Annotated in this window: 52 protein-coding genes, 5 pseudogenes and 1 riboswitch (1 of these 58 cut by a window edge); of the genes and pseudogenes, 41 read left to right on the forward strand and 16 right to left on the reverse strand. The window is 38.0% G+C overall.

Features of this window, described 5'->3' with window-relative positions:
- Nucleotides 1-237 precede the first annotated feature (237 nt).
- Complete coding sequence (locus BR30_RS35495) at nt 238-1,119, forward strand: hypothetical protein (protein ID WP_051633825.1); 882 nt, start codon at nt 238-240, stop codon at nt 1,117-1,119.
- A gap of 418 nt (nt 1,120-1,537) precedes the next feature.
- Here BR30_RS35495 and BR30_RS37050 read toward each other — a convergent pair whose 3' ends face one another.
- Nucleotides 1,538-1,801: a hypothetical protein gene (locus tag BR30_RS37050; RefSeq protein WP_026567979.1), complete on the reverse strand. Its 264-nt coding sequence runs from the start codon at nt 1,799-1,801 to the stop codon at nt 1,538-1,540.
- Nucleotides 1,802-1,828: 27 nt separating this feature from the next.
- Nucleotides 1,829-1,981 carry a pectate lyase family protein gene (locus BR30_RS38955; RefSeq protein WP_155928922.1) on the reverse strand — a complete coding sequence of 51 codons (153 nt, stop codon included), beginning with the start codon at nt 1,979-1,981 and terminating at the stop codon, nt 1,829-1,831.
- A 241-nt stretch (nt 1,982-2,222) separates the two neighbouring features.
- Between BR30_RS38955 and BR30_RS38755 the strand changes: the two are divergent.
- Nucleotides 2,223-2,644 (forward strand): annotated as a pseudogene (locus BR30_RS38755) (IS481 family transposase); the annotation flags it as partial.
- On the opposite strand, the pseudogene BR30_RS34805 reads toward BR30_RS38755, so the two are convergent.
- Nucleotides 2,630-3,094: pseudogene (locus BR30_RS34805) on the reverse strand (DUF421 domain-containing protein); the annotation flags it as partial. The pseudogenes BR30_RS38755 and BR30_RS34805 overlap by 15 nt on opposite strands.
- A gap of 154 nt (nt 3,095-3,248) precedes the next feature.
- On the reverse strand, nt 3,249-3,563 hold the full coding sequence (locus BR30_RS38760; RefSeq protein ID WP_442853009.1) for a VanZ family protein: 315 nt from the start codon (nt 3,561-3,563) through the stop codon (nt 3,249-3,251).
- A 723-nt stretch (nt 3,564-4,286) separates the two neighbouring features.
- Nucleotides 4,287-4,370, forward strand: a riboswitch (cyclic di-GMP riboswitch).
- A 31-nt stretch (nt 4,371-4,401) separates the two neighbouring features.
- Here BR30_RS38760 and BR30_RS36295 point away from each other — a divergent pair.
- Entirely contained in the window at nt 4,402-4,551 is a 150-nt protein-coding gene (locus BR30_RS36295; RefSeq protein ID WP_081825609.1) for an anti-repressor SinI family protein, read from the forward strand.
- A gap of 168 nt (nt 4,552-4,719) precedes the next feature.
- On the opposite strand, the pseudogene BR30_RS36300 reads toward BR30_RS36295, so the two are convergent.
- The 3 genes and pseudogenes from BR30_RS36300 to BR30_RS0128375 form a co-directional block, all read right to left on the reverse strand.
- A pseudogene (locus tag BR30_RS36300) lies at nt 4,720-5,081 on the reverse strand (beta-propeller fold lactonase family protein); the annotation flags it as partial.
- Nucleotides 5,082-5,110: 29 nt separating this feature from the next.
- Nucleotides 5,111-5,815 carry a DUF421 domain-containing protein gene (locus BR30_RS0128370; RefSeq protein WP_026567982.1) on the reverse strand — a complete coding sequence of 235 codons (705 nt, stop codon included), beginning with the start codon at nt 5,813-5,815 and terminating at the stop codon, nt 5,111-5,113.
- 104 nt (nt 5,816-5,919) lie between these two features.
- Nucleotides 5,920-6,978, reverse strand: a complete 1,059-nt coding sequence (locus tag BR30_RS0128375; RefSeq protein ID WP_026567983.1) for a lactonase family protein — start codon at nt 6,976-6,978, stop codon at nt 5,920-5,922.
- A 154-nt stretch (nt 6,979-7,132) separates the two neighbouring features.
- Between BR30_RS0128375 and mgrA the strand changes: the two genes are divergently transcribed.
- Entirely contained in the window at nt 7,133-8,125 is a 993-nt protein-coding gene (gene mgrA, locus BR30_RS0128380) for an L-glyceraldehyde 3-phosphate reductase (RefSeq protein ID WP_026567984.1), read from the forward strand.
- A 42-nt stretch (nt 8,126-8,167) separates the two neighbouring features.
- Here mgrA and BR30_RS38590 read toward each other — a convergent pair whose 3' ends face one another.
- Nucleotides 8,168-8,299 carry a hypothetical protein gene (locus BR30_RS38590; RefSeq protein ID WP_269320658.1) on the reverse strand — a complete coding sequence of 44 codons (132 nt, stop codon included), beginning with the start codon at nt 8,297-8,299 and terminating at the stop codon, nt 8,168-8,170.
- 465 nt (nt 8,300-8,764) lie between these two features.
- Between BR30_RS38590 and BR30_RS0128390 the strand changes: the two genes are divergently transcribed.
- The 5 genes from BR30_RS0128390 (at nt 8,765) to BR30_RS38965 (ending at nt 13,313) form a co-directional block, all read left to right on the forward strand.
- Entirely contained in the window at nt 8,765-9,721 is a 957-nt protein-coding gene (locus tag BR30_RS0128390; RefSeq protein ID WP_026567985.1) for an NAD-dependent epimerase/dehydratase family protein, read from the forward strand.
- Between the two features lie 53 nt (nt 9,722-9,774).
- Nucleotides 9,775-10,746: an aldo/keto reductase gene (locus tag BR30_RS0128395; RefSeq protein ID WP_026567986.1), complete on the forward strand. Its 972-nt coding sequence runs from the start codon at nt 9,775-9,777 to the stop codon at nt 10,744-10,746.
- Nucleotides 10,747-10,824: 78 nt separating this feature from the next.
- The gene (locus BR30_RS38960; protein WP_197032427.1) at nt 10,825-10,932 is read left to right on the forward strand and encodes a helix-turn-helix transcriptional regulator; all 108 of its coding nucleotides are present in this window, start codon (nt 10,825-10,827) and stop codon (nt 10,930-10,932) included.
- A gap of 84 nt (nt 10,933-11,016) precedes the next feature.
- Nucleotides 11,017-12,987, forward strand: a complete 1,971-nt coding sequence (locus BR30_RS0128400; protein WP_026567987.1) for a glycoside hydrolase family 127 protein — start codon at nt 11,017-11,019, stop codon at nt 12,985-12,987.
- Between the two features lie 161 nt (nt 12,988-13,148).
- Complete coding sequence (locus tag BR30_RS38965; RefSeq protein WP_197032431.1) at nt 13,149-13,313, forward strand: hypothetical protein; 165 nt, start codon at nt 13,149-13,151, stop codon at nt 13,311-13,313.
- Nucleotides 13,314-13,421: 108 nt separating this feature from the next.
- On the opposite strand, the gene BR30_RS0128405 is transcribed toward BR30_RS38965, so the two are convergent.
- A complete protein-coding gene (locus tag BR30_RS0128405; protein WP_026567988.1) occupies nt 13,422-14,549 on the reverse strand; it encodes a GntR family transcriptional regulator in 1,128 nt (375 codons plus the stop codon).
- A gap of 473 nt (nt 14,550-15,022) precedes the next feature.
- Here BR30_RS0128405 and BR30_RS38245 point away from each other — a divergent pair, with 473 nt between their 5' ends.
- Complete coding sequence (locus BR30_RS38245) at nt 15,023-15,205, forward strand: hypothetical protein (protein WP_231507850.1); 183 nt, start codon at nt 15,023-15,025, stop codon at nt 15,203-15,205.
- A 58-nt stretch (nt 15,206-15,263) separates the two neighbouring features.
- On the opposite strand, the gene BR30_RS0128415 is transcribed toward BR30_RS38245, so the two are convergent.
- The gene (locus BR30_RS0128415; protein ID WP_026567990.1) at nt 15,264-16,394 is read right to left on the reverse strand and encodes a GntR family transcriptional regulator; all 1,131 of its coding nucleotides are present in this window, start codon (nt 16,392-16,394) and stop codon (nt 15,264-15,266) included.
- A gap of 442 nt (nt 16,395-16,836) precedes the next feature.
- Here BR30_RS0128415 and BR30_RS0128420 point away from each other — a divergent pair, with 442 nt between their 5' ends.
- The 18 genes from BR30_RS0128420 (at nt 16,837) to BR30_RS0128505 (ending at nt 37,328) form a co-directional block, all read left to right on the forward strand.
- Nucleotides 16,837-18,177 (forward strand): ABC transporter substrate-binding protein, encoded by a 1,341-nt coding sequence (locus BR30_RS0128420; RefSeq protein WP_026567991.1) that lies wholly within the window; start codon nt 16,837-16,839, stop codon nt 18,175-18,177.
- Nucleotides 18,178-18,286: 109 nt separating this feature from the next.
- Nucleotides 18,287-19,222: a carbohydrate ABC transporter permease gene (locus tag BR30_RS0128425; protein WP_231507839.1), complete on the forward strand. Its 936-nt coding sequence runs from the start codon at nt 18,287-18,289 to the stop codon at nt 19,220-19,222.
- Nucleotide 19,223: 1 nt separating this feature from the next.
- A complete protein-coding gene (locus tag BR30_RS0128430) occupies nt 19,224-20,063 on the forward strand; it encodes a carbohydrate ABC transporter permease (RefSeq protein ID WP_026567993.1) in 840 nt (279 codons plus the stop codon).
- 27 nt (nt 20,064-20,090) lie between these two features.
- Nucleotides 20,091-20,750, forward strand: a complete 660-nt coding sequence (locus BR30_RS0128435; RefSeq protein ID WP_026567994.1) for a DUF624 domain-containing protein — start codon at nt 20,091-20,093, stop codon at nt 20,748-20,750.
- 178 nt (nt 20,751-20,928) lie between these two features.
- Nucleotides 20,929-22,626 (forward strand): ribulokinase, encoded by a 1,698-nt coding sequence (araB, locus tag BR30_RS0128440; protein WP_026567995.1) that lies wholly within the window; start codon nt 20,929-20,931, stop codon nt 22,624-22,626.
- Entirely contained in the window at nt 22,620-23,315 is a 696-nt protein-coding gene (araD, locus tag BR30_RS0128445) for an L-ribulose-5-phosphate 4-epimerase (protein WP_026567996.1), read from the forward strand. Before araB ends, araD begins: the two co-directional genes overlap by 7 nt.
- Before the next feature lie 111 nt (nt 23,316-23,426).
- Nucleotides 23,427-24,908 (forward strand): L-arabinose isomerase, encoded by a 1,482-nt coding sequence (gene araA / locus BR30_RS0128450; protein ID WP_026567997.1) that lies wholly within the window; start codon nt 23,427-23,429, stop codon nt 24,906-24,908.
- 146 nt (nt 24,909-25,054) lie between these two features.
- Nucleotides 25,055-26,542, forward strand: a complete 1,488-nt coding sequence (locus tag BR30_RS0128455; protein ID WP_026567998.1) for an alpha-N-arabinofuranosidase — start codon at nt 25,055-25,057, stop codon at nt 26,540-26,542.
- Nucleotides 26,543-26,558: 16 nt separating this feature from the next.
- On the forward strand, nt 26,559-26,837 hold the full coding sequence (locus BR30_RS0128460; RefSeq protein WP_026567999.1) for a DUF6171 family protein: 279 nt from the start codon (nt 26,559-26,561) through the stop codon (nt 26,835-26,837).
- Nucleotides 26,838-26,891: 54 nt separating this feature from the next.
- Nucleotides 26,892-28,403 carry an arabinosylfuranosidase ArfA gene (gene arfA / locus BR30_RS0128465; protein ID WP_026568000.1) on the forward strand — a complete coding sequence of 504 codons (1,512 nt, stop codon included), beginning with the start codon at nt 26,892-26,894 and terminating at the stop codon, nt 28,401-28,403.
- 111 nt (nt 28,404-28,514) lie between these two features.
- Nucleotides 28,515-29,567: an aldose epimerase family protein gene (locus tag BR30_RS0128470; RefSeq protein WP_026568001.1), complete on the forward strand. Its 1,053-nt coding sequence runs from the start codon at nt 28,515-28,517 to the stop codon at nt 29,565-29,567.
- A 37-nt stretch (nt 29,568-29,604) separates the two neighbouring features.
- Complete coding sequence (locus tag BR30_RS0128475) at nt 29,605-30,846, forward strand: sn-glycerol-1-phosphate dehydrogenase (RefSeq protein ID WP_026568002.1); 1,242 nt, start codon at nt 29,605-29,607, stop codon at nt 30,844-30,846.
- 23 nt (nt 30,847-30,869) lie between these two features.
- Nucleotides 30,870-31,820 carry a glycoside hydrolase family 43 protein gene (locus tag BR30_RS0128480; RefSeq protein ID WP_026568003.1) on the forward strand — a complete coding sequence of 317 codons (951 nt, stop codon included), beginning with the start codon at nt 30,870-30,872 and terminating at the stop codon, nt 31,818-31,820.
- A 36-nt stretch (nt 31,821-31,856) separates the two neighbouring features.
- Nucleotides 31,857-32,822: a glycoside hydrolase family 43 protein gene (locus tag BR30_RS0128485; protein ID WP_155928910.1), complete on the forward strand. Its 966-nt coding sequence runs from the start codon at nt 31,857-31,859 to the stop codon at nt 32,820-32,822.
- Nucleotides 32,823-32,964: 142 nt separating this feature from the next.
- Complete coding sequence (locus BR30_RS0128490) at nt 32,965-34,332, forward strand: MATE family efflux transporter (protein ID WP_026568005.1); 1,368 nt, start codon at nt 32,965-32,967, stop codon at nt 34,330-34,332.
- Nucleotides 34,333-34,361: 29 nt separating this feature from the next.
- On the forward strand, nt 34,362-35,336 hold the full coding sequence (locus tag BR30_RS0128495; RefSeq protein WP_026568006.1) for an aldo/keto reductase family protein: 975 nt from the start codon (nt 34,362-34,364) through the stop codon (nt 35,334-35,336).
- Nucleotides 35,337-35,380: 44 nt separating this feature from the next.
- The gene (locus tag BR30_RS0128500; RefSeq protein ID WP_026568007.1) at nt 35,381-36,229 is read left to right on the forward strand and encodes an MBL fold metallo-hydrolase; all 849 of its coding nucleotides are present in this window, start codon (nt 35,381-35,383) and stop codon (nt 36,227-36,229) included.
- 151 nt (nt 36,230-36,380) lie between these two features.
- Nucleotides 36,381-37,328, forward strand: a complete 948-nt coding sequence (locus BR30_RS0128505) for an ArsR/SmtB family transcription factor (protein WP_026568008.1) — start codon at nt 36,381-36,383, stop codon at nt 37,326-37,328.
- 46 nt (nt 37,329-37,374) lie between these two features.
- Here BR30_RS0128505 and BR30_RS0128510 read toward each other — a convergent pair whose 3' ends face one another.
- A complete protein-coding gene (locus BR30_RS0128510; RefSeq protein ID WP_026568009.1) occupies nt 37,375-39,930 on the reverse strand; it encodes a LamG-like jellyroll fold domain-containing protein in 2,556 nt (851 codons plus the stop codon).
- A 476-nt stretch (nt 39,931-40,406) separates the two neighbouring features.
- On the opposite strand from BR30_RS0128510, the pseudogene BR30_RS0128515 reads away from it, so the two are divergent.
- A pseudogene (locus BR30_RS0128515) lies at nt 40,407-40,652 on the forward strand (hypothetical protein); the annotation flags it as partial.
- Nucleotides 40,653-40,671: 19 nt separating this feature from the next.
- Here the strand turns inward: BR30_RS0128515 and BR30_RS37060 are convergent.
- Nucleotides 40,672-40,957 (reverse strand): annotated as a pseudogene (locus tag BR30_RS37060) (lipocalin-like domain-containing protein).
- A gap of 352 nt (nt 40,958-41,309) precedes the next feature.
- Between BR30_RS37060 and BR30_RS0128520 the strand changes: the two are divergent.
- Nucleotides 41,310-42,014, forward strand: coding sequence for a DsbA family protein (locus BR30_RS0128520; RefSeq protein ID WP_026568011.1), 705 nt, complete (start codon nt 41,310-41,312; stop codon nt 42,012-42,014).
- 2 nt (nt 42,015-42,016) lie between these two features.
- Nucleotides 42,017-42,421 carry a disulfide oxidoreductase gene (locus BR30_RS0128525; RefSeq protein ID WP_026568012.1) on the forward strand — a complete coding sequence of 135 codons (405 nt, stop codon included), beginning with the start codon at nt 42,017-42,019 and terminating at the stop codon, nt 42,419-42,421.
- 74 nt (nt 42,422-42,495) lie between these two features.
- Here the strand turns inward: BR30_RS0128525 and BR30_RS36320 are convergent, their stop codons facing one another.
- Complete coding sequence (locus BR30_RS36320; RefSeq protein ID WP_081825613.1) at nt 42,496-42,588, reverse strand: YjcZ family sporulation protein; 93 nt, start codon at nt 42,586-42,588, stop codon at nt 42,496-42,498.
- A gap of 231 nt (nt 42,589-42,819) precedes the next feature.
- On the opposite strand from BR30_RS36320, the gene BR30_RS0128530 reads away from it, so the two are divergent.
- Nucleotides 42,820-43,800, forward strand: a complete 981-nt coding sequence (locus BR30_RS0128530) for a 2-hydroxyacid dehydrogenase family protein (protein ID WP_026568013.1) — start codon at nt 42,820-42,822, stop codon at nt 43,798-43,800.
- A 48-nt stretch (nt 43,801-43,848) separates the two neighbouring features.
- Here BR30_RS0128530 and BR30_RS0128535 read toward each other — a convergent pair whose 3' ends face one another.
- Entirely contained in the window at nt 43,849-45,114 is a 1,266-nt protein-coding gene (locus BR30_RS0128535) for an FAD-dependent oxidoreductase (RefSeq protein WP_081825614.1), read from the reverse strand.
- A gap of 135 nt (nt 45,115-45,249) precedes the next feature.
- Nucleotides 45,250-45,696, reverse strand: coding sequence for a Dps family protein (locus BR30_RS0128540; protein ID WP_026568015.1), 447 nt, complete (start codon nt 45,694-45,696; stop codon nt 45,250-45,252).
- A gap of 367 nt (nt 45,697-46,063) precedes the next feature.
- Between BR30_RS0128540 and BR30_RS0128550 the strand changes: the two genes are divergently transcribed.
- Nucleotides 46,064-46,666: a cell wall hydrolase gene (locus BR30_RS0128550; RefSeq protein ID WP_026568016.1), complete on the forward strand. Its 603-nt coding sequence runs from the start codon at nt 46,064-46,066 to the stop codon at nt 46,664-46,666.
- 96 nt (nt 46,667-46,762) lie between these two features.
- Here BR30_RS0128550 and speB read toward each other — a convergent pair whose 3' ends face one another.
- The gene (gene speB, locus BR30_RS0128555) at nt 46,763-47,698 is read right to left on the reverse strand and encodes an agmatinase (protein ID WP_026568017.1); all 936 of its coding nucleotides are present in this window, start codon (nt 47,696-47,698) and stop codon (nt 46,763-46,765) included.
- Between the two features lie 319 nt (nt 47,699-48,017).
- Here speB and BR30_RS0128560 point away from each other — a divergent pair, with 319 nt between their 5' ends.
- From BR30_RS0128560 to BR30_RS0128595, 8 genes are all read left to right on the forward strand, one after another.
- The gene (locus tag BR30_RS0128560; RefSeq protein WP_026568018.1) at nt 48,018-49,358 is read left to right on the forward strand and encodes an APC family permease; all 1,341 of its coding nucleotides are present in this window, start codon (nt 48,018-48,020) and stop codon (nt 49,356-49,358) included.
- 326 nt (nt 49,359-49,684) lie between these two features.
- Nucleotides 49,685-51,046 (forward strand): APC family permease, encoded by a 1,362-nt coding sequence (locus BR30_RS0128565; RefSeq protein ID WP_197032428.1) that lies wholly within the window; start codon nt 49,685-49,687, stop codon nt 51,044-51,046.
- Between the two features lie 192 nt (nt 51,047-51,238).
- On the forward strand, nt 51,239-52,525 hold the full coding sequence (locus BR30_RS0128570) for a Glu/Leu/Phe/Val family dehydrogenase (RefSeq protein ID WP_026568020.1): 1,287 nt from the start codon (nt 51,239-51,241) through the stop codon (nt 52,523-52,525).
- Nucleotides 52,526-52,556: 31 nt separating this feature from the next.
- Nucleotides 52,557-52,847: an SAV0927 family protein gene (locus BR30_RS0128575; protein WP_026568021.1), complete on the forward strand. Its 291-nt coding sequence runs from the start codon at nt 52,557-52,559 to the stop codon at nt 52,845-52,847.
- A gap of 21 nt (nt 52,848-52,868) precedes the next feature.
- On the forward strand, nt 52,869-53,117 hold the full coding sequence (locus BR30_RS0128580; RefSeq protein WP_026568022.1) for a biotin/lipoyl attachment domain-containing protein: 249 nt from the start codon (nt 52,869-52,871) through the stop codon (nt 53,115-53,117).
- 115 nt (nt 53,118-53,232) lie between these two features.
- Entirely contained in the window at nt 53,233-55,356 is a 2,124-nt protein-coding gene (locus BR30_RS0128585; protein WP_026568023.1) for a sigma 54-interacting transcriptional regulator, read from the forward strand.
- A gap of 237 nt (nt 55,357-55,593) precedes the next feature.
- Nucleotides 55,594-57,066 (forward strand): aldehyde dehydrogenase family protein, encoded by a 1,473-nt coding sequence (locus BR30_RS0128590; protein ID WP_026568024.1) that lies wholly within the window; start codon nt 55,594-55,596, stop codon nt 57,064-57,066.
- 24 nt (nt 57,067-57,090) lie between these two features.
- Nucleotides 57,091-57,671, forward strand: the 5' portion of a protein-coding gene (locus BR30_RS0128595; RefSeq protein WP_026568025.1) for a putrescine aminotransferase. It continues 793 nt past the right edge of the window; the window shows 581 of its 1,374 coding nt (coding positions 1-581); its start codon is at nt 57,091-57,093; its stop codon lies off the right edge, out of view.

Consider the following 57,671-nt stretch of genomic DNA (forward strand, 5'->3'; position numbering starts at 1 on the left):
AAAGACATTAATTTTAATCCATATGTAAATGGAATTTTTAAAAAATTTTTATATATAAAAAAGAAGGTAAAAAAGAACTTTATATAGAAATATTTATATGCATTCGTTCTTTATCGAGAACTATTTATAAACTTAACTCTTTAAAAGGTGGTGTTTCTTAAAGAATTGATAAATATGAATTTTAATCAACTTGTTTGGCTCATGAAAATTTACTAAAGAGAAGAGGGGTAGTAAAGTATGTTAAAAAAATTAACCACAATAGCAACTCTAGCAACATCCTTATTTCTTGTAGTACCTACAACAATTGGTTATGCAGAAGAATCGTCTAATATTTGTTCTTGTTCAAGTACTGTAGGAGACGATGATAATTTTGGTATTGTATGTGGGTGTGGAGTAATAACACATGAAGCTGATGATGGTGATTTTGATTTATTGAATAAAAATGATAAGTCATGGACACACACGTTTACTTCAGTACCGAAAGAAAGAATTGTAAATGCTAGTTTAACTATTAAGGCTTACTATGTTAAGGATGGTAATAATGAAGGTAATGATTTAAAACTTTTTGTTGATGGTGTTGAAGTTCCGAATGCCTTTGATAATATTAATACTTCTACTTCGCTTACATCTACAACTGTTTTTAATTTGGATCCAGCTCTATTTGAAAAATTATCTGACGGATCTGCAAAATTAGAGGTTAAAAATGCTGGTATCAAAAAAAATAGTTTTGCAATTGACTATGCTAAATTAGATCTTCAATACATTTGTAGGGTTGATGTGAAAATTGACATCAAACCTGGAAGTGATCCAAGTAGTTTTGGTATTAACTCCAATGGGAAAATTCCCGTTGCTTTATTTGGTTCGTCATCGGTTGATGTAACAAAGGTTAATGATGATACTGTTCGCTTTGGAAACACAGAAGAAGGAGGTGCTGCACCAACTCACTATAGTGTATCGGATGTAAACGGTGATGGATACCTAGACAAGGTTTATCATTTTCCTTTCCAGGAAACAAAATTTGATAAATCTGATACAGTTGGATATCTTAGTGGGCAATTTTTTGATGGTCTAAAGTTTTTAGGCTCAAGTGATATTAAAATTGCTGGAAAGAAAAAGTAAAATAAAAAAGAATTTTTAACAAAAAAATTGTGATTAGGAAGCTGTAATAAACTCCTCCTTTTATTTATAAACTTTTAACTATAACTTTTAATAACTTAAATAAACTAAAGTATAAATTTAATAATATTGTTACTGATACCTTTTAATGGAAAGAAATCGACGGTATTAATTGTCCCTAATCTGCTGGAAATAGAGACCGAAGAAAAAGGGGGAAGCCTGTAACCTGTTCCCGCTTCCCCCTATGAGCTAAATTTTAATTCGCATCAGTAGCGAAATCACTTTTTTTACTCTGAAGTTGTACTTGATGATGGAACGCTAACCAACTCTTTTTTAAATTAGGTATTTTTCTTAGCACTTCATTCTGATCCGTAATAAAAAATTCACTTCCAATGATAAACGGATTGGATGGTGGTATCTCTTATATGATTCCCACTCCATTCATAACAACGGTCTTTACATTAACCGCATCATTTAGCGAATAAGCATAAGAACTACACGGATTCCATGTCATTCCGTTAGATCGCCAAGCTGTAGAACTTCTCGTACCTACATAATAACTTCCTGTATCTTTTGCGAAGCCTACCGCAGAAGTATTGTCTAAATAATAGGTAGCAGGAATATTTTCGAAGTAGTTGCGTTCGGAGTAGATTTTCGCTTCCACACCTACACCAATGGAATACAACCTATCCGCACCCCTATGGTAGTTGTTTTAGGTATGCACTTGACCGAACCGTACTCTTAGCTGACGTTCTTCTACACCATCAAAATAGTTATGGTGTAAAGTTACCCTTAATTTTCTAAATAGTAACCTGTTTACCCCTCCACTAATTAAATCCTCTGATATTTCTTTTATTTGCCCTATACGATGACATGCAAATTAACTTCCTAACCTTTCTTTTCTTCCCTGTACGGCAATCGAATATATTACAAAGTTACCTAATGGAAATAAACGAAATGTGAGTGCGTTCCTAAAAACCATAATTGAACGTGAGTACCAAAAAAGGAAAACAGAATATTTAATATTGTTTAGTACTGTCATCACTTGAGAAAGATCTACAACTCTGTTAAATCTTTCAACCTTTCCCTTTATATGCAACGCTTTTCAGAAGAAGGATAAAATAGAAAGGCGGATCAAAACCATTCAGACAAGGTTTTATCCATTTTTACTAGCCAACCCTGTCCATTCTTGGAGGAGTAAAATGAAAGATTTTGGCGTTGGTTAGAGGAAGATTATCATAGAAGAATCCATGCATCCTTTGAGGGGAAAACACCTCACGAGTCTTTCACTCTCAAATAGATGATGTGAGGTTTTTGGAGGAACCATCGATTCTGGAAACAATCTTTTTAAAACGTGAACAAGGAAAGTGAATCCAGATGGAACTATATTATTGAATAAGCAGCTCTACGAAGTATCGCCAAGTTTTATAGGGACCTAAGTGGATGTTATGTTTATCTATGTTTTGGAAAAAATGAAAAGAAGGTAGCAAAAGCAAAAACAGTATCCATGGAAGTAAATGCCCATTAAACCGTCGGACTCCCACAACGCTAGAGCTACTTTTTTGACATCCTCTATCTTTTCTTTCCTTAACTCCGTCAATAAATGATCAATAGATATTCTGGCTTTTTTTAAGCCCTTATAAATGATTTCACCCTCTTTAATAAGAGGGAATGGTGAGGGATCAAGGAATTTTTCGATACGGGTCGATTTTAAGCTGACTAGTAACCCTCCAGTATACAAAACCACCAAAACTACTGTTGTAATCATCGATCCTTTCATCCCAAGGTGTTCATCTGATAATGGATGGGCAATGATATTTCCTAAGACCAAAGCGATAACGAAATCCAGCAATCTTAATTGGGCTATGGCACGTTGGCCCATAACTTTTGCAACAATTAGTATAAAGAAAAAAGCAATAATTGCTCTAAGAATCCACTCCATTGAATTAAGCGTTTCCTGGCTATGAAAGAAATTCAAGAAAGACACATCCTTTGCCTATATACGTCCTCCTTAGATTGTCACGGATTTTCTATTTTACGCACTTAATTATTAAAAACATCAAAGCAACAGGATGAACAAAAATCGGTTTTCTGTTTCTTTGTAATGTGTAATTAGAACTCCTTGCCTTGGTTTATAAGCCTTTGATATGCCCCTTCCTAAAATTTATGCACTTTAATAGGAAATATACTGATACAACGCCAAATGAATCAATAGCAAGGTCATAAAACCGTCCATCTCTACCGAAAAATAGTTGTAGGAATTCTGTTAGAAATGCAAAAATAATGGATATCCCCATAGAGTATTTATGACTTCTTAATAGATTGAAGAGAAGAAAATCCATGATCGCAAAACCAACAAAATGTCCTAATTTAATTTTAATAAATTCAGGATGAATCAACGTTAAATCATTAAAATAAAAAAAAGACACAAAATCCGGATTTGACACCCACTTTAAACTAAAAGAATGTAAATATATTAGTCGCTCTATACTCTCAGTCCAGGTATTTACCAACAAAAATAGGCCCCATAAAATTATCAGTAGGACTTTTATAAAAAGAAATCGTTTCTGTGTCTTACGTATTTCACTACCATGTATCGGTTGAGAATCCAAAATCCTTGCCCCTAACTTTCTAGTATTTCTTAATTAAATTATATTATTAATTTTATCATTGTTCCCTTTAAAGAACAATGGCGGGATATTCACACTAAAATAATCCAATAAGGTACAACTTTCGTATTAAAAGGTGATGATATTTCTATGGGGAAAATTAACTAAAATTCATTTACAAAATTTCACATCTTTCTTATAATGAACTTAAATGTTCTTTTTTAAGAACTATTCATTAGAAAAGAAGGAAAATTATGATATATCCACTAATAAAAGAAAGAAACAAGATTTACATTGTGAAAGATTCCTATCATTGTGCATGCGGTATAGCCTTTAATAAGGATAGAATTATAAAAAGGAAAACCCTTAGAAAAATTAGATTTATTGAATTGGGTAAAGTAACTTGTGAAAAATGTGTTCTAAAATTTCTTAAGTAAGAATAAGTAGTTTACATATATTGGTTTTTGTCGAAAACATGTCGATATTTTTGGAAATATTTACATTTAGGTACCATGCAAACTATAGTACTATTAGATTAGTTCTTCCATACTTTAATACTATAAAAGACAAGGGCAAACCTTTCGAAAGATAGGGACGCAAAGCTACAGGTCTAAAGTTTTTAACTACGATAGCTGAGTTACCTAAAATAGTAATACAATTTTAGGAGGGTAAGAGTGTGGCTGTATTAACTGCTGAAGAAACTGATAAAGATTGGTTAGATCTGATAATTGAAGCCAAAGAATTAGGACTTTCTCTTGAAGAAATAAAATATTTCCTAGAGAAGCCTTTTATTTCTCGTGAAACCACACCCTTAGAGTATAAATAGTAGAGGACGAAGCTAAATCAATTAGTTCGCCATAACGACTATTATGTATCTAATTTTCGGAATATTCTATTTTGAGAGAACTGCATATGATTATAAAACAATTAAACTAAAAATAACAGCTTACCAAATTGTTAACCCAATTCGATAAGCTGTTATTTTTAGTTTAAATTAATAATTTAAAAACTTCACACAAACCCCATAAGGCACCGTAATATCAGATGTAATCAACGTCAATCTCCCCGAAAACTCATCCCTTGAATACAAAACGGCATTGCCTGACTCCTGATTCGCAGCAACCACAAACTTCCTACTATGCTCAATCTCAAAATCCATTGGCCAATCTCCCTCGGTAGAAGTATGCTCCCCAAAAGCTAGCTCCCCAGAACCTGAATCTAAACTGAAAACCACGATACTGTTATGCCTTCGATACCTGTATAAACATAACGTCCATCCGAAGAAATATGGATCGTACTGCCTTGATTATTTTCTTTAAATTCATCTGTCAGCGTAGAAATATATTGTACCTCGCTTAAAATTCAGCTCTTTGTTAATACAATTCTCATTTAAATAAAAAAAGCTGGATTTTATTTTGGCTATTGATTGTTCCCAGTAATACATTACTTAACTCTACCTGATGAAGGCTCTTAAGAGTGTTTAAAAGCCAGTCTTCCGTTATGTTTAAATCTTCCAGTACAGAATAATCTATTTTGCCCTCCTTAATAATCGTTTGCGGGGGGTCAAAGGGCTCTAATGTCATTTGGTAATTTGCCGGTGTCAGTGCTGCATATTTTGGGTCCAAAAAAATCGAGATTCTCCCATCAGATTCCCACAATGCCAAAGCTACTTTTTTTACATCCTCTACTTTTTCTTTTCGTAACTCCGCTAATAAATGATCAATAGAAATTCTCGCTTTCTTTAAGCCCTTATAATTGATTTCCCCATTCTTAATAAGTGTGAAAGGGGCCGGGTCTAGAAACTTTTCAATGCGGTTTGATTTTAGGGTAAGTATTAATCCTCCGGTGTACAAAACCACCAAGACAACGGTTGTAATCATGGAACCTTTCATACCAAGGTGTTCATCTGATAAGGGATGCGCAATAATATTTCCTAAGACTAAAGCGATAACAAAATCTAATAACCGTAACTGTGAAATGGCGCGTTGACCCATGATTTTTGCAACAATCAGCAAAAAGAAAAAGGCCATAACAGCCCTGACAATCCATTCGAAGGCACTAAGTGTTTCTTGGCTATGAAAAAAATCCAAAGGGACACATCCTTTACAAAAAAAGCATCCCACTTAGTATTGACTGACATTCCCTTGATTTATTAAAAAAACAGGATAAGTTCGTCACTTATCCTGTCTTGATATTATACATGTAAGAATTTGATACAAACGGGATACGGAACTTCGATATCAGCCTTAATTAATGTAAGTTTTCCTGTGTTTTCATCTCGTGAATATAGCACCAGGTTACTGGACTCTTGATTGGAAGCAACAACGAATTTCTCCGTTGGGTCTAACATAAAATCTCTCGGCCAATCACCTTCAGTGGAGGTACGATCAACAAAGCTAAGCTCTCCCGTTTCTTGGTCTACACGGAAAACAGCAATACTGTTATGGCCACGATTACCCGCGTAAACAAACTGTCCATCAGATGAAATATGAATGGCGCTGCCTTGATTATTCTCGTTGAAATCTTCAGGAAGCGTAGAAATATATTGTTTTTCTGTAAAATGACCATTTTCCGGGTGATAGGATAAAACAATCACTTCCGAACTAAACTCTGTCATGATATAAGCAAATTTTTGATTTGGATGGAAAACTAAATGTCTTGGTCCGCTTCCAGCTTTTAATGGAAGAACATGTGCTTTTGAAAGTGTGCCATCACTGTTAACTGCATATGTGATTAATGCATCAATACCCAATTCAACAACCGCTAGATATTTCTCATCAGGGGTGATGCCAGCATAATGGGTATGTGGTTTCTCTTGTCTTGGATCTGGTCCAGAACCTTCATGTTTTATAACTGATGCAGCTGGTTGAACCGTTCCATCTTCCTGGTTAATTAGATATGATTCTACGGATCCTTTATGGTAATTGGCACTGAATGCATAACGACTTTTACTATCAACACTCACATGACATGGTGATGAGCCCGGAAGCAACTGACGATTCAGTTCGGTTAAACTGCCTTCCCTGTTTATGGAAAATGCAACAACGCCTCCATTGTCCCCTTCTTTAGCCACAGAGTAGAGGAATCGGTTGTCCTTGCTTGTAGTCACGTATGTAGGATTTTCTATCTGTGCAGCAACGTTAATATCTTCGATTCTTTTCTCCTCCGTATTTAGTTTAAAGGAGTAGATTCCTTTACTGCCACCCTTGGTGTATGTTCCAATATAACCGATAAATGTTTGGTTGTTTGTCATTTTTTTGGCTCCTCGTAAAATGTAGTCTGTTTATTTTATCAGAATTTTAATTAATTACTCAAATATAGCATCTGAGGTGACTGAAAATTTATAACATATGGTATAGTTTGGATGTTAACGTATTTATAAATTTATAGAAATGAGGGAAACCAACATGGTCTACCAAGCGGCAGAAAATCGTTATGAATCCATGAAATTTAATCGAAGCGGACGTTCAGGCTTAATGCTACCGGCCGTTTCGCTCGGACTTTGGCATAACTTTGGCGGTGTCGATACATATGAAAATGGGAGGGCAATGCTGAGAAGAGCGTTTGATTTAGGGATTACCCATTTTGATTTGGCCAACAATTATGGTCCGCCACCGGGATCTGCTGAAGAAATGTTCGGTAGAATCTTAAAAACTGATTTTGCTCCATACCGTGATGAAATGATTATATCTTCAAAAGCGGGCTATACGATGTGGCCGGGTCCATATGGGGATTGGGGTTCAAGAAAATACTTGATATCTAGTCTAGATCAAAGTCTAAAACGAATGGGCCTTGATTATGTGGATATTTTTTATTCGCACCGGCCAGATCCAAATACACCACTTGAGGAAACCATGGGAGCATTAGATTCTATTGTTCGTCAGGGTAAAGCCTTATATGTTGGAATTTCTAACTACAGTGCCGAACAAACGGCAGAAGCAATCAAAATCTTAAACCAGTTGGGAACACCTTTGTTAATCCATCAACCAAAGTATTCGATGTTTAACCGCTGGATAGAGGAAGGCTTACAGGATGTGCTTCAGGAAAACGGGGTAGGTTCAATTGCCTTTAGTCCCTTAGCACAAGGTTTACTGACCAATAAATACCTAACAGGGATTCCAGCCGATTCACGTGCGGCAAGCTCCACAGGGTTCTTACATGAGGAGCACGTAACTGCTGAAGTATTGGGTCGTGTTCAAAAATTAAATGAAATTGCAACAGAGCGTGGTCAAAGTCTCTCTCAAATGGCGCTTGCCTGGGTTTTACGCGGAGAAAGGGTTACTTCTGTCCTAATAGGTGCAAGCAGAGTGAGTCAAATTGAGGAAAATGTTGCAGTATTGAATAACCTTGAGTTTTCTGATCAAGAATTAGCACGGATTGAGGATATTCTTAATTGTTAAGCACTAAGGAAAAAAGGATGAGCGGTTTGCTCATCCTTTTTATCATGTGTAGATTACGATATCATCTTCTTTTGCAGCTTCAGAGTTGAGCATTTCTTCCACATCTGTAAAACGGATAGCATCAGGGAACTGATTACAAAAAGCAGCAAGTACAATTGGATTCGTATCGGCCACTCTCGATTGAATCGGTTTCCCTTGTTAATACCTTTCTATTTGGAGTGAATCCAATTGTCCGAGCTAAATTTGATTAACGAAGTAGGATAACAAAGAACCTCCAACGGTATGGTTGTAGGTTCTTTGTATGCTTGTCCATACAAGTGTTAAGACGGCTTGACAGAGTGGATCTCACTTCAAGAACGCGAAAGAACTTACCGTCATATCTCATCATAATTTTCACCAATTTCCCATATTTTTTGGTAGTAGGATAAGTCAATCATAGATTTTCTATAAAAGAATTCATATTAACCTAGCAATTTTATAAGGAAAACTTGGAATAAATAAATTAATCTGTTTCTTCTTTTCTATTATTTAATTTTAAATGAAAACGTGTTATTGTGGAAGTGGGCCGTACAACTTTTTTTATTACAAAATTAGGAAACTGATAAATCCTTTGAAATTAGTCGATAGGAGGAGAAAGCTTTGCGGATTGTCATTATTGGTGGAAGCGGTCACATTGGGACTTATCTTATTCCAAGGCTTGTAAGCGCAGGACACGAAGTAATAAACATTAGCCGGGGAAAGAGTTCTCCATATCATTCCAGTCAAGTATGGAATGGTGTACAACAAGTGGTTTTAAATCGAAGTGAGGAAGAAAAGAGCGGCCAGTTTGGCAAAAAGGTCCTTGAGCTCTATCCCGATGTTGTCATCGATTTAATTTGTTTTTCTCTTGAAAGTGCGAAACAAATAGTAGAATCACTTGAAGGGAAAATCAAGCACTTTATTAGTTGTGGAACAATATGGGTTCATGGCCATAGCAAGGAAGTACCTGTAACAGAAGATCAATCACGTAGTCCATTTGGTGACTATGGGATACAGAAGGCTGAAATTGAATCCTATTTACTGGAAAAAGCAAGGCAAGATGGTTTTCCAGCTACTGTCCTTCATCCAGGCCATATCGTGGGCCCTGGCTGGGTGCCGTTAAATCCGGCTGGACACTTTAATCCACAAGTGTTTGTCAAATTAGCGAATAGGGAAGAGGTTTGTTTACCTAATTTCGGCTTGGAAACGGTTCACCATGTGCACGCCGACGATGTAGCACAGGCTTTCGCAAAAACAGTTGAAAATTGGAATGCTTCGATTGGAGAAAACTTTCATGTCGTCTCGCCAGCTGCATTAACATTACGAGGATACGCAGAAGAAGCAGCATCCTGGTTTGGTCAATCAGCAAACCTAAATTATTTACCTTGGAATGAATGGCGTCTTACTGTAGAGGAGAATGAGGCAAATGCGACATGGGATCACATCGCTCATAGTCCAAACTGTAGTATTGAAAAGGCGAAGCGTCTTTTGAATTATCAGCCTCGTTACAGTTCCTTAGAAGCTGTTCGTGAATCAGTCATGTGGTTAATTAATCAAGGAGTCGTCAAGACAAATTAATACATTGGATCAATGTCAGTATATTTTTTACTTACAGTTGTGGAGGGATACTAATGAATTATCGATTACTTGGAAAAACAGGCTTAAAAGTTTCTGAAATAGGATATGGAGCTTGGGGGATTGGGAACACAGGATGGCTTGGTGCAAAAGATGATGAGTCCTTAAAGGCGTTGCACAAATCAATTGACTTAGGTCTAAATTTTATTGATACCGCATTAGGTTATGGAAACGGTCACAGCGAGCGTTTAGTGGGACAAGTAATGAGAGAATGTCAAGAAACTATCTATGTATCTACCAAAATACCACCTAAAAATAGAATTTGGCCTGCTCAGCCAGGTGTTATTTCAGCCGAAGCATTCCCTAAGGAATATATTATTACTTGTACAGAGGAAAGTTTACGAAATCTTGGAATAGAAACGATAGATGTTCAACAGTTTCATGTTTGGTCAGATGATTGGGTAAATCAAGGAGATTGGCTTGAAGCAATAGAACAGCTAAAGAAACAAGGGAAAATCAAATATTTTGGCGTTTCAATTAATGACCATCAGCCTGAAAATGCGATCAAGCTCATTGAGACAGGTCTTGTTGACACGGTTCAAGTAATCTATAACATTTTTGACCAAGGCCCAGAAGATGCCCTATTGCCAGCTTGTGAGAAACATAAAGTTGGAGTTATAGTTCGTGTACCTTTAGATGAAGGCGGTCTCACCGGTAGAATTACCCCAGAAAGCCAATTTGAAGAGGGGGACTTTAGAAATAATTATTTTAAGAATGAAAGGAAACTAGAGGTCTACAACCGTGTCCAAAGTATCGTCACAGATTTGAATATTTCGGTCGATGAAATGGCTGAAACAGCATTAAGATATATTCTAAGCCATAGTGCTGTATCAACAGTAATTCCTGGAATGCGTTCCATAAGAAATGTGGAAAGAAACTGTAAGGTTCGAGACGGAAAGGGGCTTTCTATAGAAGCTGTTGAAAAATTAAAATCCCATCGTTGGGTTCGTAATTTTTATCAAGCTTAATAATATAAGAGAGATATTAATTTATATGAGATCCATCATTCATTTGGATGTTGTGCAAAACGATGGATCCGTAATCATTTGTCCGAGGATGTAAGTTTAGTAAGAATTTCTGACCATCTACAATTTAGTCTTAACTATTTTAGCGAATTATTTAAGCAGGAAACAGTGCAAATACCATCAATTTAGACTGTTATTAACTTATTAATCTCTTAATATATTAAAGGGAAAAAATAATCATAGTATATTCTTGATACCAGGAGGAATGGAGAAGTGGAAAAAACTGTATTAAAAACTAAAACTCTGCCACTAAACAAGGTTAAAATTAATGATCCATTCTGGTCTTATTACATTAACTTAGTCAGGGATGTTGTTGTTCCCTATCAATGGGACGCCCTTAATGACCGAATTGCGGATGCAGAACCAAGCTGCGCGATAAAAAATTTTAAAATCGCAGCTGGTGAAGAAGTGGGAGAATTCCATGGGATGGTCTTCCAAGATAGTGATGTGGCTAAATGGCTTGAAGCGGTTGGGTACTTGCTTTCAGTAGAACGAGACGAAGAACTTGAAAAAATTGCCGATGGAATAATTGATATTATTGCAAAAGCCCAATTAGAGGATGGATATTTAAACACCTATTATACACTAAAAGAGCCTGGTAAACGGTGGACAGACCTTAGTGAATGTCATGAATTGTATTGTGCCGGTCATATGATTGAAGCTGCTGTTGCTTATTATCAAGCAACGGGAAAAAGAAAAATACTAGATGTGGTGATTAAATTTTCTGATCATATAGATGATGTTTTTGGCACAGAACCTGGAAAGCTTCGTGGTTATGATGGACATCAAGAAATTGAATTGGCGCTGATAAAACTATACGAAGTGACCTCAAACGAAAAATATTTACGATTAAGCCAATATTTCTTAGAGGAAAGAGGGAGAAAGCCACATTTCTATGATGAGGAATTCGAAAAAAGAGGTGGTACTCATCATTGGCCAGATTCTTGGATGATCCGAAATAAGGAGTACAGCCAAGCCCATAAGCCTGTTAATGAACAAAATAAGGCTGTAGGCCACGCAGTCAGATTCGTTTATATGTGTACTGGAATGGCCCATCTGGCTGCTGAAACCGGTAATCGTGACATGTATGAGGCTAGTAAAAGGCTTTGGAACAATATGGTTTCAAAGAATATGTATATCACTGGAGGAATTGGTTCCCAAAGTCATGGAGAAGCCTTTTCAACTGATTATGACCTTCCAAATGATACGGTTTATGCGGAGACTTGTGCTTCTATTGGGTTAATTTTCTTTGCACAACGAATGCTGCAGGTAGAACCAAATAGTCAGTATGCTGATGTAATGGAAAGAGCTTTATATAATACCGTACTAGCAGGTATGGGGCACGATGGAAAAAGCTTTTTCTATGTGAATCCACTTGAAGTTGAGCCACATGCCTGTGAATCCAATCATATTTACCACCATGTGAAACCTACTCGTCAAGGATGGTTTGGCTGTGCCTGCTGCCCGCCGAACGTAGCGAGGCTGCTTGCTTCTTTAGGACAATATGTTTATTCTGTTCGTGAAAATACAGTCTATACCCATTTATATATAAGTGGTCAGGCAGAAATTGAACTGGAAGGTAATCGGCGTTTAATATTGGAACAAGAAACAAATTATCCGTGGAGCGGCAATATTCAATTTACCATTAGGGCGGATCAAGAATCTGAACTTACTCTTGCGCTGCGTATCCCGGATTGGTGTGAGAACGCAGAAATCTCCATAAATGGTGAACTGCGGTCAGTATGTGGTCTTATGATCGATGGGTATGCAATGGTAAAGGGTACCTGGAAAACAGGTGACCAAATCAATTTGGTTCTTTCTATGCCGATTATACGTATGAAAGGACATCCACTAGTACGTCAAACGGCAGGAAAAGTTGCCCTTCAAAGAGGTCCACTAGTATATTGCTTAGAAGAGGCAGACAATGGTTCAAATCTATATCAACTGTTATTACCTTCAGATGGAAGGCTTGAAGTAGAGGAAGAAAACCTGCTTGGCGGAATGAAGGTGATTACAGGAGAGGCAATTAAACGGAAAACAGAAAATTGGGGTCAAGCTTTGTATAGACGTAACGTAAATGTAGAAGCAGAATCAGTATCTATAAAGTTTATTCCGTATTTTGCTTGGGCTAATCGTGGATTAGGTGAGATGCAAGTGTGGGTTAACGAAAAAGAAACACTTTAGGATATAGACCTTGAGGGTACTTTACCTTCGAGGTCTTTCAATTTCATTCTTTCGTTTAATATAGAGGAAAAGTCCACAAATATGTGGACCATTTTTATTCAGCTCTTACATCATATATTATTCTTGCGATAATGTCCTGATTATAATTTCCAAAATTTAACATAGGTGAAAGCGAGCTTGAAGTAGGTTTTACATGGAGTCAATTGGGGCTGCAGTCAGAAAAAAGAGTGAAAGATATTTGGTCAGGGATAGATAAAGGTAGATTTAATCATGAATATAGACAAATAATACCTCCTCATGGTTCTATTCTCTTAAGACTCTATTAATAATTAGTAAGCTAATAAAGACCCCTAATTTGGTACAAATCCATTAATTAGGGGTTTAAAGTGTAAATTATTTAAAAAGGCACATCTTATGAAAGTACATACAAACAATTACAAATCCTCTATTTTTTCATTATTTACTGGTCCTGTTGAATTTCTTATCACCAATTCAGGTTCGTAAACCGTGGAATGCTTTGTATTTTGGCTTTCTACAGCAGCGACGATCCATTTTGCTGCTTCAATTCCCATTTGCATTTTAGGGTGGGATACGGAAGTCAGCTTTGTTTCCGTTGCCTCCACTAGATAAGAATCATCGTAACCTACAATTGAAATGTCTTCAGGAACCTTTAAATTTAAGTCTCTTAATATGTTTAATATAAATAATGCAACCTGGTCATTATAGCAAATGATTCCCGTTGGCCTTGAGTCATTTGAAGTTAATAAGTCTTCCAGTTTTCTTCGCAAGTAATCCAGTTCTCCAGTGGAAAAAGTAAGAATCAAATCAGGTGACAAGGAGAGATTATTCTCCCTATGTGCCTGAATATAGCCTTGCATTCTGTGTACTCCCTGTAGGTCGTCCGATTTAAAGATACCTAATATTTTTTTATGTCCAAGTTTGATTAGATGCTCAGTTGCAATAAACCCTCCCTTATCATCATTAACCATTAGATGTGGAGGATTTAACTGTGGATAAAATTGGTTAATCATTAAATAGGGGATTTTTAACTGTTCTAATTCCAAATAATAATTAATATTAGGATTAAAGCTGCTGCTTCTTGTAGGTTCAATGATAAGACCATCAACATTTCTGCTTAGCATACTTTGCAAACATTGTTTCTCTTTTTCAAGGTTATTATCTGTACATGAAAAGGTTAAGGAATAACCTTTTTCTGCTAAATAGGATTCTATTCCTTTAATAATGGATGGAAAAATATAATCAGAAATATAGGTTGTAATAACACCAATGTTTTTACTATTCGCAGCTCTGCTTAGTTTTGGGCTTGGGTCTTGGGTATCGATCATTCGATTAGAGCAAAATGTACCTGCGCCCTGTTCTCTATATAACCATCCTTCATGTACCAAATCCCCTACAGCTTGGCGGACCGTATGTCGACTAACACTGAACATTTTTACCAGTTCATTTTCCGAATATATTTTTTCCCCTGGTTTGATTTCTCCGTTCGTGATCCATTCCTTTATCGTGTCTTTCAGTAAAAGCTGCTTAGTTTTCTTTTGCATAACCTACCACGCTTTCAACAATTAATAACTTATGCGTACAAATTCATTTCAATTATACATCATTACAGTAAAAAGTATATAAAATCTAATGTTCACTAGATAATTAAAGATGATCCTTAAATTACTTCTCTGGTTTAGAATGTTAATTTAACCTGTCATATAGGTCGTTTCATTACAGTCATAAACAATCTCTTCCTTAGTGTATGAAATATTATAAATTTAGGTTCGATTTTGATATTTATCAGTAAGTTTTTGCATGCTAAAATCACGTTATAAAGCTTAATAAATGAAGGAATAAGCTTGTTTTTTTATGATATTACTTTTATGCAAGAAAGGAAAGTATCTTTGGAAATTTGTAAAAACTGTTTTTAAAAGAAAGGATGAGGGACTAGTGAATGTAGCGATGAGGGGAACAACACCAGTCAAGCACGTTTTAGTAGAAGATCATTTCTGGAAAAAGTATAAACAGATTGTTGCAAATGAGGTTATCCCCTTATCAATGGAAAGCATTAAATGATGAACTTCCAAATACGGATCCAAGTCATGCGATAGAAAATTTTAGAATAGCAGCGGGAGAGTTGCTGTTCCTTACTATGCTTGGTGCAACCGCGAAACAGGGAAAATGCGTGTTTGGATCTATGAATCTTAAAAGTTAACTTTAAAACCTCCATTCATGAATGGAGGTTTTAAAGTTATTCGTAAATCCTTAAAAAGTCATGAAACAATACATTCATTTTTTATAGAAGAAGTAGAATCTCTTACCACCAATTCAGGTTCATAAACGATGGACTGTAGATGGTTACCATCATAGTTTTTATTTTCAACAGCTGAAACAATCCATTTAGCAGCCTGAATACCCAACTCAATTTTTGGATGGGTAACACTTGTAAGCTCTGTTGCTTCAGCTAAAAACGAATCATCAAATCCTATAATTGATATGTCTTCAGGTACATTTAGGTCTAACTCTCTAAGACAATTTAACACGGAAAATGCTATTTGATCATTATAACAAATGATTCCAGTAGGCATTATATCAGAAGTCAATAACAGTTGTTTAACTTTATCAAATAAAGTTTCATGCTGTTCCTCTGTAAAATAATTAATCATCAACTCGGGTGATAATGGAATGTTATTTTCTCTATGAGCCTCAATAAACCCCTGCATACGATAAACTCCCTGCAGATCATCTGCTTTAAAAATGCCAATAATTTTTTGATGACCGAGTTTAATTAAATGTTCTGCAGCTAAAAATCCGCCCTTTTGATCGTTAACAATGATATGAGGCGGGACCAATTGAGGATAAAATTGGTTAATCATTAAGTATGGTATGTTATTTTGTTCCAGCTCCAAGAAAAAATTAATATTAGGATTGAAGCTTCCGCTTTTAGTAGGTTCTACAATAAGCCCGTCTATATTTCTGCTAAGCATGCTTTGCAAACATTGTTTTTCTTTCTCAATATCATTATCTGTACAAGCAAAGGTTAATGAGTACCCTTGTTCAGTTAAATACGATTCAATTCCTTTAATGATAGAGGGGAAAATATAATCGGAAATGTAGGTGGTAATTACACCGATATTTTTACTATTAGTATTTTGGATTTTATTTTCGGGGAGTTTTTGATGCGATTTTTGACTCGAACAAAAGGTCCCGGCACCTTGCTCTCTATATAACCATCCCTCATGAACCAAGTCACCAATGGCTTGTCTAACGGTATGTCTGCTTACAACAAACTTTTTGACAAGCTCATTTTCAGAATATATCTTCTCGCCGGGCATTACTTGACCACTTGTGATCCATTCAATGATTTTTTCTTTAACCATATTATATTTTGTTTTTTGCGCCAACTAATGCCACCTCCTTGTCCTGTACGAACAATTACATACTTATCCTTACAAGTATCTTGTGAGAATAATATTATCAAAAAAACAATCAATTTACCATTGATAAAATTAGAAAAATATCAATATTTTTTTATAAATTTGGAAAATCAACTTTATGATATTAATTATTCGGTCAAAAATCGTCAGTTTATTCTAAAAATTTTATTGACATGTACGCACGAGCGAATTATTATAAAGGCAAGGAATACGCTTTCATTTTTCTTTCTGAACACAAATATAATAAGATAAGGAGGAAATTGGTAGATAAGTAGCATCATATACGTACAAATTTGAGACAACTAAGAATTCTTTTTATCTGTAATTCGTATTTTCCAATTTAAAACGATTTTGCTTTTAGAACATGTAAGTCCTGAGATTAAAATTAATTTAACTTGAGGTGTATACAATGAAAAAAGAGTTTGCTAGTCCTCGTAAATTACTTTCTGCACTATTAATATTTTTCCTTGTTTCATCTTTAGCTCTCGCAGGTTGTAGTTCGAAGAATTCATCTGCCGAGACTAAAACAAAAGATGGAAAAACAAAATATACCATGTGGACCTTTGTACAGGTACATGCTGATTATTGGAAAGATGCAGCAGAAACTTGGAACAAAAATCACCCTAAACAACAAATTGAATTAAAAATCAACGTTTTACCTTTCGATCAAATGAACCAAAAGTTACAAGTGGCATTGAGCTCAGGCAATGGCGGTCCAGATATTGCCGATGTTGAAATTGGTCAATTCGCTAAGTATACAAAATCTAACAACCCTCCTTTTAAAGACATGACGAAAGAAGTTGAACCTTTCGTACCGAACCTAGTGAAATCACGTACTGATAACTACACTGTTGATGGTAAAATCTATGGTTTAGATTACCATGTAGGAACTACTCTTGTTTATTACAATATGGATATTATGAATAAAGCTGGTATTGATCCTGCAACAATAAAAACATGGGATGATTATATTAACGCTGGAAAAGTTGTGAAAGAAAAAACTGGAAAGTATATGACTTCAGCTGAAACAAGTGCTGGATTTGTTTTTACATCCATGGTAGCTCAACAAAAATCTGATTTGGTGAAGGATGGTAAATCTAACCTTAGTGCACCAGAAAATGTAAAGGCCCTTCAAACAATTCAAAGTATGCTTAAAACTGGAATTGCGAAAACGGCTGAGGGTGGACACCAAGATAATGAAGAATACTATGCTGCCTTCAACAAAGGTGAATATGCATCTGTTGTAATGCCAGCATGGTACATGAGCCGTATGGTTGGTTTCATGCCTAAGCTTAAAGGAAAAATTCATATAACTGGTCTTCCAATCTTTAAAGAGGGTGATTTACGCTCTGCTGGACTAGGTGGAACCGCAACTGTTGTAACAAATCAAGCTCATGACACTGCGTTAGCTAAAAAATTCGTTGTAGAGTCAAAAGCAGGAAAAGAAGGTTCTATTAAAACTTGGACAATTCTTGGTTTTGACCCAATTCGTTCAGATGTTTGGACAAGTGATGAATTAGCTGCACCAAATAAATTTACTGATTACTTTGGAACAGATATTTTCAAGCAAATGGCTGCATTCAAAGATGAAGTTGGTGGATTGAGCGTTACTAACAATAGTTACCCTATTATTAACGATGAATTCCTAACAAACGGTTTGCCTAAAATTATGAAAAAACAGGCTAATGTAGAGGATACTCTAAAAGCACTTGATGCAGCAGCAGATAAACGGATTGCTGCAGGAAAATAATAATCATTATTAATCGGAAGGAGGAGGGAGGCTTTCCCTCCTTCTTCCGTAACATTAATAAGACACAAATTAGACATGCGTCAATTGAACTTTTAAGGAGTGAATTAGTATGTCCTCGAGTATGGTACAAATTGAAAAAAAACCGCAGATTTCAACAGAAACAAAGAAAAAAATTAATATGCAAAAAGTTGCTCCATATATTTTTGTCTCACCGTTCATTATTGTCTTTGCCCTTTTTTCTTTATATCCATTTATCAATTCTATCATTATGAGTTTTCAAAGAATTGAAGGCATTAATGAGACTACATTTATAGGTTTACAAAACTATCAACGTCTGATTACTGACCCGGTATTCTACAAGGCATTATGGAATGTTGCAATATATACATTTTGGACCATTCTTATCTTAATTCCATTACCTCTGATTCTTGCGATAGTTATGAATCATGAAAACACAAAATTTAAATCTCTGTTTAGGTCGGTATTTTTCCTGCCAGTTTTAACTTCAACAGTTATTGTCGGATTAGTATTTAAATTTGCATTCAGTAAAGAGGCTACTGGTGTATTCAACAGCTGGCTTGGTCACTTCAACATTGGACCTATTGATTGGTTAAATGGTTCAGGCACTGGTATGTTTGCTCTAGTACTTGTTTGTGTATGGCGTTGGATGGGTGTTAATATGATCTACTTCCTATCCGGGCTTCAAAGTATACCCAAGGATCTTTATGAATGTGCTGAAATTGATGGTGCAACTACATGGGTTAAATTTAAACATATCACACTGCCAATGGTGAAACCGATCACAACTTACGTTTTAACAATCTCAATTCTAGGCGGATTCTCTCTCTTTAATGAAACTTATGTTTACTGGGGTGCTGCTTCGCCAGATAACATTGGTACAACGTTTTTAACCTACATTTATAAATCAGCATTTAGTGATGGAGACTTGGGTTATGCATGTACGCTGGGTGTCGCCATGTTTGTTATTGTGGTTGTAATCAATTTGATTCAAGTTTCAGTTAGAGGCTTATTTAAGGAGGATTAATATGAAAACCAGAAAAAGAATCTCTTCTATTATCACAACAGTAGTGCTAGCTATTGTTGGATTTCTTATCCTAATCCCTTTTTGGTTTTTATTGATTTCTTCATTTAAAAACTCTGCCGATATATTTGGACAAGGTTTGAATATTCATTTGGATTTTTCAAAGATGAGCTTTAGTAATTATGGAAAGCTTTTTACAAACAACGACGGAATCTTTTTAACGTGGTTTAAAAATAGTGCATTAATCACAATTGTTCAGACAGTGGCCGTACTGGCGTTTTGTTCAATGGTTGGATATGGGTTGGCTCAATATCGCTTTAAAGGTAGAAATTTCATTTTTATGCTTGTCTTGATCATGTTAATGGTACCTGGAGATATTTTGTTAATTCCGATGTACAAACTAATGACCAATTTAGGTTTAATGGACACTTTTGCTGGGGTTATCTTACCTGGTATCATCCCGCCGGCTACCGTTTTCTTTTTTAGACAATATGCGATTGGGATCCCTCATGACTTTGCAGAGGCTGCTAGAATCGATGGAGCAGGCGAGTTTCGGATTTTTTTCCAAATTTATGCTCCAATGATGAAACCTGCTTTTGGGGCTATGACGATAATGACATCAATGGGAGCATGGAATAGTTTCCTTTGGCCATTAATTGTCATGAGATCAGATGAAAATCTAGTTATACCTGCTGGATTGCTGACATCCATGACGCCATACGGAAACAATTACGATATTGTGTTCTCCGGGTCTATGATGTCAATTATTCCAATCATTCTTCTTTTCTTATTCAATCAAAGGTCATTTATCTCTGGTATGACAATCGGCGGGGTAAAAGGTTAATTTTAGTATTAGAAGAGGTGTTAATACATGAATAACAAAAACTTATTCGTTAAAGCTACTAATATGATTTGGACATTATTTGTAATCGGCCTTTGCGCTTTGGTAACGAGTAGTTTACTTGTTTTTCTTATCCTAAGTGTGAAATTAAATGCTATAACTCTTGTGTTTTATTTAATTGGTTTGTTACTAGTTGGACCAACTATGGGGGCAATTTTTCAGACCGTCTTTCAAACATTAAATGAAACAGACAGTAAGGTTATTCAAACTTATTTTCATTATTATTTGAGTGGTTTTAAGTCCTCCATGTTGTTATGGCTGCCTTATTATTTCATAATGATCATTTTGTGTGCAGATCTCTATTTTGTATCTTTAAACGGTAAGGGAACCATATTAATACCTCTTTTATTACTAATACTCATCTTATCAATGATAAGTTACGTGTATTCCCTAATTCTCTATAGCAAATTTGTGATGGAAATAAAGGATATTATAAGATTTTCCTTGTTTTTATTAGTCAATCGGCCATTAAAATCATTAATCATCATATTCTTGCTTCTAGCACTTTACCAATTTTATAAACACTTCGGTAATTTTGCTATATTCTGGGGATTCCCGTTATTTTCAATGCTTTCGTTTCTGTTTTTACGCAAATTGTTAGTACAGATTGAAATGAAATATGTTAACTAGTATTTAGATTGGTAAAGTACACGTCATTCAATAAGAATACTGGAATTTTTTTATTAATTAGTTATTGGAAATCAATTAGAATAGTGCTAGAATCATAATCATGATTATACGTACAAGTTCGGTTTTGCAGATACTTGTCAGCATGAGTGCGAATTCTTAAGTGAAAGGTGATATTTATATGGTTAAATATTCGATTGGCGTAGATTACGGTACACAATCAGGAAGAGCGGTACTTGTTGAAATAGGAACAGGCCGTGAAGTGGCCTCGGCTGTAAAACCATACACACATGGGGTAATGGATGAATTCCTCCCTAATGGAACGACCAAATTAGAGCATGACTGGGCCCTGCAGCATCCTGCAGATTATCTTGAAGTATTACAGGTAACCATACCTGAAGTATTAAAAAACGCACAAGTTTCAGCAGACGATGTGATCGGCTTAGGAATTGACTTTACAGCTTGTACGGTCCTGCCGATTGACAAACATGGAACACCATTATGCTTTAAAGATGAATTTATTAATCACCCGCATAGCTATGTGAAGCTTTGGAAACACCATGCCGCACAAGATGAAGCCAATCGCTTAAACGAAATAGCCGAAGCACGCGGCGAAAAGTTTTTACAGCGTTATGGCGGGAAAATTTCTTCAGAATGGCTGTTTCCGAAAGTTTGGCAAATTCTAAATGAGGCTCCTGAAATTTATGAAGCAGCAGATCAAATATTAGAGGCAACTGACTGGGTGATTTCAGAATTAACAGGAGAAATCAATCGCAACAGTTGTACCGCTGGATACAAAGCGATTTGGCATAAGCAAGACGGATACCCGTCCAATGAATTCTTCAAAGCGCTAGACCCTCGTTTGGAAAATGTAGTCGAAGATAAACTTTCTACTAAAATTGTTCCAATTGGGTCAAAAGCAGGTGAAATTACTGAAAAAGCAGCTAAACTTACAGGTCTAAAACCTGGTACTGCCGTAGCTGTTGCAAACGTAGATGCTCACGTTGCTGTTCCAGCTGTTGGTATTACTGAACCAGGTAAATTGTTGATGATTATGGGAACCTCTACTTGCCACATTCTTTTGGGAGAAGAAGAAAAGATTGTTCCAGGTATGTGTGGTGTTGTTGAGGATGGCGTAATCCCAGGATTTATGGGCTATGAAGCCGGTCAATCCTGTGTTGGTGACCATTTCGAATGGTTTACAGAAAACTGTGTGCCTGTAAGCTACCATGAAGAAGCAAAAGAAAGAGGAATCAACATTCACCAATTATTAACAGAAAAAGCAAGTCAGTTACAAGTTGGTGAAAGCGGTCTCCTTGCATTAGATTGGTGGAATGGTAACCGTTCAACCCTTGTCGATGCCGACCTTACTGGTGTCCTTCTTGGTGCAACTCTATTAACCAAGCCGGAAGAAATTTATCGCGCATTGATTGAAGCCACTGCATATGGTACTCGAATGATTGTAGAGACGTTCCGTAAATATGGTGTACCAGTAAATGAAGTATATGCAGCAGGTGGTATTGCTGAGAAAAATACGATGATGATGCAAATATATGCTGATGTATTAAATATGGATATTAAAATCTCAGCTTCTTCACAAACTCCAGCCCTAGGCTCAGCGATGTTTGGTGCTGTTGCAGCAGGAAAAGAGCGCGGTGGATATGACAGCATTACAGATGCAGCCAAGGATATGGGCAGAGTAAAGGATTATGTTTATCAGCCAATTAACGATCAAGCACAGGTGTACGATCAACTCTTTACTGAATATGCACGCCTATACGACTACTTTGGCCGCGGCGAAAACAATGTGATGAAAACCTTGAAAAAGATTAAAAAAGATAGCTCCTTAGGGAAGAAGGAGGAAGAAACAGTATGTTAGAGCGTTTGAAAAGAGAGGTTCTGGAAGCTAACTTAGCTCTTCCAGAGCATGGATTGGTTACCTTTACTTGGGGAAATGTGAGCGGAATTGACCGTGAAACAGGCCTGGTTGTGATTAAACCAAGTGGTGTACCGTACGATGAGCTGCAAATCGATGATCTTGTTGTATTAGATTTAGATGGAAACATCGTGGAAGGGAGCTTAAGACCTTCTTCAGATACACCAACACACCTTGCATTATATCGGACATTCCCGCAAATTGGTGGAATTGTTCATACTCACTCCCCAGGAGCAACAAGCTGGGCTCAAGCAGGACGTCCAATTCCGGCACTTGGAACGACACATGCGGATTATTTTTACGGAGAAATTCCTTGTACACGTACCCTTTCCCAAGAGGAAATGGATCGTGGATATGAGCTTGAAACAGGCAATGTGATAATTGAAACCTTTGAAAAAGAAGGACTTGACCCTGTTGCAATGCCTGGAATTTTATTATCAGGTCATGCTCCATTCAGCTGGGGGAAAAACGCCAACCAAGCGGTTCATAATGCGGTTGTTTTAGAAGAAGTAGCCAAGATGGCGTTAAATACATTTACGCTTAACCCGCAAATTAAGCCGATCGACCAATTCTTGCTTGATAAACATTATCTTCGAAAACATGGTGCTAACGCATATTACGGACAGAAGTAGTCTAATAGAATACTAAATCCCAAAATCTCAGATAACTTGTACGGACGACTGGCTACAGAGTACAAATTTAATAGATTACTAAAATAATATCTATACTTAGGAGGAATTACAGTGTTAACTACAAAAGCATATGAATTCTGGTTTGTAACAGGAAGTCAATTATTATACGGAGAAGATGTTCTTCGTCAGGTTGAAGAAAACTCAAAAACGATTGTTAATGGATTAGAATCTGCTGTACCTTATAAAATAATTTTTAAATCAGTCGTAAAGGATTCAGATTCTATCCGCAAATTGATCCTAGAAGCTAATGCGGATGAAAATTGTGCAGGTATCATTACGTGGATGCACACATTTTCACCATCAAAAATGTGGATTGCAGGCCTTTCTTCTCTTCAAAAGCCTTATCTACATTTAGCTACACAATTTAACCGTGATATCCCTTGGGATTCAATCGATATGGATTTCATGAACTTAAACCAAGCAGCCCACGGTGACCGTGAGCATGGTTTCATCGCAGCACGTATGAATGTAAAGCGTAAAGTTGTTGTTGGTCATTGGGAAAACCAAGAAGTAAGAGAGCGTGTTGGCGGCTGGATGAGAACAGCGGCTGCGTTTGAAGAAAGTAAAAACCTTAAAGTTGCAAGATTTGGTGACAATATGCGCCAAGTAGCGGTAACAGAGGGTGATAAGGTAGAAGCACAAATCAAGTTTGGCTGGACAGTAAATGGTTACGGAGTCGGTGACCTTGTTCAACGTATGAATGATGTAACCGAACAAGAAATTGATGAGTTAATGTCTGAATATGAACAGCAATACGATATTACTCCTGAAGGACTTACTGACGGTCAGGTTCGCGATTCCATCCGTTATCAAGCGAGAATCGAACTTGGTATGAAGGCATTCTTAACGGAAGGCGGCTACACAGCATTCACGACTACTTTTGAGGATTTACATGGCATCCGTCAGCTTCCTGGTTTAGCGGTGCAGCGTTTAATGGAACAAGGCTATGGTTTTGCCGGTGAAGGTGACTGGAAAACGGCTGCTCTTGTAAGACTTATGAAAATTATTTCAGGCAACGAAGGAACCTCCTTCATGGAAGATTATACGTATCATTTTGAGCCAGGGAATGAAATGGTTCTTGGATCTCACATGCTTGAAGTTTGCCCAACCATCTCTGCCACTCGTCCTAAAATCGAGGTTCATCCACTTGGAATCGGCGGTAAAGAAGACCCTGCACGAATTGTATTTGATGGAAAAGGCGGCTGCTCTGCATTGAATGCAACTATCGTGGACCTTGGACATCGTTTCCGTCTACTTGTGAATGAAGTGGATGCAGTAAAGCTAGAAAAGGATATGCCAAAGCTTCCTGTTGCACGCGTATTATGGAAGACTCAGCCATCTTTAAGCCAAGCGGTTGAAAACTGGATCCAGGCTGGCGGAGCGCACCATACAGGCTTCTCCTATAAGGTAACAGTTGAACAGCTTAGAGACTTTGCAGAACTAGCTGGAATTGAGTTCCTAGTAATAAATAATGATACAAACACTCACGCTTTCAATAACGAAATCCGTTGGAATGACGTTATCTTTCGTTAATAGATGACGGAAGATACCATGGATTACCATTCATAAAAATGATCTGGGCTATTATGACATAATAGCCCTATTAATAAGATTAACGATCGTCTATAAGATTTCTTGTATTTTGGTTTCTAACATTCAAAAAATGGAGGCGTTTATTGATGGGGAATAATGTAATAATCAACGCAGATATCCAAAAAGGGAAAATCAATAAAAATATCTATGGTCATTTTGCAGAGCACCTTGGAAGATGTATTTATGAAGGAATCTGGGTTGGTGAGGATTCTTCAATCCCAAATACAAAAGGAATTCGGAATGACGTATTAGCAGCATTAAAAAACATTAAGGTTCCAGTCCTTCGCTGGCCGGGCGGCTGTTTTGCCGATGAATATCACTGGAAAGACGGCATTGGTCCTAAAGAAAACCGCAAACGAATGGTTAATACTCACTGGGGTGGTGTCGTAGAAAACAACCATTTTGGTACTCACGAATTTATGCTTCTATGTGAATTACTAGAGTGTGAGCCATATATTTGCGGAAACGTTGGAAGCGGAACGGTTCAAGAAATGTCTGAGTGGATTGAATACATGACCTTTGAAGGCGAATCACCAATGGCTAACTGGCGCCGTGAGAATGGCCATGATGAGCCGTGGAAATTAAAATATTTCGGAGTAGGTAACGAAAACTGGGGCTGCGGTGGAAACATGCGTCCTGAATATTATGCAGATCTATATCGCAGATACCAAACCTATGTAAGAAACTATGGAAATAACAAAGTTTATAAAATTGCCGGCGGCGCGAATGTCGATGACTATAACTGGACAGAAGTGTTAATGAAAAATGCCCACTGGTTAATGGATGGCCTTAGCCTTCATTATTACACCATTCCAGGAGATTTCTGGTTAGGAAAAGGCTCTGCCGTTGATTTCCCTGAAGATGAATGGTTCATTACCATGAAAAAAGCTCTTCATATGGATGAGTTAATTACTAAACATAGCACGATTATGGATAAGTACGATCCACAAAAACGCATTGGCATGATCATTGATGAGTGGGGTACATGGTTTGATGTAGAGCCCGGTACAAACCCAGGATTTTTATACCAGCAAAATTCGATTCGTGATGCCTTAGTGGCAGGATTACACTTCAACATCTTCCACAACCACTCAGATCGTGTACAAATGACAAACATTGCTCAAACCGTTAACGTATTACAAGCCATGATTCTGACTGAAGGCGAGAAGATGATCCTTACTCCAACATATCATGTATTTGATATGTACAAGGTTCACCAGGATGCAGAAGTTTTAGCTGTCGACTCTTCATTCGGCACTTACGAGTATAATGGTGAAACATTACCGCAGGTAACAGTATCTGCATCGAAAAATGCGGAAGGCAAAATCCATGTAAGCTTATGTAATATCGACCACCAAAATGAGGCTGAATTAGATTTAGACCTACGCGGCATTACTGCAGCAAATACAAAGGTGTCAGGCACCATTATCACTGCTGACACGATGAATGCTCATAATACATTTGAACAGCCTGAGGTCGTCAAGCCAGTTGAATTCACTGGTGTGACCGTTGAAAATAATAAATTGGCCATCAAGCTTCCAGCGATGTCTGTTGTGACATTAGTTATTGAGTAAAAGATGAAGGCGGGGAATGACAGTGAATCAGAAAAGTCTGTGCAAGGGCTGCGTAGAAAGTGTCATTGTAACGGAAGAGATCATTCAAGAATTAGTAAAAGAAGCTGAAGAGAACCCAACTGTTATTGTTTCTGACGAGGTCTATCTAGCAAGGCTAAAGACTTGTGAGAGCTGTCCTTCCCTGCAATATGGTACCACTTGTGCACATAGCGGATGTATCGTCCGCTACAGGGCAAAGTTTAAAAACAAAAGCTGTCCATTTGCAGGTAAACCAAAATGGGATAAAGTCGGTTAACTAATATTTAACGAAGTTTAAGACTATTAAGATGACTGGGGAGGAAGAATGAACATGACCAACCAAAAGGCAAAAATGATATTAGAAAAGGATTTTAAAGTATCTGAGATCGATAATCGTATTTATGGTTCTTTTATCGAACATTTAGGACGTGCCGTTTATGGCGGTATTTATGAACCAGGTCATCCTCAAGCAGATGAAAATGGCTTCCGTCAAGATGTGATTGAAATGGTAAAAGAACTGCAAGTACCGCTTGTTCGTTATCCAGGCGGAAACTTTGTATCCGGATACAATTGGGAAGATGGCGTGGGCCCTGTTGAAAGCCGCCCGCGTCGATTAGAATTAGCATGGCGTACAACGGAAACAAACGAAATGGGCACGAATGAGTTCATGAAATGGGCCCAGCTTGTAAACGCGGATGTAAACATGGCCGTTAATCTTGGAACACGCGGTATTGATGCTGCTCGGAACTTGGTTGAGTACTGTAACCATCCTGGCGGTTCTTACTATAGTGATTTACGAATTTCCCATGGAGTAAAAGATCCTTATAACATTAAGACATGGTGTTTAGGGAACGAAATGGATGGTCCTTGGCAGATTGGTCACAAGACTGCTGCTGAGTATGGTCGACTTGCTCAAGAAGCAGCGAAAGTAATGAAATGGGTTGATCCGACAATCGAGCTCGTTGCATGTGGAAGCTCCAACAGAAATATGCCGACATTTGCAGATTGGGAAGCAACTGTACTCGATCACACTTATGATCATGTGGAATTTATTTCACTTCATCAATATTACGGCAACCGTGATAATGAAATTTCAAACTATTTAGCCCTTTCATTAGAAATGGATGATTTTATTAAATCTGTCATTTCTATTGCTGACTACATTAAAGCGAAAAAACGCGGCAAAAAGAATATCAATCTATCCTTTGACGAGTGGAACGTTTGGTATCACAGCAATGAGCAGGATAAAAGAATTGAACCATGGAGCATTGCACCACCACAATTAGAAGATATTTATAACTTTGAAGATGCTCTATTAGTAGGCTGTATGCTGATTACATTGCTAAAGCATGCGGACCGCGTGAAAATTGCCTGCCTTGCACAATTGGTGAATGTTATTGCACCAATTATGACTGAGGATAACGGACCTGCTTGGAAGCAAACGATTTTCTATCCATACATGCATACATCTGTATTCGGCCGTGGAGTTTCGCTAAATCCTATCATCTCAAGTCCTAAATATGATAGTAAGGATTTCACAGATGTTCCATATTTAGAGTCAACGGCTGTTTACGATGAAGAGGAAGAAACATTAACGATCTTTGCCGTAAACCGTCACCTTCAAGAAGGCTTAGACCTAGAAGTGGATATCCGTAATTTTGAGGGCTACGAAGTAGTCGAGCATATAGTCCTAGAAAATGACGATATAAAGCAAACGAATTCAGCTAAGGGAACTCCTGTGGCTCCTCATTCAAACGGAAATGCTAAGACCGAGAATGGCGGCGTTACGGCTGTAATTCCGAAGCTTTCTTGGAATGTAATCCGTTTAGCGAAACGAAAGTAATGCTTTGTATTCCATATCCTTTTAGTCAACTAGACTAAGAGGATATGGACTATTTTTTATTTGAATGATATGCGCTTAAGCGATAACACAGGAATGAAGGGCAGGATTAATATGAAGGTTATCCAAGAAAAGTTTGGTGAATTAAACAATCTAACGGTTAATTCATATACACTCGTTAACGACCATGGTATGGAGATTACTTGTATTAATTATGGTTGTATAATTACGAAAATAATCACGTCTGACAAAGACGGAAACTATGAAAATATTGTCTTGGGATATGACAGATTAGAAGAATATGTGAAGGGGAGCTATTTCTTTGGTACAGTTGTCGGACGTGTAGCCGGCCGCATAAAGGGCGGATCGTTTGAACTTGACGGAAAAATCTTTACACTCGCAAAAAATGAAAACAACAACCATCTCCATGGGGGGAATAAAGGGTTCGATAAAGTGATTTGGAGTGCTTCTATAAAAGAGAATGACGAAGAAGTGAGTGTTCAATTTTCTTACCTGAGCCCTGATGGTGAAGAGGGTTACCCAGGAAATGTAAACCTAAAGGTAACTTATACACTTAATAATCAGAATGAACTAACCATCCGCTACTCAGGAATTTCGGATGAAAAGACATTATTAAATATGACCAATCATTCCTATTTTAACCTAAGTGGAAATATTAAAAGGGATATTCTCAATCATTCACTATCGATTAAAAGTGATAAGTTCCTAGAGTTAAATGATGAATTGCTTCCAACTGGAGAGATGCTGGACGTTCTTGGGACACCATTTGATTTTACTAGTGAACGATTGATTCAATCGGGTGCTGAATCCAATCATCCGCAAAATCAATTAGCAGGCCAAGGATATGATCATCCCTTTTTACTATCATCCAACCATGACCAAGAAATTATTCTTACAGATTCCGAGAGTGGCCGTACCTTGACTATTGAAACCGATGAGCCAGGAGTTGTCGTTTACTCTGGAAACCAAATGAAAGTAGATGGTGAAATTTATGGTGTTCCGTCCCGTAAATACCTTGGCATTTGTTTAGAAACTCAGGGACTGCCAGATGCCATTCACCACCCTAACTTTCCTACCTGGGTCTTAGAAAAAGACCAAGAGTACACATCTGTGACAAAGTATAAATTCGGAGTTGCAGCTAAATAAATAGGTTTAAAAAGTTGAAGGAGAAGGAGGAACGATAATGGAAAAAATAATAACTGAAATTATGAGTCTAGCCGATAGTTGTGACTGCGGCAATCATCATAATCAGATTCCGATTGAGACCATTTTAGTAGGAAACAATGTATTAGGGGAAGCCGCTGCTTATTTGGAAAAGAAATCATTTAAAAAAGCAGTTATCATTGCAGACGAGCAGACTTTTCGTGCTGCTGGGGAAGAACTAACCAAGCATTTATCAGCAACAAAGGTTGGCTATTCTACCTGTTTGCTGCAGCCTGACGAGAATAATGATGTAGTAGCAGACGAAAAGTCTTTAGTACAAGCATTGTTGGAAACGTCACAAGATACTGATGTCATATTAGCGGTAGGATCCGGAACGATCCACGATATTGCTCGCTTTACAAGTACTAAAATGAAAATTCCGTTCATTTCTGTTCCTACTGCTCCTTCTGTTGATGGATTTACATCTATGGGAGCACCAATAATTGTGAGAGGGATGAAGAAAACCTTTCAAATGATGGCGCCTATTGCGGTATTTGCCGATTTAGGCATACTACGGAATGCACCTAAGAAAATGATCGCAGCAGGATTTGGGGATATGTTGGCCAAATATACATCTCTTGCGGATTGGAAATTTGGGCATCTTGCTTATGGTGAACCATATTGTCCCCTTGTTGCGAACATTACGAGAGAGGCTCTGCATTTATGCGTTGAAAAAGCGGATAAAATTGCTGCCGCTGATGAAGAAGGTATCCGCATTTTAATCGAAGCCCTTATTCAATCTGGATTAGCGATGTTACTATTTGGCCAATCCCATCCTGCTTCAGGAGGGGAGCATCACCTCTCACACTATTGGGAGATGGAATTCTTACGACAAAACCGCCCACAAGTCCTTCATGGGGCCAAGGTGGGGGTGGCGGTTGCGCTCCTGGCAGATGTATATGAAAGGGAATTTATCCCATCCATCTCTGTACTAAGGAAATTTGATGATACGATTAAAACGCTTGAAGACTATAGTATTGTTAGAAAAATTAATGAAAACATTGAAGAAATTAAAGCGGTATACGCAGCTATCCCAAAAGCTTCTCAACTGCGTGAACTTATCGAAAAAGTTGGCGGAGATATATTGCCGAGCCAATTGGGGATTGACGGAGATATTGTCATGAGAAGTTTAACAGAAGCCCACCATTTAAGAGATCGTTTTACAGCGTTAAAGTTTCTAAATGAGGTAATCAAAGTCAATCACCATGAAGAAGTGAGATAAATGAAAGAGAAAGGTGATCAAATATGCCTAAGATTGAAACATTAAATAATCCTATTGTCGAGCAGCGTGCGGATCCATGGGTATATAAACATACAGATGGTTACTACTATTTCACAGCGTCTGTACCGGAATATGACCGGATTGAAGTCAGAAGGGCTGCAACCATACAGGAGTTGGGTGAATCAGAACCTATCGTTGCCTGGAGAAAACATGAAGAAGGCCCAATGAGCGCAAATATTTGGGCACCTGAAATTCATTACATTGATGGTAAATGGTATATCTATTTCGCGGCTGCAAGGGCAGATGAGATTTTTGACCATCGGATGTATGTTATTGAAAATGATTCCGAGAACCCTCTTGAAGGAACTTGGATAGAAAAGGGTCAAGTAAAAACGGACTGGGAGTCTTTCTCTCTTGATGCTACGACATTTGAGCATAAGGGGCAAAGATATTATGTATGGGCACAAAGAGACCCTGAAATTGTTGGCAACTCCAACCTTTACATCGCAAAAATGGTCAATCCATGGACGATTGAAGGACCTCAAGTGATGATCACAAAGCCCGAGTATGATTGGGAAACCATTGGCTTCTTAGTAAACGAAGGTGCGGCAGTCTTAAAGAGAAACGGAAAGATCTTCATTTCCTATTCTGCAAGTGCCACAGATTACAATTATTGTATGGGTCTCCTTTCTGCAGATGAAAATAGTGATTTATTAGACCCTGCATCTTGGAAAAAAACAGAAACACCTGTATTTCAAACCAATGTAGAAAACAGTCAATATGGAACGGGGCATAACAGTTTCACAGTATCAGAAGACGGAAGCCAAGATATTTTGATCTATCATGCTCGTAACTATCGGGATATTGAGGGCGACCCGTTATGGGATCCAAACCGTCATACTCGGGCTCAAGTGTTTACTTGGAATGAAGATGGAACACCGAATTTTGGTGTCCCAGTCACCGATGAAAAATAATACTGAATAGCTCACATTTTTGGAAGGAAGATGACGATGGTAAAAGTAACAATCGAAGAGGCAAAAACAGCACAGGATCTGATTATCGAGCAGAGAGCAGATCCATGGGTCTATAAACATACGGATGGATATTATTACTTTACCGCATCTGTTCCTGAATATGACCGTATCGAGGTTAGACGTTCAAAAACCATCCAGGGTATAGCTGATGCAGAACCTTTTACCGCCTGGAAAAAGCATGAAACAGGACCATTGAGTGCTCTGATTTGGGCACCAGAAATTCATTATATTAACGGCAGCTGGTACATTTACTACGCTGCTGCACCATCAAAGGAAATCATCGATGGACTTTTTCAACATCGCATGTTTGTGATTGAAAATAAATCCGCTAATCCTTTAGAAGGTGTGTGGGAAGAAAAGGGACAAATTAAAACTGATTGGGAATCATTTGCATTAGATGCGACAACATTCGGGCTTAAAGGACTGCAATATCTTGTCTGGGCTCAAAAGGATTCTAACATCCGCGGTAATTCTAATCTATATATTGCTCCATTAGTAAACCCTTGGACGATTAAAGGGCCGCAAGTGATGATTGCCAAACCGGAATATGATTGGGAAACGATTGGATTCTGGGTAAATGAAGGGCCAGCTGTACTTAAGAGAAATGGTAAAATCTTTATTTCCTATTCCGGAAGTGCAACGGATGAGAATTATTGCATGGGCCTTTTGACTGCGGATGAATCAAGTGATGTGATGGACCCAAATTCATGGAGCAAATCGGAAGTACCGGTATTTAAAACCAATTATGAAGCAGGCCAATATGGTCCAGGACATAACAGTTTCACAGTTTCTGAAGATGGAAGCAAGGATATTCTTGTCTATCACGTAAGAAACTATACAGAAATTGTTGGAGATCCACTATATGATCCAAATCGCCACACTTGCGCGAAAGAGTTTACCTGGAATCCGGACGGTACTCCAAACCTAGGTTTTCCTAGCTAAATCTAATAATAATTAGCAGAATAGGTTCATATCTTTTCTTGATATGAATCTTTTTCTGTAAAAAAAGCAATCTTTATGAAGAGGCCGGCTGGTCTTCGCGTAGAGCATTTATGATGTGAAATTTTATAAGGTGGACAGGAAAATGGCAACTTCAATGGATCAAAGAAACATGAGCTTAAGAACTATCACATGGCCTATTTTCATAGAGTTATTCTTGCAAACGATCATGGGCAGTACCGACACCATTATGCTCTCGCACATTTCTGATCAAGTGGTAGCAGCTGTTGGTGTTGCCAATCAGCTTGTCTTTTTTACGATACTCATCTTCAGTTTTACTGCAACAGGGACGGCGGTTCTTGTTTCACAATATTTAGGTGCGGGAATGAGAAAAGACGCAAAGCAAGCATCAGCTATATCCATATCTATTAATCTAGTCATCGGATTAGTTGTCAGCTTGTTAATGGTCATATTTAAGGGGCCGCTTTTAGCATTGTTCAATCTTAAACCGGATATTGCCGAAATAGGTTATGAATATTTATCAATTGTGGGCGGGACCCTGTTTTTGCAAGCTGTCCTTGTTACAGTTTCCTCTATCTTAAGAGCACACGGCTTTACTAGAGAAGCCATGTTTGTCTCTGTGATGATGAATGTGATTCACTTAGCGGGCAATAGTATTGTTATTTTTGGATTATTTGGATTCCCGGTGCTGGGAGTTAAGGGTGTTGCTATTTCAACTGCAGTAAGCCGCGCTGCTGCTTTACTTATTGCATTTATCCTTATGTATAGAAGGCTGCCAATAGCTATAAAAAAAGAAGATTATTTTAACTTACAAATATCGCAAATTAAAAAAATCTTAAAAATTGGCATACCCGCTGCTAGTGAACAAATTAGCTATAATACGAGCCAGATGGCGATGACTGCTATTACCGCGATTATTGGAGCGGCCGCTCTTTCCACTCGAGTGTATACCTGGAATATCATGTCGTTTATCATGTTATTTGGGTTAGCGATGGGTCAGGGAACGCAAATTCTCATTGGATATAGAGTAGGTGCAGGAGATTTTGAAGGTGCCTATCGTCAATTACTGAAAAGTTTAAAATATAGCTTTGTTATTACCATTTTCATCTCGATTTTAGTTGCTGTTTTTAGAGAAGATATTATGCGCATCTTTACGAATGATAAAGAAATCATCCATACGGGTGGTAAGTTATTGCTATTGTGTTTGATACTCGAACCGGGCCGGACCTTTAACATCTTGGTCGTCAACTCACTCCGCGCAACAGGTGATGCCGCTTTTTCAGTCAAAATTGGTCTATTGTCCATGTGGGGGATTGCGGTACCCATTTCTTATTTCTTAGGGATTCATTTGGGATTAGGCTTGGCTGGAATTTGGATTGCCTTTATCGTCGATGAATGGGAAAGAGGAATTGTCATGTATTTCAGATGGAGAAGCCGGGCATGGGAGAAAAAAGTATTGGTTGTTAATTCGAAAACGGCAACAGCCCGTTAATATCAATGAAAGTGAAGGGGATTTAAATAATGAAATATCGCAGACTTGGAAACAGCGGATTAAAGGTCAGTGAAATTGGTTTAGGAAGCTGGTTAACATATGGAAAGGCTGTTACTGACAATACGGCACATGACTGCATCCATAAAGCATATGAACTAGGTATTAATTTCTTTGATACAGCGAATGCCTACGAAGGCGGGAAGGCAGAAGAGGTCCATGGTGAAGCACTAAAAGTTTATCCAAGGAGCAGTTATGTAGTCGCCACAAAACTATTCTTCCCAATGGGGGATCGACCAAATGAGCGCGGACTATCAAGAAAGCATATTGTTGAACAATGTGACGCCAGTCTCAAGCGGCTCGGACTGGAGTATATTGATTTGTACCAATGTCATCGCTTTGATCCAGAGGTACCAGTTGAGGAAACACTATATGCTTTAGATGATTTAATCAGGCAAGGGAAAATATTATATGCGGGAGTAAGTGAATGGAGTGCTGCCCAAATTGAAAACGCGGTGGGAATCGGTAAGGCCAATCACTTACGGCCGATTATCTCAAATCAGCCAATCTATAACATGTTTGAGAGATATATAGAAAAGGAAGTAATACCGGTTTGTACGGAAAAAGGTATTGGACAAATTGTCTTTTCACCGTTAGCACAAGGGGTTTTAACAGGAAAGTATAAACCTAATACAGAAAAGCCTGAAGACAGCCGGGCAGCGAATGATTCGACTAACTGGGTCATTAATAGTTATTTCAGGAATGATGTTCTAGAATGTGTTCAGCAATTAAATGGTGTGGCTGTAGAGTTAGGTGTAACATTGAGCCAGCTGGCACTCGCCTGGATACTTCGTCATCCTAGTATTAGTTCAGCTATTATTGGGGCAAGCCGTCCAAAGCAAGTGGAGGAGAATGTAAAAGCGGTTGATTTAGTGTTAACTCAGGATGTATTGGGCGGGATCGAAAACATACTTGAAAAGGTAAAAGATTTTGCTCCTTTAAGGTAGATGACATTGTATTAAACTATTTTAATAGAAAACAGGTGGAATCTATGGCAGCTATTTATAAAAGTGGAGAAGAATTAATGAATGAAGTAAGGAAGACAAAGATTTACGGAGAATCTGTTTCCTTTTGGAATTTAGGTCAAGCCGGTATCCTCCTAAAGGGATCAGAAGAGGATGGGCTCCTTTGTATCGATCCTTATTTAAGCAGAAGTATTGAAGAACAGGACCCGAAGACTGAATTTAAGAGAGCTTTTCCACCGGTTGTTTCCCCGGGAATGCTTCGAGACTTAGATGGTGTTTTAGTTACACATGGACACGATGATCACTTAGATCTTTTAAGCATTAAAGAGATTGCAAGAGTCTCAGACTCCAAGTTTGCAATCCCTGCACCGCTCATCTCGTTAGTACAAGAACATGTGGAAAATAAATATATACACGCCGCTAAAGATGGCGAATCCTTTACTATTAAAGGATTTAAAATCACACCTATTCCTGCGGCCCATACAGAATATGAAACGGATTCGTTAGGAAATCATGCATTTTTAGGGTATTTCATAGAGGTAAATGAAATTCGCCTGTTTCACAGCGGAGATACAGTAGTTACACCTGAACTGATTGAAAAAGTAAAAGAGTTTAGACCACATGTTGCTTTCTTGCCAATAAATGGCGGAGACTATTTCCGCACTTCACGAGGAATTATTGGAAATATGAGTTTCAGAGAAGCAGCCGACTTTTCGGCAGCCGTTGGGGTAGACCTGATTGTTCCGATTCATTACGATATGTTTCCGAATAATCGAGAGAATCCTGCTTATTTTGTGGATTACTTGTTTCATCACTACCCTAACCAAAAATTCCACATGATGGTTCCAGGTGAAAGATTTATTTATCATAAATAATTTTCATAAAAGGGCATGCAGATATTTGCATGCTTTTTCTCTTTAGATTAACTAAATAAATTTCCCGTCCTATATTGAAAATATAGGAAATTAGTAGTAATGTAATAATTATTAATAAATTTATTAATGATTATTAAGGTGGAATCACTACATGAATTTAGATATATCTGAACAATCACTTCCCGTTTTTGAAGCGCTTGCCAGTAAGGTAAGAATGAAAATTATTCACCTTTTGGCGGAACAGCCTCGAAATGTAAAGGAACTCGCGCAAAGCTTAGAGCTCACCAGCGCTATCATGACCATGCATGTAAAGAAATTAGAGAAAGCGGGAATCATCCAGTCTGAATTAGTCTCTGGTAAAGGCGGATTACAAAAAAAGTGCTATCTTGTGACTGAAAAAATGGAAGTATTATTTCCTTCAAAGGAACGTGAACTAAAGAAATTTCATGAAACAGAAGTGTCAGTTGGTCACTATACTGATTTTTCCATCGAACCAACCTGTGGAATTGCAACCACTGACACGATTATTGGAGAATTTGATGATCCAAGATATTTTCTCCAAACTGAAAGAATGAATGCCAAGATTTTGTGGTTTGGGAAAGGGTATGTGGAATATAAGCTGCCAAGTTTTCTGCTGGGCAATCAAGACCCAAGCGAACTTGAAATATCTTTAGAGCTATCATCTGAAGCTCCATTTACGAACAGTAATTGGCCGTCGGATATCCATTTTTACCTAAATAATGTGGTATTGGGGAAATGGACTAGTCCCGGAGATTTCGGCGATAGCAGGGGGAAATTCACACCTGACTGGTGGCCGAGTGAAGTCAATCAATATGGATTGCTTAAACGGCTCCGCATAACATCAGACGGTACCTTTATTGATGGGTTAAAGATATCAGATGTTAGTCTTGATGATGTTAGCATTCGTGAGAAGCAATGGACGTTTCGGATTGCCGTCCTTGAAGAGAGCCAAAATGTCGGCGGGGTTACTCTATTTGGAACAGGCTTTGGCAATTATAATCAAGATATGCGTTTCCGCCTCTATTACAATGATAGTGAATTAACCAAAGAAGAGACAGAAAAACTTTCATACCAATAAAAAAATCGTATGGATACTGGATATCCATACGATTTTTTTTGAAAAACTATTGAGCTAATTTTGTCACCTGTGCAGGAGTAAGGGCCCCATTATAAACCTTCAATTCATCCATTAAGCCTTTGAAGGGGGTATCCCACCAGTTGACTCCTAGGCTGAAGCTGGCATTGTTTGTCGTATAAATATTCGAGAAGTTTGTACCTGTAAACTTTTCAACACCGTTCACGTACACCTTAATCGTTCCGTTATCAACAGTAAATGCTAAATGTGTCCATTCACCGGTCTTAATCGTTAACCCTGAAGAAGCATCGTACCATTTGGCACTTCCAGACCAGACCATCGTGTTCCCGCCAGCTGGACCATTTGGAACAAGGCTGACCCAGCTATTAGGGTCTGTAGCACCAAAGAAGGTGGTTGTATACATGGTTAATTGTTCAGGCTTTAACCATAGTGATACAGAATATTGGTTGCTTGAGATTAATCCGTTTGGTAAGCGAATACCAGAGGCACCATTAAAGACGGCCGCTTCGCCGCTTTTACCAGAAGCGTAAGAAATAGTCCCGCCCGTATTATCAATTCGATTACCAGTAATGCTTCCTGGCCCAAATGTACCCGTTTTCTCATTCAGGTTATTTTCAAAGGAATATTGAGCTGCTAAGCCAGCCTCTTGATATGGCAGTACCTTAATCGTAAAGACTTTTTTGTCGGTTACATCCCCTTTGGAAATCGTTGCCGTAAGTGTAGCTGTACCAGGTTCTGAACCTGCTTCTGGACGAGTAATAACCCCTGTATTCGTTACAACATTTGCATTTGTAGTTTCCCAAGAGATCGTTATGTGGCGAGTACCTTCAGTTGATAGTGATAAATTCGAAATTACATTTTCTGTATCACCAAGATCCAGGTCCTTAACCACTGCTGTTACAACTTCCTGATCAGTTTTATATGCTAGTCTACTTCCCCAAACAGAAATTCCTTCGTTTGAAAGGGCAGTAAATGTCATCACATTACTCTTTGAAACAGGATTCCACTCTCTGACGAACACTCCGTTATAGGTATGCCCATCGATAGTTAATTCCGCTTGGTTATGGCTGGTTTTCTTCCATGTACCAGTTACATCACCAGTAATTGTACCATCCTCATTTAATCGAGTGTAAACAGATTTATTAATCGCAGCTGAATAATCTTTTCCTTGGTTAATAAATTGATAGTCGCCAATTAGGTCTTGTCTATTCACCTTGTCTAACGTTTCACCTTTGTAGCGATACGGCGCAACCACTGGCCAGCCGTCTTTATTCATAAACATCTGGTGAACACGGACTTCATGATACTCTCCTGATTGTGGGAAGCGGCTGTGGAAAACCAAGAACTGCTGTCCAGTTTTCGGATCTAAGTAAACAGAGTTGTGTCCAGGAGAAAGATAACCTACACCGATTCCTGTTCCAGGGTCGCCAACTTTTCGTTCAAATAAGAAGTTCCCCATGATTTTATTTCCATAAGGGGTATTTGCGACATCACTTGGTAAAACGGCATTTTGTCCGGAGGCATCTACATAAGGACCATCTGGGCTCTTAGAACGGAACTGTCTCATGTTATAGCCGCCGTCAGCCCCTAACCAGCCGTACGTTACATATAAATAATAATAGTCAGTGTTCTTATCATAGACAACATAAGGACCTTCACCGGATTTATAATAGCCACCAGCTATTTTTGTTCCAAAATAACGGTCAACTAGACGCCCGTCAGCGGTTTTTCCATCTTTTCCAGGGTAAATTGCCTTACCAGTTTTTTCATCAATCTGAAGGACATAAATTCCGCCAGACCAAGATCCGTAAGTCATCCATAGTTTCCCATCCTTGTCATAAAACACAGTGGAATCAATCGCATTTGGATAATTATAATTATTGTAAGACCCATTCGTAGTAAACCAATCATCTCTTGGTCCTTCTAAGGTACCATTGTTTACAAGCTGGCCAATGTTTGTATTGGTCCATTTTTTATTAACATTACTGCTGGCATCCTTCGCATCATTTTTCGTAAAACCAGAATATACGATGGTGTCCACGTATTTATAAGGACCTTCAATATTCTGTGATACGGCAAAACCAATCGCAGAACGGATATAAGTAGAGGAAGCACTATAATAAATCATATAGGCACCCTTTGTTCCGTCCTCATTAACATAGTTTTTGTTATAGAAAACATCTGGAGCCCAGACCGCAAAGCCGCCTTTACTGTCAGAATCGTTTTCACCGGCCCATTTAAAAGAACCAGCTAGATTCTTTGATAAATCACCATATAACGCATTATTAGGTGTTGTATACCCATTCGTAAAGGTTTGCCAATGAATCAAATCGGTTGATTTAGCTGCCTCAATGTGGGAGCCGAAGACATAAAAGGTATCACCATCTTTTACAATGGAAGGGTCATGTACAGATACATTTTGAAAATTTGGATCCTCACCTGAATAGTCAAGGTTTGGCTTATTGCTATTTTCACTTGGCTGGGCAGTAGATTGCGCAGTTGTTTCCCCAAATACAGCACTTGGGATGATTAATAAAAGCGTTAAGAACATAAAGGTAAATATTTGAAGCATGCGTTTCCTCATTAAAATTTCTCCCTTCTTTATGTACGATAAAAGAAATACGGCCCAAAATTGCTTCTGGCAATCACCACCATTTAGTAGATTGATAACTTGTTTAACCGCTTACAAATATCATTAGTATTAATATAAATATTAATGAATTAATAGTACTGTAAATAAATAAATTCCTCATGGGTATATTCTCTTATTTTGATTCAATAGAAAATAAAATCTAATTAGAAAAGGGAGGTAATTTTAAGTTGTTTGATATAGAAATTTTTAAGTAGATTAGTCATAAACTCTTCATAATTATTTAGTTAATTTATTAATATTATTATTAATTATATAATTAATATATTAATGAATCGCTAGGAAGGGGAATAACTACTTATGGCTAGGGCAGAACACTTTGGCGGAGTCAATTTTTACGATATAGATTGGAATTTGAACGGGGATTTATGGGCGCATGACCCGGTAATCGCTATGGAAGATTCCCGATGGAAGCAACATCATCGATTGATACAGAAACGGAGCTTGACTTGCAAAAAGTACTTGAAGCCTTACTGGCGGGAAGAACATCGTTTATTATTGCCCATCGACTTTCTACGATTCAAAATGCAACTCGTATCCTGGTGATTGATAAAGGCCAAATCATCGAGGCTGGAACGCATGATGTATTAATAAGGAGAAAGCATTACTATTGGAAGCTGCATCACTCTCAGCACCACTCCTTAGATGTGAGTTGAACAAGAACTTGCGCCGGTGTTAGGGCACAAGTTCTTTATCTGTTTTATCTACAAGTTTACTACTCCAAACGGATACACCTTCACTAGATAAAGCAGTAAATGTGATCACATAAAGTTCTGATGTTGGGTCCCATTGCTTGACGAATACTCCATAATAAGTATTACCATCTATTGTTATCCTGCTTGATTTGGCTTGTTTTTTTCCATGTACCTGACACATCACCGGAGATCGTATTATCTTTGTTTAAACGAATGAAAACCGATTTATGAATAGCTGCTGAATATTCTTTTCCATGGTTAATCAATTAATATTCATCTATAAGGTCTTGTCTATTCACTTTATCAATAGTTTCACCTACATATCGGTATGGAGCCACTATTGGCCAGCCATTTTTATTCATAAACATTTGATGGACTCGTACTTCATGATATTCACCAGATTGTGGGAAACGGCTATGTAAATATCTCTAGAGAAAATGGGGAAGAGAACACATTTCTTTTTCCATTTGCAATTTGCAATCAATAAAGACTTTCTATTTGCATTCCGGAATAAGTTAGGTAAAATTTAATATATCAAGGAGAATATCTCATATTTATAGTATTCAAATCATTAACTTAATTTTTTGATTAGCATTAATTCATTAAAAGGAGACTATCATGGCAAAAAATAATAACAATAAGAAAAAAGAAGCAAAATCATCATCTGCTTTTACTTTTTGGATGATTGGATTGGTTGCCGTTTTTATTTTAGGTTTCATCTTTTTAGGCAATCACTCCAAACAACAGGATAAAACAACAACAACAAAAATTGATTATAGCAATCAGCCATTCAAAGGGAAGGAGTCAGCACCTGTTTCGATCATTGAATTCGGTGATTATAAATGTCCTAATTGCAAAAACTTTGGCAAGGATGTTGTACCCATTATTCAGAAGGAACTAGTTGATACCGGCAAAGCAAAGTTTTATTTTATGAATGATTCGTTTATTAACGTTGACTCCGAACGATCAGCTAAATTTGCAGAATCTGTATTCGCGGAACTTGGTAATGATACTTTTTGGAAATTCCATGAGCTCCTTTACGAAAAACAGCCCGAAGATACGAAATATGAGAAAATGGACGTTTTTACGGAAGACTTTTTGACTAATACCTTAAAAGAAGTGGCTAGCGATGAAGATGTTGACAAGGTCGTAAAGAATTTCGATGCTAAGAAATCCAATGATGCTTGGCAAAAAGATATGGATTACGCTGAAAAACTAGGTGTTACAGGAACCCCAACCATTTACGTTAATGGGGAAAAGTTTGATGGACAAACCATTGATGACTTAAAAGACATGGTTGAAAAAGCTGCAAAGGGTGAATAAGCATGAATAAGTCCTTACTTCTCGCCTGGATAGCTGCCATCATTGCCACACTAGGCAGTCTCTATTTTAGTGAGGTGATGCACTTTATTCCTTGTACCCTTTGTTGGTATCAAAGGATATTTATGTACCCACTAGCGATCATCCTCGGAGTGGCAGTTTACAGAAACGACCAAGGCATCTATAAATACGCATTGCCGTTGTCTATCATTGGTCTGCTCATCGCAGGATACCATACTTTATTACAGAAAATACCGTATTTACAGCAGTTTGAAATGTGTACAAGCGGAGTCCCTTGCTCAAAGGATTACATTAACTGGCTTGGTTTTGTTACCATTCCGTTGTTAGCTTTCATTGCATTTACGATTATTACTGTCTGCTTAATCATAGTCTCTCGTAACAAAAAATAAATTATAGTTCCATAAAAAAAGAGCGGTGAAACCAATAGGTTTGCCGCTCTTTTCTGTTGACAGCTAAGCCTCAATTAAAACATAAAGGATGCTCCAACAATGATCAATAAAATAAACAACACAACGATTAATGCGAAGCTGCTGTTACTGCGATGATGATCGGACATAAACTAATCACCACCTCGCTTAATTATTACAATATATGCTTGAAGGGGTTGAGATGAAATGGACAAACGTTGATTAATAGGAGAAATATCAGGTGAATTTAATATGGAAAGACCGGTTGCAGAATTTTAATAAATAAATAATTTAATAGAACTTTTTATTGTAGTATAATAATATACAGTATTTGGTTTATGGGAAAGGCAGTCATTTTTTTCCAGGAGAGGTGTTAGGCAATGGCAAGAATTTTTGTAGCAGGTGAGATCCCACAAAAGGGGTTAGAGATGTTGTTAGAACATCACGAGGTTGAAGTATTTTCAGGTGAGAAATTGATATCTGATACAGAATTAAAAGAGCGAATCAAAGATAAGGATGCTCTTCTCAGTTTATTATCTACCCCAGTAACAAAAGAAGTAATTGACCAAGCCTCTAATCTAAAAATCATAGCAAACTATGGAGCTGGATTTAATAATATTGACTTTGAATATGCGGCATCCAAAGAAATCCCAGTTACCAATACACCTATAGCGTCAACAGCTTCAACGGCAGACTTGACTATTGCCCTTTTACTTGCCTCAGCAAGGAGAGTAGCTGAAGGGGATGAAGTCTGTCGGACGGTTGGTTTTAATGGGTGGGCCCCGCTTTATTTTCGAGGCCGAGAAGTAACAGGAAAAACCATCGGTATAATTGGATTTGGTCAAATTGGCCAAGCGGTTGCGAAAAGAGCGGCTGCCTTTGATATGAAGGTTCTATATACGGGCCCGAATCGAAAAAGCCAAGAAGTTGAACAGGCCCTAAACGCGACCTATGTATCGTTTGATGAGTTAGTGGCAGAATCAGATTTTATTACGATAAATTGTTCTTATAATCCAACGCTGAAACACATGTTCAGCACGAAGCAGTTTGAAATGATGAAATCCACTTCATATTTAATTAACTGTGCCCGTGGACCAATCGTTGACGAGGCGGCACTGATCCAGGCCTTAGCGAAGAAACAGATTGAGGGAGCAGGAATTGACGTATTTGAATTCGAACCTGAAATTAGTGAAGGTTTAAAAAAGCTGAAAAACGTTGTTTTAACTCCACATATCGGGAATGCTACTTATGAAGCACGCGAGACAATGGCGATTATTGCTGCGGGAAACATTGTTAAAATGTTAAACGGTGAAGCACCGTCGAATGTGGTTAATGGGGTTAAGGAAACAATCCTCGTTTAAAACAAATGATTGGCAATAAAAAGACGGCAGCTGCCGTCTTTTTTTAGATTAACTATATTGTGGGCGTAGTTTAGTGCGTTTATTAACATGCTGCTCGGCACTTAAAGCTGCAATTGCCCCGTCAGCTGCTGAAATAACCGCTTGTTTAATCGGTGTTCTTCTAGCGTCACCGCCTGCAAAGACACCATCAACATTTGTGCGAAGGTACTCATCTACCATAACATAGCCTTCTTCATCGCGGATAACTGCTCCTTTTAAGAAGTCTGTTCCTGGCATCATTCCACCGAGGTATAAGAAAATTCCATCCACATCCCATACCTGCTCTTCCTTTTTATCCGTAAGTACAACAATTTGCTCTACACTATCTGTCCCAATAATTTCTCTTACACGATGACGTTTATAAATTTCTACATTTGAGTTATTTTCCAAAACAGAAAGATCTACATCGCCCTTTAATTCAGTTGGAATTAACAGCTTCACTGTTTTACAATACTTGGCCAATGTTTCTGCCTCGTGTATAGCTTCATCATTATCACCAACAACAGCGACCACTCTGTCCTGATAAAACGCGGCATCACAAGTTGAACAATAGCTTACACCACGCCCTGTGTATTCTTCTTCCCCTTTAATCTTACCGGAAGGCGCTTTTGCTCCTACTGCAATAAAGACACTTTTAGCCTTTATGGTTCCTTCAGCTAATTCTATCATTTTTATTTCATCTGAAAAATTAACGGATAGGACATTTGATCGAACGAATTCTGCTCCAAAATCCTTCGCTTGTGCCTGCATTCTTGTTAACAGTTCAAGCCCCGTAACTTCTTCGCGTACGCCTGGGTAGTTCGCGATTTTATGAGTGATAGCGAGCGTGCCTGCTTTTGGTGCTTTATCAATGACAAGAGTCTTTAATTTGCCTCGAGCCGCATATACAGCAGCAGATGCTCCAGCGGGACCGCCGCCGATCGTAACAAAATCATAGACTTCTTCAAGCACTTTTTCATTGACTGATTGAAAGATAGAATCGGCATTTGCATCACTAGTTTCAATCTTTGCAGAACTCACCACGGAGACTTGGTCTTCTGATAGTCCAAGCAATTTGTTTAATTTTTTCTCTTGAAAGCCAAGGACCAGTTTTCCATTAATAAGTGTTGCTGGTGTTCCATAAATTTTCCGTTCCTTTAATTGCTCAAAATATTCTTTATGTATAGAAGCATTCCGTTCTTCGAAATCAATGTTACGATCTTTTAGGAATGATTTTACTTTTTCACAATAGGGACAGCCGGTACTGCTATAAACGATTACTTCAGGTTTAGACAATTTTGCCAACCTCCATTTTTTGTTATATTTGATTGATTTTATAATAATATAAATATTAAATAGAAGTCAATACTTTTTAATAATTATTATAAATAAAAAATCAGTCCAACCAATGGTTGGACTGATAGTGTGATTCTATATGGATTTGCCTAAGAAAGCTGTTAGCATCCAAACATGTTTCTCAAGACCAGAATGGATCGCAAGCAGCATATCACCTGTTGTTTCATCATGATTCTCATCGGCGAAGCTCATGCCTTCTTTCAGTTCGCCAATAATAATTGAGAAGTCGTTAATAATCGATTCAACCATTTCATCCGCGGATTCGGAACCTGACGCTTCTTTAATCGAAGTGATTTCAAGGTATTCCTTCATCGTAGCAGCGGGTTTTCCACCGATGGCTAGCAAGCGTTCTGCTAGCTCATCGACATGAAGGCCAGCTTCATTATAAAACTCTTCAAATTTGACATGTAAGGTGAAAAATTGTCCACCCTTCACATACCAATGATAGTTATGTAACTTCGTATACAAGACAGACCAGTTTGCAATCTGTTTGTTAAGTACGCTTACTAATTGATTTTCCATATTAAATAGCCTCCTTTTTTAAGTTCACTTATATTATTACCAAAGATTGAGGTAGAATCCTGTATGAATTTAAGGAATTTGTTGTCAATTTAGTGAAGAATCATTGGCTTAAAATGTATTCCGTACTTTTTTAATGTTACAAGAATGAAACAATCTGTAATAATTTGACCTATATTTTCCATGCCTACCACCTTATGGAAGTTAATTATTTATGGAAGATAATTCTATTTGATAGATAAATCCTTTCATACTGGGCGCGATCTTACCCCATTTGTCCTTACCACTTTTTGGGTAATGAAACCGATTGTAACAACTGTTAGCCTTATTAGTATGACAAGCCAGGGACAAATATTGGGGGTATTAAACTATGAATAAATTTAAAAAATTACTAATTGCGACCGGACTTATCCTATCCATGTCAGCTTTTACGTTAAATGGAACAACTGAAGCGGCAACAACGACACATAAAGTACAATCAGGTGAAACTTATTGGAAAATTGCCGCGAAATATGGTGTGACAGTTAATAATCTAAAAAAAGCAAACAACAAAACTAGTAATCTTCTTTATGCGGGATCTAATCTAGTAATCCCGAATTCTTCCATTACTGCAGCAGAAAAAGATTTGATGGCCCGACTAGTTCGTGCTGAGGCAGTGGGTGAGCCGTATGCAGGGAAAGTGGCTGTTGCAACTGTTATTCTTAACCGTGTTTCCAGCCCAGATTTCCCTAATACCGTTAAAGGTGTTATTTATGAAAAGTCGAATGGATACTATGCCTTCACGCCTGTAAAAAATGGTACCATAAACCAACCAGCTGATGCTGCTTCAAAAAGAGCTGTGAATGAAGCACTTGCTTTTAGAGGGCAGGGGAACGGTTCATTATTTTTCTATAATCCAAAAACAGCCGTAAGTAAGTGGATCTATTCTCGTCCAGTAACGGTAACCATTGGTAACCACCGATTCGCGAAATAAAAGCTATTATAAGGTAGTATTTCAAAAAAATTGCAAACTAAACAAAAAAACAGTGATTCCCTGAAAATGGAATCACTGTTTTTTTATATTGAATTATTAACCTTGTTTAATTTTTAGAGCAACGAGACTAGCAAATTCATGGATAATGGTGGCAGCAAGTAATGATGTAATCTGAGTCGGATCATATGGTGGCAAGACCTCGACTAAGTCAAAACCAATAAAGTGAAAATCAGTTAGAGAGCGGATGATTTGCAACGTTTCAAAGCTATTTAAACCACCAACTTCTAGTGTTCCCGTTCCTGGTGCGCATGAAGGATCAACAAAATCAATATCAAAGCTTAAGAAACAAGGTGTATCACCAATTTTTGCTTTCATTTCATTTATAACATTTTCGATTCCTCGTTGCTTTAGCTCAGGGGTTGTAATCACGTGATAGCCTAAATCCGTGCTGGCGTCAATATCACCTGGATGATTCAGGGTTCCTCGAATTCCTACTTGGAAAACCTTATCAGGAATGAGGAGATTCTCTTCGTATGCTCGGATGAATGGTGAACCATGCCAATATTTTTCCTCATAATATGTGTCCCAAGTATCTGTATGAGAATCAAAATGAATTAAGGCAACAGGACCGTGCACTTTTACTGCGGCTCGAAGATGGGCTAATGTTACAGAATGATCTCCCCCTAGTCCAATTGGAATAATTCCTTTTTCCATCAGGTCCATCATTGCTTTTTCAATTACCTCATAACTGCGATGGATGTTATGCGGAATGACAGACACATCACCGATGTCAATGGCATTACATTCGTCAAAAGGATAAACCTTGTGAATCGGATGATATGGGAATAGGGTCATTGACGACTGACGAATAGCCTGAGGTGCGAACCGAGCACCAACACGAAAGGAGGCTGCAGTATCAAACGGGACACCAACAATGGCTAATTTAGCATTTTCCCTGTGAGAGGGTAACCTCATAAAGGTCCCGGTGGTACAAAATTCTGGTTTAACATCTGGTGATAATGGATAGTGCATATAAGATTCCCCCATTTTTTATTTTCATAAATTGTAAATTGCAAGAATTGTGCCAGATGAAATAATGAGAGGAATCGTTGTGAATAGGACGAGAAACTATTTAATTGGGAATATTGTATGCGTAGATGAATAATTAAAATGACTTAAACTGACTATTCAAGCCCCTCATTAGAGATTATTTTTAAAAATTATAGTTTGGCACAAAATTTGCAATGATATATTTGAATTTTCAAATAAGTGAGGGGGAATAAAAAATTTTCAGAAGACAAAGGGGTTATTTCTTTATGAAAGCGTTTTAATTAAAGGGGAGGTATGATATGTGGAAAATGGCGTAAAGCTGAAAAGATCGTTAAAGCTGTGGCAGGTCGTAATCATGGGGTTAGCTTATATGACTCCCATGGTGGTATTTGACACATTTGGAATTGTTTCTGGTGTAACTGAGGGGCATGTACCAACAGCCTATATTATTGCATTGATTGGGATGCTTTTTACAGCATCAAGTTATGGGAAGCTTGTGAGGGTTTTCCCTCAAGCAGGCTCAGCCTACACGTATACCCAAAAAGCGATGAACAGGCATCTGGGTTTTCTAGTTGGGTGGTCTTCGCTGCTTGATTATTTGTTTTTGCCAATGGTCAACGCTTTGTTAACAAAACTGTACCTAAATGCATTGTTTCCATCTGTGCCAGATTTTATTTGGGTCTTAGTGTTTGTAGGAATTGTTACCTTCTTAAACTTGCGAAGCGTAAATGCCCTGGCAAATTTCAATACATTATTTGTTCTTGTTCAAATACTAATCATGGTCGTCTTTATTATCCTGGTTATTAAAGGTTTACATTCGGGAGAGGGAACAGGAACTGTTTTTAGCTTAAATCCATTTTTTGTTGAAGGTATGAACCTGCCAGTCCTTATTACCGGTGCAACGATTCTTTGCTTTTCTTTCTTGGGTTTTGATGCTGTTACGACATTGTCTGAAGAAACTCCCAATCCGCAAAAGACGATCCCAAAAGCAATATTGCTTACAGCTTTATGGGGAGGGGTTATTTTTATTACCACATCGTTTTTTATTCAATCCTTTTTTCCGGATATATCTAGATTCAAAGAACCTGATGCTGCACTTCCAGAAATTGCTTTATATGTAGGTGGAAAGCTGTTCCAATCGATTTTCTTGTGTACAACCTTTGTTAATACACTAGCCTCCGGACTTGCATCACATGCAAGTGTTTCCCGACTCTTGTATGTTATGGGACGTGACAAGGTATTCCCCGATAAATGGTTTGGATACGTTCATCCAAAATGGCGTACACCTGCAATTAATGTTTTATTTGTGGGTGTCATCTCCTTGTCGGCCTGGTTCTTCGATCTAGTTACGGCGACTTCGTTAATTAATTTCGGTGCGTTAATGGCTTTTACGTTTGTCAATCTTTCTGTTGTTAGTCACTTTGCCGTTCGTCAAAAGATGCACAGGACACCTAGAGGTTTTTTTGATTACGTTATAATGCCTTTAATTGGTGCGGGGGCGGTTGGGATCCTTTGGATCAATTTAGAGGTTAGTTCCTTGATTATGGGAATTCTTTGGTTCAGTGTTGGATTTACTTACTTACTTTTTCTAACAAAGGCATTCCGAATAGCTCCACCCCAATATAAAGCGGAGGAAGCATAAACGAATAATTTTTTATGAAAGCAGTTGATTCTGTGATAAGAATCTACTGCTTTTTTTGTTCTATCGTCCTCCATTTATTCAAACCTGAGTAGGTTATGCATTTTTTCATAAAAAATTTTGATAAAAGATAACATTTAAAAGGAAAGATGATTGGTATGAAAATTGCAACTATTTTAAATAGTTAGATTAGTAGGTAGAATGGAAGGAGGAGCTCATCTACAATTATTGGGGTGTTTTTTTAAGATTTAAGTTCTTCATTGCTAGAACGAAATGAAAGTGCTTACAAATTCTTGCTAATAAACAAATATCCGAATATAAAAGGAGAGATGGTTAAATTGGAGAATACTACTCTTAAGCGCTCACTTGGGCTATGGGCAATCGTTATGCTCGGATTGGGCTATATGACACCAACGATCGTGTTTGATACATTTGGAATAGTTTCTGAAGAAACGAATGGGGTTGTCCCTCTAGCGTACCTCGCAGCATTAGTGGTTATGGCTTTTACCGCTATTAGTTATGGAAAAATGGTCCGGGTTTTCCCAAGTGCGGGGTCGGCTTATACGTATACACGAGAGACTATAAGTCCACAACTTGGCTTTTTAGTCGGCTGGGCAGCATTGCTTGATTATATATTGCTTCCGATGGTTAATGCATTGATTATTCGTATTTATATGGTTTCAGTATTTCCAGGGGTGCCAGCATGGATATGGGTTGTTGCATATGTTGCTATCGTCACGGCGATTAATGCTTGGAGTATGGGGAAAACATCGAGCTTAAATTCCCTGCTTGTCATTTTTGAAGTGGTTTTAATTGCGGCATTCATAGTTCTTGCCTTTGTCCAGCTCTCCAAAGGAATGGGACAAGGAACCATTTTCACCACAGCCCCCCTCTTCCATTCTGATATTCACTTTGGAGCCATTTTGACAGGAGCTACGGTAGTTTGTTTCTCCTTCATTGGTTTTGATGCAGTAACCATGTATGCAGAAGAAGCTATCGATCAAAAAACGATGCCGAGAGCGATTATGTTAACGGTCTTTATTGGTGGAGCCATTTTCTTCAGCTGTAGTTATTTCGCCCAAGCTCTATTTCCAGATGTTTCGGGCTTCAAGGTAACCGATGATACACTACCTGAAATCGGTTTGTTCGTGGGTGGAACCATTTTTAAACTGGTTTTCCTTTCTGGTGCTTTTGCAGCCACTGTAGCTTCCGGGCTTGCCTCCCATGCAAGTGTATCAAGGCTTTTGTACGTTATGGGACGAAACGGGGTTTTGCCTAAAAAGGCGTTTGGGTATGTACATCCCAAATTCCGGACACCGGTTTTTAATGTCATCTTGGTTGGGTTCGTCTCTTTACTAGCGATTGCTCCCAGTTTAGAGCTCATTTCTTCATTTATAAATTTCGGCGCATTAATTGCTTTTACATTTGTCAACTTATCGGTCATCGCTCATTTCATTTTTCGCCAAAAGAGATATAAAACAGCAAAAGATATTTTCTCTTATCTCGTTATGCCAATCATTGGAGCAGGATTAACAGGAATTTTGTGGGCGAACTTACAATTTGATGCTCTCATTGGCGGGATTGTATGGATTGTTATTGGTATAGTGTATATGCTTTACCAAACAAAATTTTTCCGAATCAAAATAGCCGATTTAAATATCGATGATGCGGAGAAAACCTCTGCACTATAGAAATTACCAAAGCCAGGCGCTATCGCTTGGCTTTTTGACTGTTTAAAAGGGGTGGTATGCAGAAATGAATAATTGACTCATTTCTTCATAGGAATTCTACTTTTTTACTTGATTACCTATTAAAATCGCTAGTTCTAAGTTGGCACGAAACTTGCTTTAACCTTAAGTAACAATTAAAAATGAGGTGTTAGAATGGCAGTCGAATCTCTAGATATGAAGAATATGAAAGGAATAGAACAAGATAATTCCCTTGTTGAGTTTCAAGAAACATTAAAAGAAGCAGTGAACATCCTGAATTACCCACCCCAAGTATTCGAATTTCTAAAGAAGCCAATGAGATTCTTAGAAGTTAGCATCCCTGTTCGAATGGACAATGGGCAGACAGAAATATTCCAAGGGTACCGTGCCCAGCATAATGATGCCTCAGGTCCAACCAAAGGAGGTATCCGGTTTCATCCAGACGTCACGCCTGATGAGGTAAAGGCATTGGCCGGATGGATGAGCTTAAAATGTGGTATAACCGACCTTCCCTATGGCGGTGCTAAAGGAGGCATCATCTGCGATCCTCGTAAAATGAGTTTAGATGAATTGGAAAGGTTGAGTCGTGGCTACGTTAGGGCAGTTAGTCAACTCGTCGGTCCCACAAAGGATATTCCTGCACCTGATATGTATACAAACTCGCAAATTATGGCATGGATGCTCGATGAATTCGACCATATACGTGAATTCGACTCCCCCGGTTTTATCACCGGAAAGCCACTTGCACTCGGTGGATCAAAAGGAAGGGAAACAGCAACATCAAAAGGTGTTTTATATACGCTGCAAATGGTCTGTGAATTAAAGAAAATGCAGTTAAAAGATACACGTGTCATCATACAAGGGTTCGGTAATGTCGGCAGTTATCTTGCCCAGTATCTAGATGAGATTGGAGCAAAAGTAATTGGTATCGGTGACATGCTTGGCGGTGTATATGATGAGAACGGATTAGATATACCATATCTTCTGGAAAATAGAGATTCCTTTGGTATTGTTTCTAATCGCTTTAATAGCTCTATTTCTAACCAGGAGTTATTAGAAAAAGAATGTGATATCCTTATCCCTGCTGCAATCTCAGGAGTGATCAATAAGTATAATGCCAGTAAACTTAACTGTAGCATTATTATTGAAGCTGCCAATGGGCCTACCACAAAAGAAGCCTTAAAAATTCTAGATGATCAGCAGATTCTTGTTGTCCCTGATATCCTCGCCAATTCCGGCGGTGTCATTGTCTCTTATTTTGAATGGTGTCAGAACAATCAAGGCTATTACTGGACCGAGGAGATAGTTGATGAACGTCTCAAGGAGAAAATGACAGAAAGCTTTTTAAAGGTTTACCATACCTCTAAAAAATTTGGTGTTAATATGAAAATTGCTGCTTATATTGAAGGAATTCAAAAACTAGCAGAGGCTTCTAGGCTTCGTGGCTGGTTGAAATATTAAAAATGAAACAGAAAAAAGGAGGAAGGTTTTAATGAAACTGGATATATTAGCCGAACAAAAAGAACAGCAGCTGTTACATTATTTTTGTTTAATTTCACATAACCACCGCTACGATTTAATGATTGGCTATTCAGAGCAATTTTTTGGGAAAGCGATGGTCACTTCGATTCAGTCAGGGAACATGGTCTTACTTTGTCAAGAAGACACTTTATCAGATGATCATTGGGCAGAAAGATTGGGAATCGAAGCGGAGGATATTCCTGAATTTCAAGAATTTTTTAGTCAAGTATTACTGACACGACCTTTTCACGAGCAGTATTAAACGAAAAAGGAGAGGAATTCCATGTATTATGGTATTGTACTTAGCCCATGTTATGGCAAGGTGGAAAGGATTTCGATTAAAAGTGAGTCGAGAATTTATGAGTGGGAAACCCTATTTATCATTACTTCCGAAGCAGGAAAAGAGGAAACGGTTCAGACATGTTTAAGTGGTGAAGTAGAATCGCTCGAAGTACAGGAAGGAGATTATGTTATTCCCGGGATGGTACTCGCTTATATAAAGGAAGATTTATTTGTTACCGGTAGTGATTAATGGCAAGTAAAAGAAGATGGGTCGCTCATCTTCTTTTTTGTGTAATATTTAATTTAAAATATTGCAAATAAAATGATAGTATTAGATAGATAAGGTGTTAAGGGGGAAGTAAACGATGTTTTCTGTTGCCAAAGAAAAAGTGAAACCAATTATTTCAGTGGACGTGGATGAAAGTGAAGTAGTTTTTCGATCAACCTTTAATAACCTTAAAGAACCCTTTTTGTTTTTAAAAAGACAAAATCATTTATTTGCGTATGTCATGCTTGAAAACAATAATAAAGAGCATGTCTCGATGGAATCATTACTTGAACAAGCGAAATCTTTAGATAGTATCTGCCATCTTAGTGAACAAATCTCTTTGCCTGCGTTGTTCCAAATTATTGGCGAACCTTTTGCGATTATTAGAGATGCGGATGGTACCCCCGCTGGTTACATTAGCAGAGAAGATGTTCTTGCTGAGCTTTTTAAACAGGAAAATAAAAGTGTTGACCTACTTAAAATTATTCTAACCTCGATTCCGATGGGCATTTTTGTATTGGATAAAGAAAAGCGAATTATTAATTATAATGAAGCTGGTTTAAAAATGATTCGATCGACCGCAGAAAAGGTTTTGAATCTTCCAGCAGGAGAAATTTTTAGCAGCACCCATCTTGAACAGGTATTTTCCACCGGTAAGACGCTTCTTAATCACTTGGTCATCAAGAATGAAATTGGGATTCTCGTCGATTATAGCCCTATCTTGAACTATGAGAATGAAGTAGATGGAATCATCATTGTTGCCCAGGATTTGCCAATGGTCGAAGAAATGGCTATGGAAATAGAATATATTAAAGATTTAAATATGGACCTGCATGCGATTTTGTCTAGTATCTATGATGAAATTCTCGTGGTGAATAATAAAGGAGAGCTAATCAGGTTTAGTGAAAACATTATCCAAGATTTCTGGAAAGTTGATTTAAAAGAGCTGATTGGAAAGAATATTCTTGAACTTGAGGACCAGGGGCTGTTTACACCTTCGGTCACAAGACTTGTATTGGAGAAAGGAAAAAAAGTCTCTGTTGTTCAAGAAACCAAAGCTGGGAGAAAAATTCTTGCCGTCGGAAATCCCGTCTTTAATGATCAAAATGAACTTGACCGGATTATCATTGCATCACGCGATATTACCGAAACCACACGACTAAAAAGTGAATTGCAGGAAATGAAAAAGATATCAGAACAATATAAGAAGGAATTGGATGATTTTAAAAGTAAGGACCGCTTTTTGAAAAAACTCATTTATTGTAGTCCTAAAATGGAGAAGGTTATTAATCAGGCCAAGAAAATTGCTGATTTTTCCTCCACAGTACTTTTGAACGGAGAATCTGGGGTCGGAAAAGAGGTAATTGCTCAAGCAATCCACCAATTAGGCAGACGCCAGGCGAAGCCCTTTCTTAAATTAAATTGCGGGGCAATTCCGGAAAATTTACTCGAAAGTGAACTATTTGGTTATGCGAAGGGATCTTTTACCGGTGCTGATAAAAATGGAAAAGAAGGCTACTTTAAACAAGCAGATGGTGGTATTTTATTTCTAGACGAAATCGGTGAGATGCCAATCCATTTACAGGTGAAACTATTACGAGTTCTACAGGAGCAGGAAGTTATTCCGATTGGGAGTACTACCCCTATTAAGGTGAATGTGCAGATTATTGCGGCTACGAATAAAAAATTAGAAAAAATGGTTGAGGAAGGGACATTCCGCGAGGATTTATTTTATCGCTTGAATGTCATACCGATACACATCCCGCCCTTAAGGGAGAGGACAGAGGATATTTCGCTGCTTGCCTTTCATTTCCTCCAGCAATTGAATGAGAAATATGAGCGAAATTATCATCTAACCCCTGATGCTATTAATGTACTAGAGTTTTATCCGTGGCCGGGGAATGTCAGGGAACTTCAAAATATTATTGAAAGATTAGTAGTCACGGCCGAACATCCGTCGATTGATGCGGAGTTCGTCAGCCAATTTTTATCCACGGGCTTTGAACATAAAAAAATGAAGCCAGTCATTACAAGGGTCATTCCATTACAGGAGGCTATCGACCATGTCGAGGAGCAGTTAATTGTGATGGCAATGAACCAATACAAAACGACAACAAAAGCAGCAAAAGCCCTAGGTATCAGCCAGTCATCTGTTAGTAGAAAGTATCAAAAAATAGTAACTGAGAAAAATATAAAAATGGAAAACCTATCACCCTTTTAATTGAGCTGCTTCAGGTCTAATGATCTGAAGCAGCTTTTTTTTATTAACTGCTAAATTTAGGCGTAATAGGTTCCCCTATTCAATCAATCATAGGGTTATGCAGATTTGAATAGTATTCATTCGGATTTTTTGAAAGATCATTATTTTGGTAGGTTTTATTCGTTGGCACGCTTCTTGCATATATTGTTAGTGAGGGTGAATAAAGGAGGAATTTAAATGGTTGAGGTAAATAAACGAGTGGTAAACCTGAAGATGTTTATTAATGGTGAATGGAAAGATGCCGAAAATCAAGAAACACGCCCAGTAATTAATCCTGCAAATGGTGAGGTTATATCATATGCGCCTGAAGGAACAGTCGCTGATGCGCGTGCGGCAATTTATGCAGCACGAAAAGCTTTCGATGATGGCGTTTGGTCTGGGATTTCTGCTCAGGAACGATCCTCCTATTTATTAAAAATTGCTGACAAAATTGATGAATATGCCGATGAATTGACCTATCTGGAAACGATGGATAATGGGAAGCCATTGAGAGAAGCGGGCTTTGATGTCGGTGATGCAGCCGCCTGTTTTCGCTATTATGCAGGACTGATTACAAAGCCTGATGGGCAGACGTATCATGTCGCTGATCCAATGCAGGCTATGGTTGTCCGTGAACCGGTTGGGGTATGCGGATTGATTGTTCCTTGGAATTATCCACTGTTAATGAGTGTGTGGAAAATTGCCCCAGCCCTAGCGGCAGGAAATACAATTGTCTTTAAACCGTCCGAAGTGACACCAGTTACACCTAAAAAGCTTTTCGAAATTCTTGAAGAAGTCGCTTTGCCAAAAGGGGTTGCCAATCTGGTAATGGGAGCTGGAGCGGTTGTTGGAAATGAAATCGCTTCCCACCCTGAGGTCGATATGATCTCATTTACAGGTGGAACGAAAACTGGCAAGCACATTATGAAAACAGCAGCCGACACGATGAAGAAAGTTTCTTTAGAACTAGGCGGTAAATCGCCGAATATCATTTTTGCTGATGCTGACTTTGAAATAGCAGTGGATTATGCGTTATTTGGAATCTACGCAGGTTCTGGTCAAGTATGTTCCGCTGGTTCAAGGATCCTCGTGGAAGAAAGCATCTATGATCAATTCGTCCAGCGTTTTGTTGAGCGGGCAAAGAAAATTCAAGTAGGACCTGGTGATAAACCTGCCACAGAAATGGGTCCCCTTGTCAGTCAGGAACACTTAGAAAAAGTTCTTTCCTACATTGAACTAGGTAAAAAGGAAGGTGCGACAGTAGCTTGCGGTGGAAAGCGGATGGTCGCTAACGGATTAGGAAATGGTTATTTTGTGGAACCGACGGTTTTTGTCGATGTCGCCCAAGAGATGAGAATTGTTCAGGAGGAAATCTTCGGTCCTGTTGTAGTCATCCAGAAGTTCAAGGACGAAGCAGAAGCTATTAAACTAGCAAATGGCACTGTTTATGGGTTAGCCGGTGGTGTGTTTTCTAATAATGGTGCAAAGGCACTAAGGGTCATTAAAAAGCTGCGTGCAGGGATTACATGGGTAAATTCCTACCATCCTACTTATAACGAAGCACCGTGGGGCGGCTATAAGCAAAGTGGTATTGGACGCAGTCTAGGTACGTTTGGACTTGAAGAATTTCAAGAAATAAAACAGATAAATATTAATTTGCAGGTTGAACCAATTGGCTGGTTTTCTAATTAATCATTTAATAGGAGGAATAAAAATATGAGTATTGATATAAAACATGAATTAAAAAGTGAGCAAAATCAAAACGTAAGTGAATATATTAATAAGGTTTTAAGCTTAATAGAAAAAGAGGAAATTAATGAAGTGGAAGCGGCTTGGATTACCAAAGAAACAGTTGAAGGCTTCCGTGAACACGTAAATCCGGGATTCCTAGAATACCGCAAAACCGTTACTGAAGGCGGCCAATTTGCAGCAGTGGAATGGTCTGATAATGGATCTTGTTTTAAGGATGTCAATGGCAAAGAATATATCGATTGCCTTGGCGGATTTGGCATCTATAATGTAGGTCATCGTAATCCGAAGGTAGTTAAAGCGGTAACTGATCAATTAAAACGTCAAGCGCTCCATAGTCAGGATTTGCTGGATCCACTTCGTGCGATGTTAGCAAAAATTTTAGCCGATATCACTCCAGGGGATTTAAAGTATGCCTTCTTTACAAACAGCGGGACGGAAAGCGTTGAAGCATCCCTGAAACTTGCGAAAATGTACAGCGAGCGGACAACTTTTATCTCTACCACTCGTGCGTTCCATGGGAAAAGTTTAGGCTCGTTGTCGGGTAC

It is taken from the genome of Bacillus sp. UNC41MFS5, assembly GCF_000686805.1.

Coding starts and splice junctions, on each gene's coding strand:
- BR30_RS35495 (WP_051633825.1), top strand. CDS start 238: ATGTTAAAAAAATTAACCACAATAGCAACTCTAGCAACATCCTTATTT.
- BR30_RS0128375 (WP_026567983.1), bottom strand. CDS start 6,978: ATGACAAACAACCAAACATTTATCGGTTATATTGGAACATACACCAAG.
- mgrA (WP_026567984.1), top strand. CDS start 7,133: ATGGTCTACCAAGCGGCAGAAAATCGTTATGAATCCATGAAATTTAAT.
- BR30_RS0128395 (WP_026567986.1), top strand. CDS start 9,775: ATGAATTATCGATTACTTGGAAAAACAGGCTTAAAAGTTTCTGAAATA.
- BR30_RS0128405 (WP_026567988.1), bottom strand. CDS start 14,549: ATGCAAAAGAAAACTAAGCAGCTTTTACTGAAAGACACGATAAAGGAA.
- BR30_RS0128420 (WP_026567991.1), top strand. CDS start 16,837: ATGAAAAAAGAGTTTGCTAGTCCTCGTAAATTACTTTCTGCACTATTA.
- BR30_RS0128425 (WP_231507839.1), top strand. CDS start 18,287: ATGTCCTCGAGTATGGTACAAATTGAAAAAAAACCGCAGATTTCAACA.
- BR30_RS0128430 (WP_026567993.1), top strand. CDS start 19,224: ATGAAAACCAGAAAAAGAATCTCTTCTATTATCACAACAGTAGTGCTA.
- BR30_RS0128435 (WP_026567994.1), top strand. CDS start 20,091: ATGAATAACAAAAACTTATTCGTTAAAGCTACTAATATGATTTGGACA.
- araB (WP_026567995.1), top strand. CDS start 20,929: ATGGTTAAATATTCGATTGGCGTAGATTACGGTACACAATCAGGAAGA.
- araD (WP_026567996.1), top strand. CDS start 22,620: ATGTTAGAGCGTTTGAAAAGAGAGGTTCTGGAAGCTAACTTAGCTCTT.
- BR30_RS0128455 (WP_026567998.1), top strand. CDS start 25,055: ATGGGGAATAATGTAATAATCAACGCAGATATCCAAAAAGGGAAAATC.
- BR30_RS0128460 (WP_026567999.1), top strand. CDS start 26,559: ATGACAGTGAATCAGAAAAGTCTGTGCAAGGGCTGCGTAGAAAGTGTC.
- arfA (WP_026568000.1), top strand. CDS start 26,892: ATGACCAACCAAAAGGCAAAAATGATATTAGAAAAGGATTTTAAAGTA.
- BR30_RS0128470 (WP_026568001.1), top strand. CDS start 28,515: ATGAAGGTTATCCAAGAAAAGTTTGGTGAATTAAACAATCTAACGGTT.
- BR30_RS0128475 (WP_026568002.1), top strand. CDS start 29,605: ATGGAAAAAATAATAACTGAAATTATGAGTCTAGCCGATAGTTGTGAC.
- BR30_RS0128480 (WP_026568003.1), top strand. CDS start 30,870: ATGCCTAAGATTGAAACATTAAATAATCCTATTGTCGAGCAGCGTGCG.
- BR30_RS0128485 (WP_155928910.1), top strand. CDS start 31,857: ATGGTAAAAGTAACAATCGAAGAGGCAAAAACAGCACAGGATCTGATT.
- BR30_RS0128490 (WP_026568005.1), top strand. CDS start 32,965: ATGGCAACTTCAATGGATCAAAGAAACATGAGCTTAAGAACTATCACA.
- BR30_RS0128495 (WP_026568006.1), top strand. CDS start 34,362: ATGAAATATCGCAGACTTGGAAACAGCGGATTAAAGGTCAGTGAAATT.
- BR30_RS0128500 (WP_026568007.1), top strand. CDS start 35,381: ATGGCAGCTATTTATAAAAGTGGAGAAGAATTAATGAATGAAGTAAGG.
- BR30_RS0128505 (WP_026568008.1), top strand. CDS start 36,381: ATGAATTTAGATATATCTGAACAATCACTTCCCGTTTTTGAAGCGCTT.
- BR30_RS0128510 (WP_026568009.1), bottom strand. CDS start 39,930: ATGAGGAAACGCATGCTTCAAATATTTACCTTTATGTTCTTAACGCTT.
- BR30_RS0128520 (WP_026568011.1), top strand. CDS start 41,310: ATGGCAAAAAATAATAACAATAAGAAAAAAGAAGCAAAATCATCATCT.
- BR30_RS0128525 (WP_026568012.1), top strand. CDS start 42,017: ATGAATAAGTCCTTACTTCTCGCCTGGATAGCTGCCATCATTGCCACA.
- BR30_RS36320 (WP_081825613.1), bottom strand. CDS start 42,588: ATGTCCGATCATCATCGCAGTAACAGCAGCTTCGCATTAATCGTTGTG.
- BR30_RS0128530 (WP_026568013.1), top strand. CDS start 42,820: ATGGCAAGAATTTTTGTAGCAGGTGAGATCCCACAAAAGGGGTTAGAG.
- BR30_RS0128540 (WP_026568015.1), bottom strand. CDS start 45,696: ATGGAAAATCAATTAGTAAGCGTACTTAACAAACAGATTGCAAACTGG.
- BR30_RS0128550 (WP_026568016.1), top strand. CDS start 46,064: ATGAATAAATTTAAAAAATTACTAATTGCGACCGGACTTATCCTATCC.
- speB (WP_026568017.1), bottom strand. CDS start 47,698: ATGCACTATCCATTATCACCAGATGTTAAACCAGAATTTTGTACCACC.
- BR30_RS0128565 (WP_197032428.1), top strand. CDS start 49,685: ATGGTTAAATTGGAGAATACTACTCTTAAGCGCTCACTTGGGCTATGG.
- BR30_RS0128570 (WP_026568020.1), top strand. CDS start 51,239: ATGGCAGTCGAATCTCTAGATATGAAGAATATGAAAGGAATAGAACAA.
- BR30_RS0128575 (WP_026568021.1), top strand. CDS start 52,557: ATGAAACTGGATATATTAGCCGAACAAAAAGAACAGCAGCTGTTACAT.
- BR30_RS0128580 (WP_026568022.1), top strand. CDS start 52,869: ATGTATTATGGTATTGTACTTAGCCCATGTTATGGCAAGGTGGAAAGG.
- BR30_RS0128585 (WP_026568023.1), top strand. CDS start 53,233: ATGTTTTCTGTTGCCAAAGAAAAAGTGAAACCAATTATTTCAGTGGAC.